Below are 52,460 nucleotides of genomic sequence, written 5' to 3' on the forward strand. Positions count from 1 at the left end.
CCAGGGCGCGGATCACTTCGAACAGCCCTGACAGCACCGCGACCTGGGGAAACATCGACACGCCAAGAACCATCATCAAGACCGTGCCACGCCCACGAAACTTCACTCGGCCCAAGGCATAGGCGGCGGTCACGCTGAGGAACAGCGCCAGCGTCACCACGCAAAGCGCAACCACCAGCGAGTTACCGATAGCCCGCAGGAATGAGGCTTGGTGGAGTACCGCTGCGTAATTGGAGAAGTCGGGGTTTTCGATCCAGTAGCTCACCTCGAACAAGGCACTGGACGGCTTCAGCGAAGTCACGATCGCGTAGTAGAAAGGGAAGACCGCATACAGCAGCAAAACCCCGATCAGACACCAGAAACCAAGACGTAACAGCGCTTTTTTGAGTAGGCGTGGGCTCATGACCGAACCTCCATTTGACGGCGTCCGAGGTAGAGATACAGCATGGCAATTACCGCAACGACCAGAAACAACAGAGTCGAGGCCGCGCTGCCATAGCCAACATCCTGAAACTCCACCAGGTGTTGGCGGGCATAGACCGACATACTCATGGTGCTCGAAGAGTTCGAGGTCAGGACATAGATGACGTCGAATACCCGCAGGGAATCGAGGATGCGGAAGATCGCCGCCACCAACAATGCAGGCATCAGCAGTGGAAGCGTGACACGCCAGAACACTCTCAGCGGATGAATGCCATCAACCCTGGCGGCCTCGTAACAATCGCTCGGCAACATCTGCAAGGCAGCCAGCATCAGTAGCGTGACAAAAGGTACGGTCTTCCAGACGTCGACGATGATCACCGCCCACATCGACAGATCCGCATCTGCCGTCCAGGCCAGGGGGGCATCAATCAGGCCGACGCTCAGCATCAGGTGATTGATGATGCCGAACTGGTCGTTAAGCATCCATGACCAGATCTTCGCCGAGACGATGGTAGGAATTGCCCAGGGAATCAGAATCAACGCACGCACCAGGGAACGGCCGGTGAACTTGATGTTCAACAGCAACGCCACCAGCAGTCCCAGCACGACTTCCAGTCCCACCGATACCACGGTGAAATGCAACGTGTTGCGCACAGCGTTCCACCATTGTGGATCGACCAGGATGCCCGACCAGCTGGAACCGTTGTGGAACAGATAATTGCTCAAGCCTACGAAGGATCCGCCACTGGTATCCGCCAGGTTGGCATCGGTCAGGCTGAACCAGAATGTCCGCAGTAGCGGCCAGGCCGCCACCAGGGCCAGACACAGCAACATCGGTGTCAAAAACAGCCAGGCGGCGCGTACTCGACGACGCTGCACAGGTGTTTCCCTGGTGAGCAGCAGCTCGTCACAAGGGGCATGGGTAGTAGAGACAGACATGGTGATTTCCTTCCTTGTGGCTTACCAGTTCCGGCGTTTGATGCGCGTGAGTTCGCTTTCCAGTTCGGCCAGCGCCTGATCGACAGGCAACTCGCCCGCCAGCACGCCATGCACTCGATCGAAGAATGCATTGGAGACCCGTGGATAGCGATCGGCGGTTATTGAGGCGGGGCGCATGACCCCGTCGTTGAGAATGCTGTGGAGCTGACTGTAATAAGGCATTGCCGCGAGCAGTTCGGGATCTTGATACAGCGACTCGATCACCGGGTTATAGGCGGCAGTCAGAGCACGATGTTTTTGCTGTTGGGCACTGGTCAGGTAGCTCACCAGCTCTGCGGCAAGTTTTGGATGGGCGCTGTAACGCGACACCGCCAGGCCCCAGCCACCGAGGGTGGAGGCATGGGTGCCGGTTTTGCCGCCGCGGGGCAGGGGAGCGACGCCGACCTTATCTTTTACGGCACTGTCCTGGCTTTGTACCAGGGCCCAGACATAAGGCCAGTTACGCATGAACAACGCATTTCCCGACTGGAATACGCCACGTCCTTCTTCCTCGGTGTAGTTGAGTACGCCACGCGGGGAGATGTCTCCTACCCAGCTTTTCGCCAGGGCCAAAGCAGTTCTCGAGGCCTGACTGTTGACCACGATGTCGCCTCGTGGATTGACCAGTCCGCCTTCCGGTTGGCTGCTGATCCACTCCAGCGCATTACACGTCAGCCCCTCGTAAGCGCGTCCCTGAAAGATGTAACCCCATGCATTGGGGTTCCCGGCAGTGCGCTCTGCCTGTTGCACATCCCTGGCGGTAGCAGTCATTTCCTCCCAGGTCTGGGGAACCTGCTTGTTGTACTTCTCGAGCAAGTCCTTGCGGTAATACAGCAGGCCCGAGTCGGTGAACCACGGCATCGTCACCAGCCGTCCATTCACCGTGGCGTTATCCACCTGTGCCTGGAAGTAGCCTTGGGTCGCGTTGGCGGGCAGCACCTCGCGCAGATCCATCAGATGTTTGGCCAGCATCCCCGGCCACACCATATCAATTTGAATGATGTCGATGTCGCTGGACTGAGCACTGAGGATCTGTTGGTAAAACGACAACCTCTCGGTCGCCGAGTTAGGCGTGGAAACCACTTCGACGTTGTTGCCGGTCTGTTTCGACCACGCCTCGACAGCCTCCTTGCACAGTTGTAACTCCGCACCCACCGCACCGCACGAGATCGTCAAATCGGCTGCGCTCGAGACGGATGGAAGTCCGGCACAGAGGGTGAGTAGTGCTGCTGGAAGGAGAGATTTCAGATGTTTCATCGAGCACCCTTTATTTTTGTTTTTAAAAAAGTTAACGTTAACATCGCCAAATGTAGCAGCGTATTTGCGATAAGACATCCTTTTTTTCGTCAATTGCGACAATTCACAACTCACGAAAAATGGCCGGTCGCGGGAACAAAACAATAAAAACAAAACAGGGAATCCACATGCAGAAAGCATCAAACTGGCTACTCGCAGGCGTGCTCGGCACCACGGCGGCGACCGCTCAGGCCGCGACTCTGGAAGAACGCATGGCTGCGTTTGAAGCCCGTGCCAGCGCAGCGGAAAAGCGTGCAGCCGCAGCCGAACAACAAACCCAGGCACTCGCCAGGGAATTGCAGCAGATCAAACTCGCCACTCCCGCCTTGCAGCCAGCGGCGTCCACTGCGACAGCCATTGCGGCGCCCACGGTGGACACCCGGCTGGCAAAACTCGAAGCCCGTCAGCAAAGCATGGAGCAACAGGGCAGTACCGAACACCTCACTGACGGGTTCAGCTTCAAGGGCTACGCCCGCTCAGGATTGCTGATTAACGATGGACTTGGTGGTGGTCGTGGCGGCCCATATTCAACCCCTGCCGGTTCAGTCGGCGGGGCAGTCGGGCGACTCGGAAACGAAGACGACACCTACATGCGCATAGACCTGTCGAAAGAACTCTATGCGCAAAACGGCACCCGTTCCAAATTCACGGTTTCCATCGCCGATGGAGTGGAAAGCTCCAATGACTGGACGGCCGATGAAAGTGATCTGAACGTGCGTCAGGTATTTACCGAGCTCGACCATCTCGCTGCATTCAAGGGTAATTCAGTGTTCGAGAACGCGACTTTGTGGGCAGGTAAGCGATTTGATCGAGATAACTTCGATATCCACTGGCTGGACTCGGACGTTGTCTATCTGGCTGGTACCGGGGGTGGAATCTACGATGTGCAGATGAACAAGAATTGGCGCTCGAATTATTCCTTGGTCGGGCGTAACTACGGGGATTTCAGTGAAGGCGGCATCAACGCCGATGTGGAAAGCTACATTCTGACCTCCAACCAGTTCTTCGATAATGGTCAGTGGCAGTGGATGTTCAATGCCGTTGGCTCAAAGAAAAACGACATTGGCACTCGCAGCAATGAAGCAGGTCTGACGCCTGCGGATTCCGGCTTGCACAGCATGCTGGCCAATCACCAGAAAAACTTTTTCGGCAGGGAAGGCTTCTTCAAAACAGCGCTGCTCTATGGGCAAGGTCTGGGGGCAGAGGTCAAGAACGTCGGCTCGGATGGTGAACTGATTGAAGATGCCCGCGCTCTGCGTCTGGCACTTTACGGCGAGACACCCATTGCGCCTGGTTGGCGCATCGGCCCCAGCTTGCTGGCCGAACAAAGCAAGGATAGATACGTCAAGGGTGACGACTACCGCTGGATGACGCTGAACATGCGTTTGGCCAATGCAATCACCAGCAATTTCGAGATGGCCTACGAAATGAGCTGGCAAACCATGAACCTCGACCCCAAGGGCTATCTACAACGTAACGCGGTCGACGGTAACTACTGGAAATTCACGATCGCCCCGACATTCAAACCTGACGTTGGAGACCTGCTCACTCGTCCCGAACTGCGTGTGTTCGCTAGCTTCATGAATTGGTCTTCGGATCTGGACAGATACAGTACCTCAGACTCTTTCGGCAAGACGGACTTCAACGCCGGAGGTGTATGGCAATACGGTATACAAATGGAAACCTGGTTTTAATGTTTGAACGCGTCGGCCAACACGCCTTCAGCTCATCGATCCCTGCTTTTCACCAAGCGTATTGAGTAATTGATTACCGGTCAAAGCTGATCAGCCGATTTTTTATCGGAGTCAACCACTCGCCAAAGGGCGAGTGGTGAGCGATGCCCGACCGGAGCCGGTCGGGCGAGGGCGAATCAATATTCCCAGAACATCCGTTGCAGCTCTTTGCTGTCGTTGGTCTTGGTCAGCGCGACCATGGCCAGGATGCGAGCTTTCTGCGGGTTCAGGTCGTGGGCCACGACCCAGTCGTACTTGTCGTCAGGCTGTTCGGCGTTGCGCAGCACGAAACCGCCGGCGTTGACGTGGGACGAGCGGATGATTTGCACGCCGTCCTTGCGCAAGGCCTGCAGGGCTGGAACCACCCGCGAAGAGACCGAGCCGTTGCCGGTGCCGGCGTGGATGATGGCTTTGGCGCCCGACTGCGCCAGGGCTTTGTAGGCGGTATCGCTCACGTTGCCGTAGGAGTAGGCGATTTCGACGTTCGGCAGGCTCTCGATAGTTTTGATGTCGAATTCCGAATCCATGGTGTGGCGCTTGGCCGGCATGCGGAACCAGTAGGATTTACCTTCCACGACCATGCCCAGCGGGCCCCAGGCGCTTTTGAAGGCTTCGGTCTTGATGTTGATCATCTTGCTGACGTCGCGACCCGACTGGATTTCATCGTTCATGGTCACCAGTACGCCTTTGCCCCGCGCTTCTTTGCTGCCGGCCACGGCCACGGCGTTGTACAGGTTGAGCATGCCGTCGGCGGACATTGCGGTGCCCGGGCGCATGGACCCGACGACGATGATCGGCTTGTCGGTTTTTTCCACCAGGTTCAGGAAGTAGGCGGTTTCTTCCAGGGTGTCGGTGCCGTGGGTGATGACGATGCCATCGACGTCGTTGCTGTCGGCCAGTTCAGCCACACGACGACCCAGCTGCAGCAGGTTGTCGTTGGTGATGCTTTCGGAGGCGATCTGCATGACCTGTTCGCCTCGAACGTTGGCCAACTGGCTCAGTTCCGGGACCCCGGCGATCAATTGTTCGATGCCGACTTTCGCCGCCTGGTAGGTCGCGCTATTGGCCGCGCTGGCACCGGCGCCGGCAATGGTGCCGCCAGTGGCCAGGATCACCACGTTTGCCAGTTTCTGTTGGGTTTGTGCTTCTTTTGCCTGAAGGGCGGTGGGCAAGAGAAGCAAGAGGGCCAAGGCGCCCGGAACGAAGGTCTTGAAAACAGATGTCATTATTTTTCTCTTTAGTAGTCAGACGGGTGCTGATGCAAGTTCATCTAGATACGGCCAAGGCGATCTGAACGCCTGGGGTGCAGAGAAGGAGCAGGATTCGTACCAGACATACGCTGTATTGGAAATTCCCTGTAACCTAATGATTTGTATCATTATTTCAATGAAAAGTGCTGGTTGTGACAATGCTGGGTCGTCCGGTTTTCCGAACAGGTGCGGCATTCGTGTTCGGCTATCCGACAGCCCCGACTTCTGTTAGCACTGCGGATAACGGGAATGCCTCTTTCTGCCACTCAAAAACACAAAACGGCGCTTTTCCGTCGTTGACAAATATCAGCAGGGTTCGCATAGTTCGGTCTCGCAAACGTTTGCGCGGTTCTATCGATGGCTTGATCCTTCGCCGGCCGCGATGATGCCTACGTCAGCGCAAGCATTGCTCACAATAATCATAAGATCGGAGTGAACCCATGAAGCTGCCATTCGCTGGACGTCTTCTCGCTGTCGCTATGCTGGCTGCCGCATCCGCGGCGTTGCCTGTCTCTTCGGCGTTCGCCGAAACCCCTGAAAAACCTAAAGTCGCGCTGGTCATGAAATCCCTGGCCAACGAATTCTTCCTGACCATGGAAGACGGCGCCAAGGCCTACCAGAAAGACCACTCCGGCGACTTCGAGCTGATCTCCAATGGCATCAAGGACGAAACCGATACGGCGAACCAGATCCGTATCGTCGAGCAGATGATCGTGTCCAGGGTCAATGCGCTGGTCATCGCGCCAGCGGACTCCAAGGCCATGGTGCCGGTGATCAAGAAAGCGGTGGATGCCGGCATCACCGTGGTCAACATCGATAACCAGCTGGACCCGGCGGTGGTCAAAAGCAAAAACATCACGGTGCCGTTCGTAGGCCCGGATAACCGCAAAGGCGCGCGCCTGGTGGGTGAGTACCTGGCGAAACAGCTGAAGGCCGGTGACGAAGTCGGCATCATCGAAGGCGTCTCCACCACCACCAACGCCCAGGCCCGTACGGCAGGCTTCAAGGATGCGATGGAAGCGGCGCAGATCAAGGTCGTCTCCTTGCAATCCGGTGATTGGGAAATCAACAAGGGCAACCAGGTTGCCTCCTCCATGCTCAGCGAATACCCGAACATCAAGGCCCTGCTGGCGGGCAACGACAGCATGGCCGTCGGCGCGGTGTCTGCCGTGCGTGCCGCCGGCAAGGCGGGCAAGGTACAAGTGGTCGGCTACGACAACATCAACGCCATCAAGCCCATGCTCAAGGACGGCCGCGTACTGGCCACCGCTGACCAGTTCGCGGCACGGCAGGCCGTGTTCGGCATCGAGACCGCGCTGAAGATCATCAAGGGCGAGAAAGTCGACGGCGGCGTCAATGGCGTCATTGAAACTCCGGTAGAGCTGGTGACCCAGTAGTCCTCCTGGCGACACAAACTGTGCTCGCCCGTCCGGGTGAGCACGTGAGCACGTGAGCACGTGGAGAGTTTTATGTCAGTTTTCGCCCCGAACGCTGTCCTCTCGGTCAGCGGCATCGGCAAGACCTACGCCCAACCGGTCCTGACCGGCATCGACCTGACGCTGATGCGCGGTGAAGTGCTGGCCCTGACCGGCGAGAACGGCGCGGGCAAAAGCACGCTGTCGAAAATCATTGGCGGGCTGGTCGCGCCGACCACCGGCCAGATGCAGTTCCAGGGCCAGGAGTATCGCCCCGGCAGCCGCACCCAGGCCGAAGACCTGGGCATCCGCATGGTCATGCAGGAACTCAATCTGCTGCCGACGCTGTCGGTGGCGGAAAACCTGTTTCTGCACAACCTGCCCAGCCATGGTGGCTGGATCAGCCGCAAGCAATTGCGCAAGGCGGCGATCGAGGCCATGGCTCAGGTCGGGCTCGACGCGATCGACCCGGACACCCTGGTCGGCGAACTCGGCATCGGCCATCAGCAAATGGTCGAGATCGCACGCAACCTGATCGGCGACTGCCATGTGCTGATCCTCGACGAACCGACCGCGATGCTCACCGCCCGCGAAGTCGAGATGCTGTTCGAGCAGATCACCCGCCTGCAGGCGCGCGGCGTCTCGATCATCTACATTTCCCATCGCCTCGAAGAACTGGCACGGGTCGCCCAGCGCATCGCGGTATTGCGTGACGGCAACCTCGTCTGCGTCGAGCCGATGGCCAATTACAACAGTGAGCAACTGGTCACGTTGATGGTCGGTCGTGAACTCGGCGAACACATCGACATGGGCCCGCGCCAGATCGGCGCTCCAGCGTTGACGGTCACAGGCCTGACCCGTTCCGACAAGGTCCGCGACGTGTCCTTTGAAGTGCGCGCCGGCGAGATCTACGGGATTTCCGGTTTGATCGGGGCAGGGCGCACCGAGTTGTTGCGCCTGATTTTCGGCGCCGACACGGCGGACAGTGGCACCGTTGCACTGGGCTCGCCGGCGCGGGTCGTCAGTATCCGTTCGCCAGCGGATGCGGTCGGCCACGGCATTGCCCTGATCACCGAAGACCGCAAAGGCGAAGGCCTGCTGCTGACCCAATCGATCAGCGCCAATATTGCCCTGGGCAATATGCCGGTGATTTCCAGCGGCGGCTTCGTCAATAACGCTGACGAGATCGCCCTGGCCCAGCGTCAGATCGACGCCATGCGCATTCGCAGTTCCAGCCCCACCCAGTTGGTCTCCGAGTTGTCCGGCGGCAACCAGCAGAAAGTCGTGATCGGCCGCTGGCTGGAGCGCGACTGCTCGGTGATGCTGTTCGATGAGCCGACCCGCGGCATCGACGTTGGCGCCAAGTTCGACATCTATGCGTTGCTCGGCGAGTTGACCCGTCAGGGCAAGGCGCTGGTGGTGGTGTCCAGCGACCTGCGCGAATTGATGCTGATCTGCGACCGCATCGGCGTGCTCTCGGCGGGTCGCCTGATCGACACCTTCGAGCGCGACAGCTGGACCCAGGATGACTTGCTCGCCGCCGCATTCGCCGGCTATCAACAACGTGATGCGTTGCTCAACGAAGCAGCGCCCAGGGATCTTTCATGACTACTGCAACGTCCGTCGGCAAACGTAGTGGCAACTTTTACGGCCTCGGTACCTACCTGGGCCTGGCCGGTGCCTTGCTGGCCATGGTCGCGCTGTTCTCGGTCCTGAGCAGCCATTTTCTGTCGTACGACACCTTCAGCACCCTCGCCAACCAGATCCCGGACCTGATGGTGCTGGCGGTCGGCATGACGTTCGTGTTGATCATCGGCGGCATCGACCTGTCGGTCGGTTCGGTGCTGGCGCTCGCGGCATCGACGGTCAGCGTGGCGATTCTCGGCTGGGGCTGGAGCGTGCTGCCGGCGGCGCTGTTGGGCATGGGTGCCGCGGCATTGGCCGGGACCATCACCGGCTCGATCACCGTCGCCTGGCGGATTCCGTCGTTCATCGTGTCCCTCGGCGTGCTGGAAATGGCCCGCGGCGTGGCGTATCAGATGACCGGGTCGCGTACGGCCTATATCGGTGACGCCTTCGCCTGGCTGTCCAACCCGATCGTCTTTGGCATCTCGCCGTCGTTCATCATCGCCTTGCTGATCATCTTCATTGCCCAGGCCGTGCTGACTCGTACCGTGTTCGGTCGCTACCTGATCGGCATCGGCACCAACGAAGAGGCGGTGCGCCTGGCGGGGATCAATCCAAAACCCTACAAGATCCTGGTGTTCAGCCTGATGGGGCTCCTGGCCGGTATCGCCGCGTTGTTTCAGATTTCCCGGCTGGAAGCAGCGGATCCGAATGCCGGCTCCGGCCTGGAGCTGCAAGTGATCGCCGCGGTGGTGATTGGCGGCACCAGCCTGATGGGTGGCCGCGGTTCGGTCATCAGTACTTTCTTCGGCGTGCTGATCATTTCGGTATTGGCCGCCGGTCTGGCGCAGATCGGCGCGACCGAACCGACCAAACGCATCATCACCGGCGCGGTCATCGTGGTGGCGGTGGTGCTCGATACTTATCGCAGTCAGCGCGCAAGCCGGCGGACCTGAGTCATGGCAACAATCAAGGATGTGGCAGCGCTGGCGGGAATTTCCTACACCACCGTGTCCCACGTGATGAACAAGACCCGGCCAGTCAGCGAAGAAGTGCGGGTCAAGGTCGAGGCCGCGATCAAGACGCTCGACTACGTGCCCAGTGCGGTGGCTCGATCGCTCAAGGCCAAGACCACGGCGACCATCGGCCTGTTGGTGCCCAATAGCCTCAACCCGTACTTCGCCGAACTGGCGCGAGGGATCGAGGACTACTGCGAGCGCAATGGCTATTGCGTGATCCTGTGCAATTCCGACGACAATCCAGACAAACAGCGCAGCTACCTGCGGGTGCTGTTGGAAAAACGTATCGACGGCTTGATCGTGGCGTCGGCCGGCGGCGATGCGGGACTGGCGCAAGGCCTGGCGGGCGTGCGCACGCCGATGGTGATCGTCGACCGAGGGCTGGAAGGGGTCGATGCCGACCTGGTGCGCATCGATCATGAGTACGGCGCCTACCTGGCGACCCGGCACCTGCTGGAGTTGGGGCATCGTGACATCGCCACCATCGGCGGTCCGGCGCATACCAGCGTGGCGCAGATGCGACTGGCCGGGTATTGCCGCGCCTTGCAAGAGGCCGGGGTAGAAGTACCTCCCGAACGCATGCTGGAAAGCGACTTCACCAGCACTGGCGGCTACAGCGCTGCGGCGATTCTGTTGGAAAAGAACCCACCCAGCGCGATTTTTGCCGGCAACGACATGATCGGCATCGGCGTGCTGCGAGCCGCCGCCGAGCGCAATATTCGAATACCGACCGAACTGTCGGTGATCGGCTTCGACGATATCCAGATGAGTCGTTATGTCTACCCGGCGCTGACCACCGTCGGCCAGTCGATCCTGCAACTCGGCGAGATGGCCGCTGAAGTGCTGTTGCGCCGGATCGCCACGCCGGCCATGGCCACCGATCAACGGATCGTGACGCCCAGTATTGTCCTGCGCGAATCGACGGCGCCGCTGGCCGGTGTGTTTGACCAGTACCGTTGAATCGAAAGCACCGCGGAATCGAAAGCACAGTTGAACCGAAGCTTCACTTAATTGAAAGCTGCGCTTAATCGAAAGCTCCGCAAACCGAAAGCTCCGCAAACCGAAAGCTCCGCAAAACCGAATTGATGAGTAGTGATGTATGCCAGCAAAAGTAGTGGTGATAGGCAGCCTGAACATGGACCTGGTGACCCGGGCGCCGCGGCTGCCCCGAGGCGGCGAAACGCTGATCGGCCAGTCGTTTGCCACGGTTCCCGGTGGCAAGGGCGCGAATCAGGCGGTGGCCGCGGCTCGGCTGGGCGCGCAGGTATCGATGGTCGGCTGCGTGGGCAGCGACGCCTATGGCGCACAGCTGCGCGGGGCGCTGTTGGCCGAGCAGATCGATTGCCAGGCGGTCAGCGTGGTTGACGATTCCAGCGGCGTGGCGTTGATCGTGGTCGACGACAACAGTCAGAACGCGATCGTGATCGTCGCCGGGGCCAACGGCGCGCTGACGCCAGAAGTGATCGACCGTTTCGACCCGGTGTTGCAGGCGGCGGATGTGATCATCTGTCAGCTGGAAGTGCCGGATGCCACGGTCGGCCATGCGCTCAAGCGCGGCCGTGAGTTGGGCAAGACCCTGATTCTGAACCCGGCGCCGGCCAGTCGCCCGCTGCCGGCGGACTGGTACGCGGCCATCGATTACCTGATTCCCAACGAAAGCGAGGCCGCGGCCCTGAGCGGGTTGCCCGTGGACTCTCTGGACACCGCTGAAACGGCCGCCACCCGCTTGATCGCCATGGGCGCCGCCAAGGTGATCATCACCCTCGGTGCGCATGGATCGCTGTTTGCCAACGGTACAGGCTTCGAACATTTTCCGGCGCCGAAGGTGAAAGCGGTCGATACCACGGCGGCGGGCGACACCTTCGTCGGCGGCTTCGCCGCAGCACTGGCGGCCGGCAAAAGCGAAGCCGAAGCGATCCGTTTCGGCCAAGTCGCTGCGGCGCTGTCGGTGACCCGTGCCGGCGCGCAGCCGTCGATTCCCACCTTGTCCGACGTACAGGCCTTTAGAGCACCATGAAGAAGACCCCTTTGCTCAACGTCGCCCTGTCGCGACTGATCGCTTCCCTGGGCCATGGCGACCGGGTGGTGATTGGCGATGCCGGCCTGCCGGTGCCACCAGGCGTCGAACTGATCGACCTGGCGCTGACCCACGGCATTCCGGATTTCGTCAGCACCTTGAAGGTCGTACTCAGTGAAATGCAGGTTGAAAGCCACGTGCTGGCCCAGGAGATCCTGCACAAGAAACCCTCGGCACTGGCGACCCTGGATGAGCTGGACGTCGAAGGTGCACTAGGTCGGCGTGAGCTGCTCAGCCATGAACAATTCAAAGTCCTCAGCCGCCAGGCGCGGGCGATCGTTCGCACCGGGGAATGTCAGCCGTACTGCAACGTCATCCTGGTGGCCGGGGTCACGTTTTAACGGGTTTTCCCCACGCACAAGGAGTGCGCCATGACCGCTATGCTCAGAAATTGCATCATCTGCTACGGAGCCTGCCGCTTTTGTCCAAGATCACCGCAACAAGCGCCCAGGCGGCGCAAAAAATCGACCTAATCATCGACACCGACCCGGGTGCCGACGACGTGGTGGCCTTGCTGTTTGCCCTGGCGTCGCCGCAAGAACTGAACATTCGTGCGCTGACCACCGTCGCCGGCAATGTTCGCCTGGACAAGACCTCGCGCAATGCGCGGCTGGCCCGCGAGTGGGCAGGGCGCGAGGAGGTGCCGGTGTATGCCGGTGCGCCGAAGCCGCTGATGCGCACGCCGATCTACGCCGAGGACATCCATGGCATGGAAGGCTTGTCGGGTGTCGCCGTCCACGAGCCAAAGGCGGGTCTGGCCGAAGGCGGCGCGGTCAATTACCTGATCGATACCTTGAAGGCCGCCAAGCCCCACAGCATCACCATCGCCATGCTCGGTCCGCAGACCAACCTGGCGCTGGCCTTGATCCAGGCGCCCGGAATCGTTCAGGGCATCAAGGAAGTCGTGGTCATGGGCGGGGCGCACTTCAACGGTGGCAATATCACACCGGTGGCCGAGTTCAACCTGTTTGCCGACCCGCAGGCGGCGGAGGTCGTGCTCAAGAGTGGCGTGAAGCTGACCTACCTGCCGCTGGACGTGACCCACAAGATTCTCACCAGCGAGGCACGCCTGAAGCAGATCGCGGCAATCAACAACAATGCCAGCAGGCTGGTGAGCAGTATTCTCAATGAGTACGTCAAAGGCGACATGGCGCACTACGGGCTTGCTGGTGGCCCGGTGCATGACACCACGGTGATCGCCTACCTGCTCAAGCCCGAGCTATTCACCGGTCGTTCAGTGAACGTGGTGGTCGATAGTCGCGAAGGCCCGACTTTCGGCCAGACTATCGTTGACTGGTATGACGGCCTGGGTGCGCCAAAGAATGCCTTCTGGGTCGAAAACGGCGACGCCCAGGGCTTCTTTGACCTGCTGACCGAGCGTCTGGCACGCTTGAAGTAAGCTGCGGGCCCGCGGGTGCCAGCCTGTGGGTCTCAGTTCCTGGCTGTCTGCGCGATGCCCAGGAAATTTTTCGGATACTTTTCGAACACCTGCGCGATGAATGAGTGGGCGGCTTCGGTTCCCAGCTCCTTGACCAATAGATCGATCGCGATGATTGCCAACTCTTCCGGGCTGCCGGGGCTGTAGGAGCTATGGCCCTGTGGCCAACTGGCGTTGATGTTGGCGTCGATGCTTACGGTGGTCATGAGGGTGCTCGTGAAGTCGGAAAGTCTGAGTGTGAAGTTAACCATTTTGCGCGACGTTTGGCACTCCGACTTAGGCATGAGAGGAGGGCTATGCGACACTTGGCCTTTGATGGATTTTCAAGGACCGTGCTGTGCAGATCGATTTGAACACTCCTGACGGCTTGACCCTTGAAGCCGTGCGCCAGCTGTTGGCCTGCGCCAGCGACGATGAACACACTCAGCTGCGGGTCACCAAGGGCGGCATCGCCTACATTTCGTCGGGCGTCGTGGGGGGCACCGATATCGACGGGCTATTGTTTCGCCTGGAAACCTGGGCCAAGGGCTCCGGTTATGTCGGGCGTGTCGCGGCCAGCGACGAGGTCTGGGTCATGCAGATCTTCAATGCGCTGAAACAGAACTGGCCGAATCCGCCCTTCGACTACATCGATGTCTATTGAGACTTGTTCATATTCAGTCATGATTGCGCGGTGGACAGTCGCGGATGCTCAGGCAAACTCGCCGCTTTTCATGATCGAGGGCAGGGTGCTGGTACGCCCTGGGAAACCAAACGCCAGATTGGCGGTCGCACGATCTCAGCTCAACTATTGAAAAAAGGAGGCTTCATGCCTTGGAAGCTCGCGTCATTGGGTACTTTGCTGGCCGCTGCCATGTTGGCCGGTTGCAGCACTACCTCCACCGAGTCGACAACAGACCCTGTCACGACCTCTGACACGGGGCACAGCCGTTGTGAGGCAAAAGCTGCCGAATTCACCATTGGCAAAAAGGCTTCGCCCGAACTGCTGGAGCAGGCGCGTACCCGTGCAGGGGCACAGAATGCACGGTTCCTCCTGCCCACCGACATGGTGACGCTGGAGTACCGCTCCGATCGCCTGAACCTGAACACCGATGCCAGCCGGGTGGTCACCCGCGTCAACTGCGGCTGATTGCTTCACGTTGGTTGCGCCCATAAAAAACCCCGTCACATGGACGGGGTTTTTTTAGTGCGCCAGAAACTTACTCTGGGCGGACTTGCGCAGCTTGCATACCCTTTTGGCCTTTCTCAGCCACGAAGGAAACAGTCTGGCCTTCTTTCAGGCTTTTGAAACCGTCGCTTTCGATAGCTTTGAAGTGTACGAACAGGTCGTCACCGCCACCTTGAGGAGTGATGAAGCCGAAGCCTTTTTCATCGTTGAACCATTTAACGGTGCCGGTTTGGCGATTAGACATGGTGTATCTCCAAGAAACATATATTTTCAGTAGTACTGTGCTGCTCAGGCCAACTGGGCACACCGGGGTATCATAGTCGAAATGTTCGCTTTGGGAGCCCCCCGGACGTGCTGTTTGTCCTACAGTCACCCTTTCTTTGTTGCCTTGTATGGCTGAAAGCCCCGGTTTTAAAGGCTTTCAGCTAAAAGTAAAGACGATAAAAAAAGCTGTAAAACCTGCAAAAATCGTAGGAAAAAACCCTTTTCAGAGGCTTTTCATCGTCGAATGAGGCCTTGAAAGCCGTCAGTCAGGCTTACTTTTTCGCCTTGGGATCGGCCTTGCACGAAGCGATTTGCGTCAGTGCTTTCTGTTTAAGGGCGTCACTGGCCGTGTTGTCCATCAAGGCCTGGATGTCGCCGGCCGGGTACGATTTGATCGCATCAGCCCCACAAGCACAGTGAGATTTCGCTGCAGCCGCGCCAATCTGAGGGGTGGCTGCCTGGGTGCACTGAGCCATGTACTTCTCGCGCTCGCCCTTTGGCCAATCGGCATGGGCGGCCAGTGGCAGCAGCAGGACGACGGGGGCGATTACCGCGAATAAACGATTCAGACGCATGCTGGGATGCTCCTTGTGGGTCAATGTCTTGTTATCTGAGGGGTAAAGCGGGGTTCAAGTTCAGCACTCTGGCATAAAAACCGCTGATTTGCCCCGGTAGCCGTCCCGCTGCGGCGACGACCGTTCATCTGTGCTAGCATGCCTCGCTCGGGCGTTTGCAGGCTCCGGATGACCTTCAGTCCCGGTGGCGGCAAAGGCGCGAACAACCCTGATTTGAATCCCAGTCACTCTGGTTCGGTTTTCCGGTTGGCCGCAAGGCTCCTGCCGCTGTAAGGCAGGCGTTCGTCATTGAATGGCCTGGATCGGATCTTGTACTGGCTCATCCCAACCCACGTGACCTTTGGTAGGGGTCACCACTAGGAGAGGAGGCGCCATGCCAACTATTACTCTTCCCGACGGCAGTCAACGTTCATTCGATCACCCGGTTTCCGTAGCCGAGGTCGCCGCATCCATTGGTGCCGGTCTGGCCAAGGCCACCGTGGCCGGCAAGGTCGATGGCAAGCTGGTTGACGCCAGCGACCTCATCGACAGCGATTCCACGCTGCAAATCATTACGCCAAAGGATGAAGAGGGGCTGGAGATCATTCGCCACTCTTGCGCCCACTTGGTTGGCCACGCGGTCAAGCAGCTGTACCCGACGGCCAAAATGGTTATCGGCCCGGTCATCGACGAAGGCTTCTATTACGACATCGCCTTCGAACGTCCCTTCACCCCGGACGACCTGGCCGCCATCGAACAGCGCATGCAACAGCTGATCGAAAAAGATTACGACGTGATCAAGAAAGTCACTCCGCGCGCCGAAGTGATCGAAGTGTTCAAGGCCCGCGGCGAAGACTACAAGCTGCGCCTGGTCGAGGACATGCCGAACGAACAGGCCATGGGCCTGTACTATCACGAAGAATACGTCGACATGTGCCGCGGTCCGCACGTGCCGAACACGCGCTTCCTGAAATCCTTCAAGCTGACCAAGTTGTCCGGCGCCTACTGGCGTGGCGATGCGAAAAACGAGCAATTGCAGCGCGTTTACGGCACCGCATGGGCTGACAAGAAGCAGCTGGCGGCATACATCCAGCGCATCGAAGAAGCTGAAAAACGCGATCACCGCAAGATCGGCAAGCGCCTGGGCCTGTTCCACACCCAGGAAGAGTCGCCGGGCATGGTGTTCTGGCACCCGAACGGCTGGACCCTGTACCAGGTGCTCGAGCAGTACATGCGCAAGGTTCAGCGCGACAACGGTTACCTGGAGATCAAGACTCCTCAGGTGGTTGACCGCAGCCTGTGGGAGAAATCCGGGCACTGGGCCAACTACGCCGACAACATGTTCACCACCCAGTCGGAAAACCGCGACTACGCCATCAAGCCGATGAACTGCCCTTGCCACGTACAGGTGTTCAATCAGGGCCTGAAAAGCTACCGCGAGCTGCCGATGCGCCTGGCCGAATTCGGTGCCTGTCACCGTAACGAGCCATCGGGTGCGCTGCACGGCATCATGCGCGTGCGTGCCTTTACCCAGGACGACGCCCACATCTTCTGCACCGAAGAGCAGATGCAGGCCGAATCCGCTGCGTTCATCAAGCTGACCATGGACGTTTATGCCGACTTCGGCTTCAAAGACGTCGAGATGAAGCTGTCCACTCGTCCGGAAAAACGCGTCGGTTCCGACGAGCTGTGGGATCGCGCCGAAGCGGCACTGGCTGCAGCCCTTGATAGTGCTGGGCTGCCGTACGATCTGCAGCCGGGCGAGGGTGCGTTCTACGGTCCGAAGATCGAATTTTCGCTGAAAGATTGCCTTGGCCGTGTCTGGCAGTGTGGTACCCTTCAGCTCGATTTTAACCTGCCTGTCCGTCTGGGAGCCGAATACGTCTCCGAAGACAACAGTCGCAAGCACCCGGTGATGTTGCATCGGGCGATCCTGGGCTCCTTCGAACGTTTCGTCGGAATCCTGATCGAGCACTACGAGGGTGCGTTCCCCGCGTGGCTGGCTCCGACCCAGGCAGTGATCATGAATATCACTGATAAACAGGCCGATTTTGCCGCCGAGGTCGAAAAAACCCTCAACGAAAGCGGATTTCGTGCCAAGTCTGACTTGAGAAATGAAAAGATCGGCTTTAAAATCCGCGAGCATACTTTGCTCAAGGTTCCCTATCTCTTGGTTATTGGAGATCGGGAAGTCGAGATGCAGACTGTCGCTGTGCGTACTCGTGAAGGTGCTGACCTGGGCTCGATGCCCGTCGCCCAGTTCGCTGAGTTTCTCGCGCAAGCGGTTTCCCGGCGTGGTCGCCCAGATTCGGAGTAATTACTATTAAGCGTGAAATGAGACAAGATAAACGAGCTGCACCGAAAGCCCCGATCAACGAGAATATCTCGGCACGCGAGGTTCGGTTAATTGGGGCTGAAGGTGAACAGCTTGGGATTGTGTCAATTGAAGACGCGCTTCTTAAGGCTGAAGAGGCCAAACTGGATCTGGTGGAAATTTCCGCCGATGCAGTACCCCCTGTTTGCAAACTGATGGACTACGGCAAATCGATCTTCGAGAAGAAGAAGCAGGTTGCCGCGGCCAAGAAAAACCAGAAGCAGATTCAGGTTAAAGAAATCAAGTTTCGTCCAGGGACGGAGGAAGGGGATTACCAGGTAAAACTGCGCAACCTGGTACGTTTCCTGAGTGATGGGGACAGGGCCAAGGTATCCTTGCGATTCCGCGGCCGTGAGATGGCCCACCAGGAGCTGGGGATGGAACTCCTCAAGCGAGTTGAAGGTGACTTGCTCGAGTACGGTTCGGTCGAACAGCATCCTAAGATGGAAGGACGCCAACTGATCATGGTCATCGCCCCGAAAAAGAAGAAGTAATCATTTGGGCACGGCAGGCCTACTGATTATGTTTATCAACTGAATGCGGAGTATCCGAACATGCCAAAAATGAAAACTAAAAGTGGTGCTGCTAAGCGGTTTCTGAAAACTGCTAACGGTATCAAGCACAAGCACGCTTTCAAGAGCCACATCCTGACTAAAATGTCGACCAAGCGTAAGCGTCAACTGCGCGGTAGCAGCTTGCTGGCACCGTGTGACGTGGCAAAAGTCGAGCGCATGCTGCGCCTTCGTTAATTTTAGTCAAGAATAGAGGAAGTAACTCATGGCTCGTGTAAAGCGTGGCGTCATTGCCCGTAAACGTCACAAAAAAATTCTGAAACTTGCTAAAGGCTACTACGGTGCTCGTTCGCGCGTATTCCGTGTTGCCAAGCAAGCGGTAATCAAGGCAGGCCAATACGCCTACCGTGACCGTCGTCAGAAAAAACGTCAGTTCCGCGCTCTGTGGATCGCTCGTATCAACGCTGGTGCACGTATCAACGGTCTGTCCTACAGCCGTTTCATCGCCGGCCTGAAAAAAGCGTCCATCGAGATCGACCGCAAGGTTCTGGCTGATCTGGCAGTGAACGAAAAAGCGGCGTTTGCTGCGATTGTCGAGAAAGCTAAAGCCACCTTGGCTTAAGTACCCCCGACAGTCACCCGGCCTCACCTCTGTGGGGCCAGGTGTTAAACGTCATAAATAGGGGAAGAGCCTTCAAGCTCTTCCCCTATTTTGTATCTGGAGTCTGTACATGGAAAACCTGGATGCGCTCGTCTCTCAAGCACTAGAGGCTGTGCAAAGCGCTGAAGATATCAATGCCCTGGAGCAAATCCGGGTTCACTACCTTGGCAAGAAGGGCGAATTGACTCAGGTGATGAAGACCCTGGGGAATCTGCCGGCCGAAGAGCGTCCGCAAGTCGGCGCCCTGATCAACGTTGCCAAGGAGCGTGTCACAGAGGTTCTCAATGCGCGCAAGGCACTGTTTGAAGAGGCCGACCTGGCCGCCAAACTGTCCGCCGAGTCCATTGACGTGACCCTGCCTGGCCGCGGCCAGACCTCGGGTGGTCTGCATCCGGTTACTCGCACTCTGGAACGTATCGAACAGTTCTTCACCCACATCGGCTACGGCATTGCCGAAGGCCCTGAGGTCGAAGACGACTACCACAACTTCGAAGCGCTCAACATCCCAGGCCATCACCCGGCCCGGTCGATGCATGACACCTTCTATTTCAATGCCAACATGTTGCTGCGCACCCATACCTCGCCGGTACAGGTCCGCACCATGGAATCGAAACAGCCGCCGATCCGCATCGTCTGCCCAGGCCGTGTGTACCGCAGCGACTCCGATATCACCCACTCGCCGATGTTCCACCAGGTCGAAGGCCTGCTGGTCGATCGCGACATCAATTTCGCCGACCTCAAAGGCACCATCGAAGAGTTCCTGCGCGTGTTCTTCGAAAAAGAACTGGCCGTGCGGTTCCGCCCTTCGTACTTCCCGTTCACCGAGCCATCCGCTGAAGTCGACATGGAATGCGTGATGTGCAGCGGTAAAGGCTGCCGTGTCTGCAAACAGACCGGCTGGCTGGAAGTCATGGGCTGCGGCATGGTTCACCCCAACGTGCTGCGCATGTCCGGGATCGACCCGGAAGAGTTTTCGGGCTTTGCCTTCGGCATGGGCGTTGAGCGTCTGGCCATGCTGCGTTACGGCGTGAACGACTTGCGTCTGTTCTTCGACAACGACTTGCGGTTCCTCGCGCAATTTCGCTAGTCGTAACGAATTCTTAGGAGAGCAGGATGAAATTCAGTGAAAAATGGCTGCGTGGCTGGGTTAGCCCGCAGGTAGGTCGCGACGAGCTGGTTGCCCGTCTGTCGATGGCCGGTCTTGAGGTCGATAGCGTAACGCCGGCCGCCGGCGAATTCACCGGTGTGGTGGTGGGCGAGGTGCTGAGCACCGAGCAGCACCCGGACGCCGACAAGCTGCGCGTGTGCCAGGTCAGCAACGGTTCGGAGACCTTCCAGGTGGTATGCGGTGCACCCAACGTGCGCCCGGGCCTGAAGATCCCGTTCGCCATGATCGGTGCCGAACTGCCAGGCGACTTCAAGATCAAGAAAGCCAAGCTGCGTGGCGTCGAGTCCAACGGCATGCTGTGCTCCCAGGTCGAGCTGCAAGTCGGTGAAGGCAACGACGGCCTGATGGAATTGCCGGACGATGCACCGGTCGGCGCGGACATCCGTGAATACCTGGGCCTGGACGACTCGAGCATCGAGGTCGACCTGACCCCGAACCGCGGCGACTGCCTGTCCCTGGCCGGCCTGGCCCGTGAAGTCGGTGCGCTGTACGCCACCGAAGTCACCCGTCCGGTCATCGCCACCGTTCCAGCCGTGCACGACGAAGTGCGTTCGGTTGAAGTGTTGGCGCCCGCCGCCTGCCCGCGTTACCTGGGTCGCGTGATCCGTAACGTCGACCTGTCCAAGGCTACGCCACTGTGGATGGTCGAGCGTCTGCGTCGTGCCGACGTGCGCAGCATCGACGCCGCCGTCGACATCACCAACTACGTGATGCTGGAGCTGGGTCAACCGCTGCACGCGTTCGATCTCGCCGAAATCAATGGCGGCATCCGCGTGCGCATGGCCGAAGAAGGCGAAAAGCTGGTACTGCTCGACGGCCAGGAAGTCAGCCTGCGTAGCGATACGCTGGTGATCGCCGACCATACCCGCGCCCTGGCCATCGCCGGCGTCATGGGGGGCGAGCACAGCGGCGTCAACACCGCGACCACCCGCGATGTATTCCTTGAAAGCGCATTTTTCGACCAGATCGCCGTGGCCGGCAAGGCCCGCTCCTACGGCCTGCACACCGACGCCTCGCACCGCTACGAGCGTGGCGTGGACTGGCAGCTGGCCCGTGAAGCCATGGAGCGCGCCACTGGCCTGCTGCTGGACATCACCGGTGGCGAAGCCGGCCCGATCATCGAAACCGTCAGCGAGCAGCACCTGCCGAAGATCGCCCCGGTCACCCTGCGTGCCCAGCGCATCACCCAGATGCTCGGCATGGAAATGAACCCGGCCGAAGTCGAGCGCCTGCTCAACGCCCTGGGCCTGACCGTTTCCGCCGACGGGGCAGGGCAGTGGCGCGTAGAAGTGCCAAGCCATCGCTTCGACATCAGCCTGGAAGTCGACCTGATCGAAGAACTGGCCCGCCTGTACGGCTACAACCGTCTGCCGGTTCGCTACCCGCAAGCTCGCCTGGCACCGCAAGCCAAGGCTGAAGCCCGCAGCGACCTGCCTGAGCTGCGCCGTCTGCTGGTGGCCCGTGGCTATCAGGAAGCGATCACCTACAGCTTCATCGATCCGAAACAATTCGAGTTGTTTAATCCGGGTGTCGAACCGCTGCTGCTGGCCAACCCGATCTCCAACGACATGGCCGCCATGCGCTCGTCGCTGTGGCCCGGCCTGGTCAAGGCGCTGCAGCACAACCTCAACCGCCAGCAGGATCGCGTCCGCCTGTTCGAAAGCGGCCTGCGCTTCGTCGGTCAGCTGGCAGGCTTGAAGCAAGAGCCAATGCTCGCGGGCGTCGTCTGCGGCAGCCGTCTGCCGGAAGGCTGGGCCCAAGGTCGCGATGTCGTCGACTTCTTCGACGTCAAGGCCGACGTGGAAGCGGTGCTGGGTTTCGCCGGTGCCCTGGATTCGTTCACCTTCGTGCCGGGCAAACACCCTGCATTGCACCCGGGTCAAACCGCGCGCATAGAACGTGAAGGACGCCTGGTCGGCTTCGTCGGTGCTATCCACCCCGAATTGTCGAAAACCCTCGGTCTCGACCGTCTGGTCTTCGTCTTCGAGCTGGTTCTGGCTGAAGTGGCACTGGGGAAAATGCCTAAATTCCAGGAGTTATCGCGCTTTCCTGAAGTGCGACGTGACCTGGCCCTGATTGCGCACAAGGACGTCGCGGCCAGCGCCGTGCTGGACGTAATCCGTGAGAATGCAGGCGAATGGCTGACAGACCTCAGGCTATTTGACGTGTATCAGGGTAAAGGCATTGATCCTGATAGAAAAAGCCTTGCAGTCGGCTTGACCTGGCAGCATCCATCGCGCACTCTTAATGACGATGAGGTGAATACCACGACACAAAACATCCTCACCTCGCTCGAACAAAGGTTGAACGCCACGTTAAGGAAGTGACGTATGGGGGCTTTGACGAAAGCTGAGATGGCGGAACGTCTGTATGAAGAGCTGGGCCTGAACAAACGGGAAGCCAAGGAATTGGTCGAACTGTTTTTTGAAGAAATCAGGCACGCGCTTGAAGACAACGAACAAGTCAAATTGTCCGGTTTCGGCAATTTCGACCTTCGGGACAAACGCCAGCGGCCTGGCCGCAATCCGAAAACGGGGGAAGAAATCCCGATCACGGCGCGCCGTGTGGTCACCTTTCGTCCAGGGCAGAAGTTGAAGGCCCGAGTTGAGGCTTATGCTGGAACCAAGTCATAACGACGAGCTACCCGTCATCCCAGGCAAACGCTACTTCACCATTGGTGAAGTCAGCGAGCTATGCGCGGTAAAACCGCACGTGCTGCGCTACTGGGAGCAGGAGTTTCCTCAACTCAACCCCGTCAAACGCCGCGGAAACCGCCGGTATTATCAGCGCCAGGACGTGCTGATGATCCGGCAGATCCGCGCGCTCCTTTACGATCAGGGGTTCACCATCGGCGGCGCACGCTTGCGTTTGTCCGGCGATGAAGCCAAAGATGACACCACCCAGTACAAGCAGATGATCCGGCAGATGATTGCCGAGTTGGAAGATGTGCTGGTTGTGCTCAAGAAATAAATTTCTGCTTTTAAATACTTCCAGTTTTCAAAAGCTTGCGATATATTCTTGAGCGTCCCTCGAGATGAGGGACGAGTTTCACGCCTAGTCGGGGCGTAGCGCAGTCCGGTAGCGCACTAGCATGGGGTGCTAGGGGTCGAGTGTTCGAATCACTCCGTCCCGACCATATTTTTCAATGACTTAGCCCAATCTTTTCAGGTTGGGCTTTTTCATGTGCGTGAGATTTGCGTGACTGCTCTAAATTTCACGCCTGCTTTCTCTTCAAAATTGTCAGGACCGGTCCACGCGAATCGGTTGCTGATACCATGTTCGCAGCTTCGATCAGATGCCCGAGTTCCGCGCCCGAGTAGTGACTGGTGATGCTGCCGTTCTTGTGGCCCAGAAGAGCCTTGCGATCTTCCTCGGTTACGCCTGCTGCACGCAGTCGGCGGCCAAACGTGTGTTTGAGGTCGTGGATCCTTATGGATGCATAACCTGGGTGAGCGGGGCGAAGGTTTTCCTCCTGCCAGAGTTTCGCCGCTCTCACCCGAGCCTTCTTCCAGGCTGAGTCGTTCATTCGATGCATCGCGGTGCCGTTGTAAGGGAAAACCCATTCCTTGCTCAGGCCTCTCTGCTTGTCGATGATCGACTTGGCCACGTTGTTGAGCACAACCAGGCGCTCATCACCGTTTTTCACTCCGGACCGTTCGTGTCGCCCGCCAAAGTCAGCCGGTATCAGAAAAACACTGGTCCCGAGTTCCGGTACCGAAATCTCCCAATCCCATCTCAGCTTGCAGACCTCCTGCTCCCGCGTGCCGGTGTTAACCTTGAACAACGCCATCGTCTGCAGGTGAGCCGGCAATTCCGCAAACAGAATCGATTGTTCCGGCCATGACATCGGATACGGCTTGCGGCTCGACTTTTTCTCTTCCAGTTTCGTGAGCATCGGCACGCTATCCAGCCACGGCCTTCGCTCATCGTCTCGCCACTTCCTGGCACATAACGACAAAATCCGAACCACACGCTCGATCGATATATTCACCGTTCTGTTGCTCACACCCTTCTTTACCTTCCCGCCCTCGAGCTTCTTGGTCGCCAGTCTGTCCTTGATGAATGGCTCCAGGGCCTGGTCATCAATGTGGGTCAGCTGCATGTCGCCAATGAACGGGTCCAGCTGGGAAAGGTGGTGCGCCGACAGCTTGATTGAAGGCTGGTCCTTGAACTCCAGCAGGAAGCGAGTGGCCGCCTCCCGCCAAGTCCTGACCCTCTTCACGCCGTACACCTTCTGTTGCCGGATTTGTTCCAGCCGGTAAATCAGGTAGCGTTCCGCTTCTTCCCGGTCACCAGTTCCAGTGCTTTCGTAAAGTCGTTCTCCGTTGATTTTCTTGTCGATATGCCAGATGCCTTTCCTTTCGGAGAGGCCTGTGATCGATTTTCGCGCCATGATTTATCTCCTTTCAGGCGCTCGCTGCGGGGCAATTGTTGCTCCGGGGCGCGTTTTTTATCAATTGCTTTGGCCTCGACGTACGCCGTTGCCCAGTCATCCAGTTCCTGTCGGTCGAATCCAACACCGCGCTCACCGATGGGGAATTCACTGACATAGGGTCGGACTGTTTTGTCGAACTCGGCGCGGCACATGCCCAGGTAGATGGGAGCGGCGCCGGCGCGAATGAAGCGGGGGAGGATGTTTTCGCGTCGGGGCCGGGAGGGCGCCTGCGCCAGTTCTGCAGACATAAGTGCTCCATGCTGCGCGTGGCAGCAGGTGGTTATTGGGTGGCTGACGCTTTTGCATGACCTGCGCACGCCTTCGTGGGTTCGCCCTGCTCATCCAGGTGCGCGTGGCACATAAAGCCTTTGCGGTCGTGCGCCATGAACTCGGCATCGCAAGTGGTGATGGGCGATTGATTGGCAATTGATCCCAGCCTGTAGGCGCACCCATGGCACGCGCCGTTCGGATCGCACTTGCTGGCGATCAGGACGCCCTGGCATGCACCAATAATGGTTGACAGGTTCACGCTGGTGAATTTGTCGGGGTGGACGCCACACTCTTCGATCAGCACCTGGTCACTCATCTCCGCGCAGTTCTCGGCCACCGAGTTGGCCATGCCGATAAACTGGGCCATCAGTTCCACCAGGCGCTGCGAGCCGTTTCTCTGGAGGTAGCTTGTCAGCGCCTCCCTTCGCATCGCCAAATCGAATTGAGCGATGCCCGCCAAATCCATGGCATCGCTCCGGCTCATGCTGTATTCGCAATTTTCAGCCATAGAAATTCCTCGCCCACCGTTCTCCGGCAGGCTGGTAAATAAAGAAGTGGGTTATCATTGGATACAACCGTAGAATGATGTTCTCATTGAAAATTGACCGGTAGTTGGCTGGTCTCTAAGGCTGTATAAGGATTATATGGACTTTCAAAATCTCGATAAAATTAACTTGGCAATCTCATTAAATGTGGTTGTGTTTTTTATTTCCTTCGTGGGGCCTGGCTTTTTACTTTGGTATGTCCATAGTCCGGAACTATTTGAAAAGCTGGATTTTTTGAAGCTATTGTTTTTGGCGGTAGCGGTTTCGACGCCTACATTTTTAGTGCCATTTTCATACACTGCGTTGAAGCAGCGTGTAATTTCTGTGGAGTATCCGGAGCTGCTCCCTTTATGGGGTGACCCTGTGGACTGGTATTTACGTCATGGAGTTATCAATGCGTTGAACATGTACTCTGTCATTTTATTAGTGTGGTGGCTTCAACTAGGCGGCAAGGGGGTGGTATTTCTTATCTTAGGTGTGGTGATTTCAAATGTTATCGGAGAAATGATCGGTTATAAGCTTTTCTTAAAGCGGCCTAGTTCGTTGTATTGGATTGTATTTGACAGGAAGAATAATAATATTTCGGGAAAGGGCTAGGAGCGTATTATTATTGTCGGCCAAGATTTTTGCTGTGCAGGTATTTGGAGATTACAATCCCAAAAAACTTTAACGAGCCGTCTAAGTAAACGGCCGGGCATGACAGTTCCTTTGCCGCTATAGAGGCTGACTTTGAAGCGGGGAGGGAGTTACTGCGGGGTATTGAGTGTTGCGTCGATTGATCTACCAACGCTGCCTACTCAGGCGTCCAACGCTCGCGAGTCAGTCCCTCAGCATGTTTGTCGTCCAAGCCATTCGTGGACTTCAGCCAGCACCAGAGCGGCAAGCGGGTCATGTCGCCGAGGTTTGGCGTGTGCTGGTAGTGATGGGCGAGCACCACACTGGGGAAGGTCTCAATCTCGGGGAGCCATGTCTTGCGCATGCCCAGTGGGTGCCAGGCTATGGTCGCAGCCGCCGCAAAACGCTGCCGTACATTATAAGCATTTGATTTATACTCGGCCATTCACAACGGCTGGGTGGCGCACATGGATAGCTTCGTAATAAATGTCGATGGTATTAAATATGAAGGAAAAGGAGTTCTGGTAGATCAGATGATCAGCACTACCCTAGGCTCTAAGGAGATGCCGCTCAACATTCACCTAGATAGTGATACCGATTGGTCTGTAGTACTGCCAAGTGTCGCAAGTATATTTATTGCTGCATCTATTGGCTACGTTACGGTTAGGGTTCAACAAAATCAGATTAAAGCTAATATCGCCAATTTTCGTCAGCAATGGATGTCCGAACTCAGGGAGTGTGCGTCGGACTATCTTCGCGTTCTTTACTCAATGGCTATAAGAAGTGCGCATCAGGAAGGATTTCGCGATGACTCTGTTTATGTGGATTTTCAGGAGCGAATGGCTGTCCTCACCATTAAATTTGAGCTTCTATTGAGCAGGGATGATGCCTGGACTCGGAATATTTTAGAGCTAGATAATGAAATCACGATCGCTATAGCCAATCTCGAATTTGGGGATAACCCTCAATCATGCTTACAGAAGCTTAATGCAATGAAGCAACTTATGAGGGTTGAGCTTGAGGATGCTTGGACAGATATAAAAAACGATTTGAGGGGGGCTGGGCTTATCCCTACCATGGTATTAACCTGGAAAAAGTTTTGGAAACGCTAAGCACTTGCTATTCAAATTGTTACCGGAGCATTGAAGAGAACACTGGCAAAGCACCTGCCTGCTCGCGTACGGCCTGCATGCCTTCCTCGTCGTAACCCCAGATGTTGCTGTCATCGAACCGTTCAGGCCGAGATAGCCAGGGTTCAGTGGTTCACCGGTACAGATGTAGTCCCGGAATTTTTTGACAAAATCCTTCAGCGTGCCGCTGTGGGTGAAACCACGCCACCGGCCACCCCACACCGTTTAATGGGTGAAGACACGCTTGCCGCTGTAGTCGTAGATGAACCAGACCTTGCCGCGATGATCGACTTCCATGCTGGCGTAGCGATTTACGGACTGGTTGTAGAAGAAGCGGCGGCCGTGGTCGGCGATGATTCGGATTGCCTGATTGACGTGCTCGGTTCGTTGTCGCTGCAGGATGAGTTTGTTTTCTGTGGGCATGGGGCGTCCTATGCCGGGTCATGCCCGGGCGGTGGAGTGATTTTTGAGATCAGCTACAGTTCACTGATCAGCTATCGGAGGTCGGCAGTCATGCAGCAGGAATTTCGCTGTCAAAACCCAGCGTGCGGAGTTTTGATCGAGGGACAAAACCGGATGCGGGATGATCCGGAGACTGGCGGGCTGGCGATTATTTGTCCAACATGCAAAGCGAAGCATGTTGCAGTAGAAGACCTTGGTCTTCCCGGTGGTCCACGGGAGATTCGGTTCAAACTCCTCCGAGGCTTCGGCGGGGGAGGTACCGGTGATGGCGGAGGCTAATCGGAAATCTGCAGAAGAGTCCGCAGCCCTATCCAGCGAACAACGGTGACCGCCTTGCTGTTACCGATTGCCTTGTAGCGGGGGCCGTCTGGGCATTCGCTGGTAGGCCTGCCGCGCCATGGGATCGAATACAGTGAAATCTGCTAGGATAAAGAACTTAGTTTTTCCAAGCCGATTGTTGCGGCTTCCCATAGTCAAATAAGGTGGGTGCGTTTTTGAGCAAGATCAATCCATTCAAGCCCAATAGCCCAGTATCTGCGGGGATGTTCGCGGGTCGTGTTAAAGAAATGCAGGCTTTTGAAAAGGGCCTTCACCAGACCAAAAATGGGCATGGCACAAACTTGCTCCTGACGGGTGAGCGCGGGATTGGAAAGTCTTCATTGATGAATCTTCTTAAGTGTCTTGCGGCTGGATTGGTGATTCCAGTTACAGGCGACTATAAAAAATTTAATTTCGTTGCTGTTAATGTTGTTATTTCCGATCGCACAAGTCTGGTTAGCTTTATTAAACTTATTGAAAAAAATATTAGCCGTGAGCTTGGTAAGATTGAGACAGTTCGTAAATTTTTAGCTGAGACCTGGTCTTTTGTTCAGAGAATAAAGGTTCTTGATTCAGGTGTCGATAAAGCACTTCCTATTGATGATTCGGATTTGCTAATTGATGATTTTGCCTATTCACTATCAGAAACATGCAAGCGAATAGCCAGCCCAGAAAAAGGAGAAAATGGCCGTGATGGCGTAGTTTTTCTTATTGACGAAGCAGATAACGCGTCTCCATCACTCCATATTGGTTACTTTTTCAAAGCCGTTACTGAAATGCTTCAAAGCCACGGGTGCAGCAATGTCATGTTCGTTGTTGCTGGCTTGCCAGAGGTAGTTGAAAAGCTAGCCAAGTCTCACGAATCCTCTATTCGAATTTTTACTCATCTGAAAGTAAAAGAATTAAATTTTACAGACACCAAGTATGTTGTTGATCGCGGCATTGCGGCCGGAAATGACGTCAATGACGTGAAAACGACCATTGGGGAGCTTGCGAAGGATCATATCGCCACGCTTTCGGAGGGGTACCCGCATTTTATCCAGCAGTTTGCCTACTCGGCGTTTGATCGCAATGTCGATGGCGAGATAACGATGGAAGATGTACTTGATGGGGCTTTTAGCGAAGGAGGGGCGATTGATTCCATCGGGACCCGTTACTATGCGAGCGATTACCATTCAAAAATCAAGTCTGATGAATATCGCCAAGTACTTAGCATCATGGCTGAAAATATGAATGAGTGGATCAAAAAAAGCGAAATTCGCAGCAGTTTCTCTGGTGATGACCAGACACTTACTGACGCTCTGCGTGCTCTAACTACCCGGAAAATCATTCTGAAAAATGAATCTAAGATGGGCGAGTATCGGCTACAACAGCGAGGATTCGCACTCTGGATCAAGCTTTTTGGATCAAGGAAGCACGCTTAAGGATCATCGGGGGCGTAACTCCACCATTGCTTATTTCAGGTTTTGGGCGGGCCTGACTCTCGACCTGTTCGGAACCGCCTAGGCGTAGGACGGCCGGGGTGCAGTCGGGCTTCTTGTCGATCTTCTGGATGATGCTGCGGAGAACAGGCATTGCGGATACCTCGGGTAGGCGCCGCCCTCCGTGACCGGTGGTGGCAATTTGGTTTGGGATGAGGGAGCATTAAGATTTCCCGGGATGCTCTGTATGGACCTGTGCTTAACGTTTACAGAAGTGCAATGGACTCTTACCAAGGATGTCGCGGCGGTTGTAGGTTCCTTAGCTAGCATTGGCGCGGTCGCTGCAGCAATTGTGTTTGGGTGCCTTGGGCTTAAAACGTGGAGACAGCAACTACGCGGGACCGCGAACCATGAAATGTCTCGAAAGCTACTGGTCGCGATCTACTCGTATGAGGCGACCCTGAACGCTGCTCGAGACATCGGCTTAAGTTTGAATGAGCTCTGCGAAGAAGACGTATGCCAGATCACTAGTCTGGCGGGAGATTCGAAGCGGTTCGCTTTTACTTACTCAATCTATCGATCCAGGCTGAAAGCTATTGATACCTCTCTGGTTCCTGTTCGTGCGCATCTCTTGGAGGCGCGTGCGCTTTGGGGGCGCGAGCTTGAGGATCTCGTGAGTGAGCTGATAAAGATGAAGGATGAGTGGTGGACTGTCGCCAGGCGATACTCATCAGCAATGAACCCTGCAGAGGACTCCGAAACAAGAGAGCTCTATGCCAAGGCCTGGATAGAGCACAAGGGCGTACTGTACGAAGGCGATGAAGATAACGAGTTTGGGGAACGGTTTATCCGACATTTATCTGGGGTGGAAGCGTATCTTCGTACGAAAATGTAGCTACCAGGGCACGTCTCACTGCGTTGCTCATCTAAGGTAGCTGGCAATCTCGTATCGAATCCAGTAATACGGGTGACTGGCATGGGGCCGGATCAAGGAGAGCGGAATGAAATATTGGGACTCGTACAATTATCCCGAGGATGATCCGAAGGTGAAGATCATTTTCGGCCCTCAGCAGCACGGGGCTCCGGTTATTGCGTGGCTAGGCCTCTATGGGTCGACAGTTGTTCCGCCAAAGGTAAACGTAAAAGCTAAGTTCTCATTGCGTTGCACCGATGAGGACGAAGCTCGGGAAGTAATGAACGCCCATGCCGATGAATTCATCAAGCAAAACAAGCTGGTCTCAGTCATGCTCAATCCGTAATGCCTCGCGCTGACTGAACTGATGAAGCCTCCGCGCCACAGACGGCGACACCGTGATTTCGTGTCGCGGCGGATCAAGCAGGGGCAGACACTTTTGAGGCCCCATTGCATGCAGATGGTGAATCATCAGCGTGATCGCCTCACCCTGTTCCTCGATGCCGCTCCAGGCCATCAGCTCAGCCAGTGCCTGGCGGGTGCCGGCCATGCAGTGCAGCCTGATTTCTTCCTCGCCGCGAGTCTTTCGCCTCGCCGCAGTCTTTGCCGATCGATCTTTCTGCGCGGCTGCCATGGTTTACCTCTTCTATCCCGCTGACCGGCAATGCCAGCCAGGTTTGTCGTTTGCGTTGCTGCGGCCTGGACTTCATCCGCTTCATGCTGGGGGCTTGGCGTGAAAGGCTGGACGAGGGCCGCCGCGAGTCGACTTCGGATAGTCGATCTCGAACTTGTCCAGGATCCGGGTGAAGGCCGTGAACGATATCCCGGTCTTCTCCATGGCCTGATTGCGGGTAAGTCCGATTTCCTTGAAGGCCTTGATGCGCTCGGCGTCCTTGGCGTCTTTGGCCTCGTCCACCGTGGCGGGCCGCAGGTTTGAACTGGGCATGTAGTTGGACTTCTTGAAGGTGAAGCCGTTGGCCTTGGCGATCGCATGCAGCTTTCTCCGGTTGATCCCGGTTTGCGTCTCGACTTCAGCCTGGGTCCCGGTAGCGGCCAGCTTCCTGATGCGTTCTTCGAGGTCGATCTTGGCCTGGGCGCGCGCTTCTCGATCAATGTCACGCTGAGTCAGCCGGTCAATCTTGATAGGTTCGACTGCTCGCCGGATCGGCGCGCTCTTAACTGTCGGCGACGGATCGTGCCTCACCGGTGGCGGAACAAAGCTCGGCCCCTGCAACACCTCAATACTCCCCCCTTTCTTCAAGAAGGCCTCCTGAAGCAAGGCCAGTTCGTGGCGTTGAGGATCGTTCATTTGGATCATGCTGAGTTCGGTGCTTATCATGCTGCCACCTTTGCCAGCCTCACGCCGGCCATGCTGAATCTTGAACCCTGAGCAGCAACCATAGAGTCGAGCTCATCCCAGTTGACCGTCAGCACCGACAGCGGGGCCTGTCCGTATGCAACCGCCTTGACCAACTCTTCAAGATCGAAGACATCGGCTTGAAGGCTTACGGCCTGCTGAGCTGATGTGACCACCGGCTTCATCGCTGCTTGGGTGATCGGTGCGGACTTGATCGGCGCCGGCGTTACGACTGGCGCAGGCTCAGCAACAACCTCGACAACCGCCTGCTTCGCCTTGGCGTCCTCGATCTTTTGCTGTTCTTCCTTGCGGATCTTCTCGCGCAGGGCCTCGGCCTTTTCTTCCTCGGCTTTCTTGTGCTCGGCGATCCGGACCTTGATCAGGGCGGTCAGGTCATCATTGGCCTTCGTGACCAGCTGCTGAGCGTCGACAAACAGGAAGGCATGATCGGCAGCCAGGGTGCGCAGGCTTTCGAGGTTCAGGCGAATACCGTCGGCTGTTTGGCTGGCATCGATCTTGGCCCGGGCCAGTTCGGTATCAACAGCGTCCTGCAAGCTGGCGATAGTGCGCTTGTTCTTCATGGCGCCGGCGAAGTCTGCGGTCACCGCCGGCAGCGTCACTTTGCCAAGGGTCTTATTGATCGCCGCGACGTGATCAATCAGCGCCTGCTCGGCCTTCTGCTTGATGCTGGTCTTGACCACCAGTTCCTGAGCCTTCACCAACTTGTCGACTTTCAGGCGGGTTTCACGGGCATGCGCAGAGACACGATCCAGCGACGAGAACAGTTCTTCGATGGACTGCGTTTGCGACAGCGCCTGCTTCTTGGCTGAAGCGACCGCTTCTTCAACATCACCGCACCACTTGACGGCCTTCTTTGCGTCGGCGAAGTCTTGATCGGTCTGCAGAGTGGTTTTTACCGAATCAATGACCGCGAGGGCGGACTGCTCGAACACTTTCAGGTTACTGGCGGTAACCATTCCGGTCAGCTCGATGCGCAGCGCAGGCAGTTCGTCAGGAGCCTTGCCGACAACGATCGATGGTGCATCTGCAAACTCATGTACGGCGAGGTCGGCCTCGAACTGCCTCCACCCAGCAACCAGCTTTGCTGCGCGGCCTGGCACGGGCGTGTATTCCATCGAGACGAAGTTGTCTTCGGTCCCGTCGGAGCAAACGAAAATCACTTTCTCCGCACCGCTCACCAGCAGTTGCTGCTCAAGTTGCCAGTAGTAGTGCGGATCAAGGTCGCCGGCCCGAACATCGGCGGCCAGCTGCTCATTCCACATTTTGTGTTCGAACAGCGTTTCGCCGAGCATGGTGCAGCCGTCGAGCGAGGCCAGCAGGTCGTCCTTTGTGCCGACAATAGGGAAGAGATCTTCGCCGATCCTGGCCTCTAGAATTGGGCGAGCCAATGCTTCGAACTCGTGCCCCTTGTCGAAAAGGTATTTCTGCACCCACCACGAAACGTCGCGATCAAGGCCGGACTTCTTGGCGTCGAGCAGTTCGGTGCGCTTCATCTGCTTCGACGCACCCATCATGGCCGGCGCTTCGGATGCAGTGTGGAAATCAGCGCGAAGGGCGTGCCAAGCATCGGATCCCTGCAAAACGTTATGGATGATCATGCTGCTTCCCCTTCAAGTGGTTTCAACTGTTTGATGGCATCGGCCTGCTCGGCTGTCAGCGTGTATTTGCTGCTCACGGTGGCGATCAGATGCTCTGGCGATGATCGGCCAGCCTCGACCGCCTCTCGCCATTTCGGCAGGTTCTCGGCCAGCTTCTCGCTTGGATAGTCGGGCAGCGCCACTGGGGCATCGATCTTCTTCACGCTGGCCAGAGGCTGGGCTGGCTCGCGCTCTTTCGGCATGTCCTGCAACTCTTCGGCGACCGGCATGCCGCGCAACACATCAGGGAAGACGTCACGCAATGCGAAAGCCCTGGCCCGCATCTGGCGCATTCGCTTTGGGTGCTGTGTCCACGGACCTGCTTTGCCGATGAGGCCGGCGATCTTGGCGTCATCCATGCTGTACTCGCGATACTGCTCGTCTTCGCCGCGGCGCTTCACTCGACAGGTTGCCGTGTGGCCGTCGTCGCTCTCGTAGACGTATTCACAAAGAGGGGAGCCGCGCACCAGGGCAATCACTGCGTCACCCCAGAGCGCTGGGCGCCCGTTGATGACCGCGATGTTTTGCATCGCCTGCAGCGGTTGCAGACCCAACTCCAAACCCCACTGGATCGCCACAAGGATATTGCCCGGGTTGCCGAGGAACTCTTTCGGCACGATGGTCGATTTGGCCAGGATGTCGGCGAAAGCCATTGCCTCGGTAAGCGACGACGGCGTCAGGCTGAAACTTTGCTTTGTGGTTAATTCGGACACGACAGAATCCTTGCCGCGATGCACGCAGCGTTCGAAGGTGTGAGTTATTGGGTGAGCTGAGAGCAGTAGGCGCTGGCCAGCAATACGACTGCTGTACCGAGAAGAACGATGGCCGAACCTCGCCATACGTAGATTCGGCGGGCCTTTTGGTATGAGGTCACGGCCGAACCCTAACCGCGATTCGACCACCCTTCATGGTTGCAGCCAGGCGCTTCGGAAGGCTGGCGACCAGAACTTCGCGGGACTTGCCGATCACTTCGTTGAAGGGGAGGCCGAAGCCGAGCAGGACCAGCTTCGATTCGATTTCGTCGAGCTGCTCATTAATCAGCGTTTTAACGGGTGCAGTACTCATTGCAACTCCTTGCGCTGCTGGCAGTGTTTGAGCAGGCGCTTGCAGTAGTGGCTGAACTCTTCGAGTGAGATTAGATGATCAGTCATCAGGTTGGTGATGATCCGCTGCACCAGGATGCTGTTGCCGGGTGGGCTATCTGGATGATCAAGACTATCGAGCGCCTCATCGATCAGGATGTGAGGGCTCAAAGCTCGTCATCCTCGGCCTTGGCTATCAGGGCGTCATCAGCGAGGGGCTCAAGCAGTGCCTTGGCAATCTCGCCCAGTTTGCCGAGTGGGTGATCGCTATTGCCCATCAGTTCAGCAACAGCAGTCTTGTCAGCGTTTCCGGCCGTCGCCGTGATCAGCAGCCAGCCCAGCGCCGAGGTGTGCACTTCGCTGTCGGCAAGGCGGTTATTCACGTACTCATCGACTGCCAGGGCGAATTCCTCGGCGGTCACGCCTTGCGGTGGGCGCATGCGGCGCTGGAGCGACACGCTGTTGCCGCGCAGCAGTTCTTCGGCGGCGTTGTACAGCCACTCGGCCCGAGCATCATCGTGCGGGCTGTGGATCACTGGAGGCGGCTTGCGGTGGTGTTTAGGCAGAGAACTATGTGTGGTGCTCATGATCGCCTCCAGAGTGGCGAGATGGATCCGGGCGAGGGCCGCCCTGCATCCTTTTTAAACATATTGACCGCGGGCTATTCGGTGCGATCCGTTGGTTAGTTGCACGAACCGCATTGGCCAGATGCCAGGCACGGGTGATCAAACCCAGCCGTGAGACTGGCCTGGCGTCTGCCGATGCGGTTTTGGTTCTAAGGGAGGGCCTGCCTTACGGCTGATGCGCGGTGACATCGTCAGCCCTGCTTTCCGCTGCCTGCCAGGGTGTTGGGCGCAGCCTTCAGGCTTGCTGCGCCGCGCGGGTGGATCGCTTACTGGTGCATGACTGCAAATCCTCCGCTTTAGTGTTGATGATGGTGAGCGTTACGCCACGTAAGACTTACCATGCTGAGCTTTATCTAAACTGATACAGGTGGCCGGTATAAGCCGGGGTTTCGTCCGCATCCCGCTGCCCACTCGGTGAATGGACAGAGGCGATGCTTCAGCCTTCGCAAGACCACTGGTGGTGGTTTGCGTGTTCTACGCTGCAGAACGGCAGGTTTTGCTGGCGAACGTATTTCTTCCTCCGCACTGGGTCGTAGGCCTGATCAATGATGTTTTTGAAAATCGCTGGGTCGGCTAGCTTTCCACAGCGGGTGCATTTCGTTTGCGCTGTTGCTGGTTGATCCATCGCTCTTGCTCCGGTTGTTTTCCCAATGCACCCGGTTGCCCAGGTGCATCAGTGAAATGTTCCATTCCTTCTGGCTCTGCTTTTCGGGTCATTCACGCGGCTCGAGCATTTCGCTCTAGTCAGCCGTCGAGGTGGTCCTCGCGTTGGTAGCCTTTCGGGGCTATCTGATCTCCGGTCGCCGTAGAGGCAGTGCCGTCGTTGTTCGTATTGCGCTGACTGTTAAAGAGCGGTCAGGCCCTTTAAGGCCCTTCGCGCTTGGCCCCTGATTGGGTGCCGGTTGCGATGGAGTGAATATGTACTAATGGTTCACATTGGTCAAGTACTGAAAGTACATATTTTCTTCAAAGTACAGAGAGTGATGAAAGTCCGTCGCGGATTGCTTTAGGTATTTACCGTCGGAGATCGCTTCGCTATAGTCGGTTTGTACTGGATGGATATACAGCATTTGGAGGAAAATATGGCAAAGGCGAAGAAGCAAGAAAAACCAGCGGAGCGACAGCAGATCAGCGGGATGGAGAGGCTTGGGCTGCGTGTCTCGGGGATGATTAATCACCCCGTTGCCCAGGTTCAGAGATGGGTGACGATCCACCGCCTGGATACCGATGGGGATCGGGAGTGGGAAGAGGTGATGGGCTTGCTATCCGAGACGGACGGGATCGACATGACCTTCAACGACGATGAGTCGGTGACGATTCGTTGGGAGGCAAGTGCCGACGAAGATCGGCCGGTGGAAGCTTTCGAGCCAGTAGAGGAGCCGGCGCCTTTTTGAGAGAGGAAAAAAAACCCGCTTGTGGACGGGCTTCAAATGGAGTCCATGAAATGCCCCCCCTGACGCTACCCGTTGAATGAATAGGGTCAAGGCAGGAACAAGAAAGCCCGCACAAGGCGGGCTTTCTATTCACGTAGCCGAAGCCCTTTGGATGACTGGAATAGTTCGCTGAATACGAAAAACCCAGAGTTGGGCCTGTGTCGGTTGATGTACTGGCAATAGGATGGCATCGTGAGCAGAAGCGTGGTCAATTCCTGGAGAGAGCGATGTCAAAGGAAGAAATCGGCAGTGATGGACAAAAAAATAATCAAATGCTGTTCACGAATGAAGAATCTGAAGTAAACCTCAGATTTGACACTGAAGATCAGTCAATTTGGGCTACGTACCAAAACATAGGGGACCTGTTTGGCGTCGATGTGTCCGTAGCAAATAGACACGTCAATAACGTTTATTCAGACGGCGAGCTAGAGAAATCGGCAACTCGTGCAAAATTTGCACTAGTTCAAAATGAAGGTGGGCGGCAGGTTGTGCGTGAGGGGATTCTTCACTTCAACCTGGACATGATTCTCTCAGTGGGCTACCGAGTAAACGCAAAAGTAGCGGTTAAATTCCGTCAATGGGCTACAAGGACTCTCAAGGCTTATATTGAGCAAGGTTATGTAATCAACGAAAAGGCTCTGCGTGAGTCACCCGAAAAGCTAAACAAGCTTGCCGCGGCGGTACGCGCCCTGAGATCAGAAGAGAAGCAGGTTTACGCAAAGGTTCGCGAATGCTTCAAAATCTGCTCATCTGACTACGATTCTAGCTCTCAACAGGTGAGGAGCTTTTATGCCCGTCTTCAGGATAAGTTCCATCATGCTATTACAGGAATGACTAGTTCCAAGCTGATTATGGATAGGGCTAGTCACAAATCCGAAAATATGGGTATGCAATCCTTGAGGGGCGACTTTCCGACTTTGGAAGAAGTGAAAATTGGGAAGAACTATTTAAATAGTGAGGAGTTGTACAGGCTGCATTTGCTGTCCGAGCAGTTCATGTTATACGCTGAGAGTACTGCGCTCACAAAGAAAGTGATGACTATGGATTCGCTTCACCAAAAACTTGATGATCTTCTTGTCTTTAACGACTATCCAGTCTTTAGTGGTTATGAGGACTACATCAAGGAGGAGGCAATAAGCCACGCTAGGCAAGAGTTCGAGTATTACAAGAATCGCAAAAAAGTGGAGGCTCTTGGTTACAAGTACGATGAGGAGGCCTTGGCTGCTGGTGAGTACGACGAGTTGTTCGCAGATGACTGATATAGAGATCGGCTCTAAAGTATTTAAAGTGACAGATTATCCGTTTGCCCCTCACTTACATTGCAGCAAAGATCTCCAAGTGAAAGGGGCTGCAGCTTTAGAGTGGTTAAGGGCTTTTGGCGGCTCAGTACACGCTGATCGCTATCATAACTATGCTAAGGAAATAGACGGATTTGGAATTCGCCCAGAATTACAGGATGCCGAAAAGGAGATGCATGCTTTTCTTAACGCTCATTCTGAAATGAACGAGCTAATACGGATTTATGAAGTAATGCAGTCAATAGATTCTGGAGAATATATTACAACGCTGAGAAAAATATCTTCGGGGCAGGCATTCAGAAATAGAGTTGTAAATGAGCCGAGTCGAGACTTTTTGTTTGAACTGTCGGTGGCTGCAAGATTCTTGCGAGCAGGCTATGAAATAACTCTTAATCAGGTGGCAGATAGTATTGCTTTTGTTGAGGGGAGGAAGATATACATTGAGGCTAAGCGTATAAGGTCTGCGCGCCAGATTGGGAAAAGGGTTGGCGAAGCCAATAAGCAGATTTTTAAAAGACTCTCTCAAGATCATTCTAGTAAATCTAAAGGGCTAATTGCTGTCAGTCTAACTGATGTATTAAATCCAGATAACGATATGGCGATTATTGATGATATTGAAATGATGAGAAAAAATAATTCGGACCTCCTCCACGAATTTGTAGCAGGTAGTGAAGAGCTTAAGAAGGGCAGCACAAATAAATGTATGGGGGTTTTAGCTGAATTTACTATGCAAGGCATGATTTATCGAAAAAGCAGCTCGCTGCAAGAGGAGGTCATTCTGGCCAATTGTAGGGTGGGTAGCTTCAGGCGTTACAATTCTCAAGATTTGAATAATGAGTTATTAAGAAAAATGCTTCCTAAACTATGTAATCAGTCTTTGTATGGTTGATTGTTTCGCCAGTATTATTTCGGTAAATAATACGTGCGATATAAAAATATCGTTTGTTAAACATTTTACGTTTTCCCCCGTACAAACCTTCCCATGATGCGGCATCAAACCAAGTGAGCATTCCATACCAGCAGCACGCGCGCCTGGATGTGCACCTCTTCCGCCCGGATCGTCTCAGGCGAATGCATGGTGTTATCAGAAATCATTTTGACCCGGTCTTCTCCCATCCATTGGAGGCGTTTGATGTATAGGTGCCCATCCCAGGAAAACATGTAAATTCCGTCGCCTGCGAAGTCACGAATACTGACGTCTACCAGAAGCGGATCGCGGTGCTTGATCGTTGGTGCCATTGACTGACCCCATCCAGTGACCATCTTGAGATGAAAGTGCTCCTTGAACTCGACGCCCATCTCGCGCAGGTGCTGAGGGCTGACCCGGACGTCCTGAAGCATTTCTGGATAGTCGTGCGGAATCTGCCCGCCGCCCATTGCTGCGCGGACGTCGTAATGCGCAATCCACACCTCATCGCCGGCCAAGCCTGGTCGATAGTAGTCGACCTCGATGACACCACCGCCATCATCGGCTTCGGCAACTGCAAGTAGACGCCTGCGAGCATCCTCAGACAATCCTTTCCCTTGCTTAGAAAGCATGTTCCGGACGATATCCGCTGCCGATTGGGAGTGACTTTCACTTTCGCCACGCTCTACGTCAGCGAGCTTTGAAAACCTGGGCTCGTCACCTGCGCCATGTTGAAGCCATTCGATTTTTACACCTAGCGCACTCGCTATAGCGCTCATCTTGGCGGGCCCAGGTAAGGCCTCACCATTTAGCCACTTGCTCGAAGCCTTGGGCGTGACCTTCGCAATTTCTGCCAGCCGAGCACCCGCACCCCACTGATCAATGCCATGGGCGGATAACGCTTTTTTGAGGCGAGCAACGAACGCTGCACGAATTTCTTCTATATGAACCATTGGTTCAGCATCGCATGCTCTTGCATGTACTTTCAGTTCCGACATAATATGTACTGTAAGTTCATAATTGACTCGGAGGCCTTATGCGGCCGCTTAAGAAATCGATTGATGACGCTGGCGGCGTGCCGGTAGTTGCGCTGGCCTGCGGAAAGTCTCCTCGGGCCGTTTACAAGTGGCTGACCGCTGACTGCCTGCCGCGCACCGAATACACCGGTGAGACGCGCTATGCCGAACGAATTGCTGCCCTAGCTGCTGCCAATGGAAAGCCGTTCGAGCCGTCTTGGTTGCTCGCGGAAGCCCATCCAAAGAAAGCCGCCGCCTAACCCAGCTTAGTCACCCTCGAATGCGGAAGTGAACCAATGGCCTACGACAACAAGACGCATCGCAACACCCACCAGCTGAAGTCGCGCCTGAATGACGATGCCTATGCCGCTATCAAGGCGGAAGCGTTGGCACGTGAGATTCAGCCGGGCGCCTTGGTTCGCGATCTCACTTTGGCGGCTTTGCGATTCAAAGAAGATTACGGCTACTTCCCTTTGATTGATGACAACGAGCTGGACGGCTTTCCGGCGTTGGGCGAGCTGGCCCGCGAAATGAAAATTCAGCCTAACGCACTAGTTCGCGACCTCATTCGTGCGGCCTTGAAAGCCAAGCGAGAGCAGGACGCTATTCCCCAGGTCAACGACAAGAAACTCAGCGCCTGATTAGGCCATGGAGGAGGCACCAATGCCTGCAATACCGGAAGTAGGGCAGTACACGCAGGACGAGAAAGACGAGCTTGAGCGGTGGGCTGATGAGGTCGGTATCGGCATGGATCAGCTGGCCGACCGGATCTTGCAGATAACAGAGCAGCGCGTAGTAGAGCGGCGAAGTGCTGCTCGCCTTGCAGCAGACAAAGCAACCTCGCGAAGCAGCCTCGCTGCTCATTGCGCACAAGGGGCGCAGGCAGAAAACGTGGTTTCCATTTTCCCTGGCAGGTAACGGTCCGGCCCCTAATAAGGGGCCACAGCAGGGATTGGGCTAAGCGGGGCTGGCACCTAATTAGAGGCCAAGAAGAAAAGAAGGTCATGGGTTCATCCCTGATCAGTTGATGAACGAATGATCGCGGATGTAGTGGCTCGGTGCCACGCGAGAAGAAGAGAGGATTTCGCAATGGAAGAGTTTGAAAGAACGCTGCACCGGGAAGTGAAGGCTGACGGCGGTACTACGCTGGCTAAGCGGATGGGCGTGAACGAAACCACGCTACTGGACTGCGCGAACCCAAACCGCGCGAATCACAAGATGAACATCCAGATGCTCGGGATGGTTCTGACTCACTTGCCACTGGAAGGGCGCCTGAGCGTGTTGAGCGCACTCACCAACCAGTTCGAATGTGACGTTGTGCTACGCAAGCGCCCAGAGCCGAAGCCGCTCATGGCCGCCCTGTGCCATCTGACCGCGGAATGCGGCGACGTGGGCCGACTGATCTTCGACGCCACTTCTGACAACCACATCAGCCAGCACGAAAGAGCCCAGGGCGATAAAGCCATCCAGGAAGCCATCGACGCGCTGAACGTTCTGCGCGAATCGCTGAAGGCTGCCTGAATTTCAGACACAAAAAAGCCGACGTACGAGGTCGGCTTTTTCTACAGCGGTAAAGCAAGTGGAGAAGATTATGCACGCACAGACACAACGGGACAATACCGGACAGGTCGCGACACGTTTTAATTATTCCGAAAACGTGTCGCGCACTACGATGTCATCCCGCGAGATCGCCAACGTCACTGGCAAGCGCCACGACAATGTGTTGCGCGACATCGCTGCCATGCTGAAAGACTTGAACGTCGATCTCCTCAGATTTGAGGACATCTATTTGGACGGCCGAAATCGTGAGCAGCTTCAATATCTGCTTGATCGAGAGCACACAGACTGCCTGCTCACCGGCTACAGCGCCCCGATGCGCATGAAGGTGATTCGCCGCTGGCACGAATTGGAGAAGCAGCAGGGCGCCCGTGAGCAGGTCCTGCTGAACGGCACCAAAGTCGTCGGCGAGCTGGCAATCCTTGAGTGCTTCACGCGCCTCCTGAAACCAGCACCGTCCAGCCAGGTGCTCATGCTCGCCCAGATCGCTAAGAACAACGGCCTGGAGTCGAGCTTCCTCCCAGGCTACGCCATCGACGCCGCGCCTGATGCCACTGGCGGGTCTTCCATGCCGACCAAGGCCATCACTGCCCTGATCAAAGATCACGGTATCGCCAGCACTGCGGCCGCCTTCAATCGCGCACTGGCCGCCAAAGGCCTCTTGAAGCAGCTGCAGCGCAAAAATTCTAAGCAGGTGATGGTCGACTTTTGGTCGGTGACTGATCAGGGCCTTCGTTTTGGCAAGAATTTGACCAATCCTCAATCCCCTCGCGAGACGCAGCCTCACTGGTACGTCGATCGTTTCCTCGAACTGGCCGCACTGGCCGGGAAGGCCTGACATGCAATACACCGTCACGATCAACCAGGTGAAGGCGCTTGAGTGGGGACTGAACTCTCAGCAGGCCCTGCTGTTTGCCTTTGTCTACGAGAGCCCGAGTTGGGCCAATCCAATTAAGACGGATACCGGAATTTACTTCGCCCTGAGCAAGAGCAAGATCGTCGACGAATTGCCATTGCTTACTGACAAGCCAGACACCGCTTACCGTCTACTGAAAGCCTTGCGTGATGCCGGTCTGATCGAGCTTTCGAGTACTTCTAGCATCACGCTGATTCGCCTGACCGAGAAGGCCAAAGAGTGGAATCGCAAATTGGACGGGTCGGAAAAATATCCGACCTCTGATGCTGCTGATGGTCGGAAAAAAATCCGATCTACCTCGGACAAATCTCCGAGCAAGGTCGGAAAAAAATCCGAGCCAAGGTCGGAAAAATCTCCGACAAATCAGGGTACCAATAATCAGGGTACCAATCAGGTAACCAGTAATCAGGATTTGCAGGACGGCTCGGACAAGCCGAACCGGTCCGGCGGCTTGGTGCTGGTGGTTGACCGCACCGAGGCGCCACGGGTTGAAATCCCCGCCGACATGCCTGGCCCCAAAGACCATTCCTGCAAAACCTTCAAGACCTGGGCGAACTACGCCATGTCCTACCGCAAGCGGTACAAGGCGTGGCCAGTCTGGAACGCCAAAGTGGGAGGGCAGGTTGGTTTGCTGATTGGCCGACTCGGCATCGACGTTGCTCACAGCGTTGCCGCGTACTACGTCGGGATCAGCGATGCACAACTCATCCGTAAGTGCCACAGCGTCAGCGAACTGCTGGCAAACGCTGAGAGCTATCACACCCAGTGGGTGACCCAGACTCAAATCAACGGCCGCACCGCACGCCAGCAGGAAGACACCCAAGCCAACATCAACGCCGCGCAGGAAGCCGCTCGGAATATCCGAGAGGGAGGGACACGCAATGCTTTCCTCTGACGATCGTGCACAACTGGCCGGCGCCATCTGCGCTACTGCCGAAACCCTGGGTCAGACCATCAGCGCCACAGCTGCAGAGTTGATGGCTGAGGACTTGGCCGTGTTTGCCCCGACCGACATCCGCAAAGCGCTTCAGTCGTGCCGCCGGGAACTGACCGGAAAGTTGACCCTGGCCGCGGTTCTGCAACGCATTCAGGCCGAAGACGGCCGCCCCGGCAAGGACGAAGCATGGGCGATTGCCATGACCACGAACGATGAATTCGAAACCGTGGTGCTGACCGACGAGATCCAGCTTGCCTTGGCGGCAGCGAAGCCTGTTCTCGATGCTGGCGACAAGATTGGCGCACGCATGGCGTTCATCAGCGCTTATGAGCGGTTCGTGAGTCAGGCGCGCGATGACGTGAAACCGGTGAACTGGCACGTTTCCGTTGGCTTCGATGCCAACCGCCGCGTGGAAGCCATCACGAAGGCTGTGCAAATGCGGCGCATTCCTCAAGAGCACGGGCAGAAGTACTTGGCTGATCTGCGGGTCGTGCCGGTCAGTGAAGACGGGCGCGCCCTGGCTGGTTTGATCACCGGTGAAGTGGCCCGACCAACACCCAAGGTTCGCGACAAGCTCGAAGCGGTGAAGGACTCAATGTTGGAAATGCGATTGGCGTCTGCCGAAAGGAAGACGGCAATGCGTATCGAAGCGGCCAATGAATTGGCTGACCGCCGGGCGCTGCTCATCAAGCAGGCCGAGGATCTGGAACTGAAGAGGGGAGTCCAGTGACCGACAAAATCAGCGTCAACAGCCAGGCCAAGCTTTCCGAGGCGATCACCTGCCTCAACGCCATGTTTCGCGAGAAGAAGTTCGTCGTGGTGTCCCTGCGCCCAGGCAAGGACCGCACGCTCGATCAGAACTCCTTGTGGTTTGGGATGTACAAGCGCATCGCCGAAATGACTCAGATCGGCGACGCGGCCGATGCCCGGCGCTACTGCAAGCTGCACTTTGGTGTGCAGATCTTGCTGAACGAGGACTCAGGGTTCCAAGCAGCGTGGTACCGGGTCATGCGCCATCTGCCCTACGAGGAGAAGCTGGCCATGATGGGCGAGTGCAAGCTGTTCGGCCCTGACGGCTTCCCGGTGACTAGCCTTTTCAATCGCGCCCAGGGCGTCCAGTACACCGACCGAATCGCCGCGTTCTTCACCGGCCAAGGCGTGGTGTTCGCCGATTTGCTCAGCAAGGAGGCTGCATGATCACCAAACAACCCAAGCCGAAGAAGTGCAAGAACCTGGCGTGCGGCGTCAGCTTCCCTCCGCAGCGCCTGGGTCAGGCCGTGTGCAGCCCTAAATGCGGACTGGCCATCAAGGACGTGAATCAGGAGAGGGCGCGCAAGTCGCTGGCCCAGGTCGAGCGACGGGAGATCAAGGTTCGCAAGGAAAAGCTCAAGAGCCGGGCGGACCACCTCAAGGACACGCAGATCGCTTTCAACGCTTGGGTGCGTGAGCGGGACGCCGAACTGCCGTGCATCAGTTGCGGCCGGCACCACCTGGGCAAGTACGATGCGGGGCATTACCGCACCGTCGGCAGTAATCCTGCGCTGCGCTTCGAGCCGCTGAACTGCCACCGCCAGTGCTCGCCGTGCAACACCCAGCTGTCCGGGAATATCGTGAATTACCGCATCGCGCTGGTGAAGCGGATCGGCGCCGAGGCCGTCGACTGGCTCGAAGGCATGCATGAGCCGAAGAAGTACACCGTCGAAGAACTGAAGGCGATGACCGCCGACTACCGGGCAAAAACAAGAGAGCTGAAGGGGAGAGCAGCATGACCTATCGTAACGTGGTATCCGCGGTGGTTCGGGCGCTAGCCGCCGAAACCATCAACTCTGCCGGCGGCTGCGACTTCGAGCCAAAGGTCCAGTGCGCCAAGCAGAAGGGGGAGATCGTCGGCAAGGAGGCCGCATTCCTCACTGACTGCTGGGTGTTCGGCAGGTTGCACAAGTCTCTGTCTGCTGCGCATTGGCGGGCATTGGTCGCGAAGTATTCCACGCATGACGAGCGCAAGCATGGGGCGATCCTTGAACTGATCAAGACGGCACAGTCACCAGCTCCTCAACGTTTCCGCGAGTGCGCGGTGCTGACTTGGGCAATCCCTCAAGTGGCCGGTACCGAAGGGAAGCGCTCTGCCGCGGTCCTGCCTGCAGCGTGGTATGACATCACCAACTGGGACAATGACGGCAAGCCGGAATCGACCCGGTACCGGTGGCGCTCGAACATCCGCAGATCATTGGATGACCAGGTGAACGAAGCCCTCACAGCGGCTCAGGAACTGCTCGATACAGAGGGCCTGATCGAAAGTTGCGCGGCGTAGCAAATAGCCATTGCAATGAGTGAGAAAGTGAGAGAATATTTACCCACCCTGTCGATCTTGCGCATTAGGGATTGACTAATTAAACCCAGCCTTAGTGCTGGGTTTTTCGTATCTGATCAATGGAGTGTCACATGGAAGTGTGGGAGTTAGTGAGGCGTCTTCTGTCTGGTGCTACCGGCGGGAATCAGACGCACATGCCTGGGCTGATCGGCACTACTTATTATTCGGATTTACGAAAGTCTGGATGCGAGATAAACCAGAGCTTTAATGAAATATCGGATGCGGCTGAGATGTTTGCTGAGCAAATGCAGGAGGCTGATCTGATTCGGCCGGCTGGCGTGCGCGGCCAAGGGATTGCGATCTTGGGTGCGATGGAGCGTACTGATTTTGGCGAGGAGCTATATCAAGCGCTGGACAGGCGAGACGTATTTGCTTTGTTCGAGGGCGGTGATGTACCAATCGATGCCAAGACGATTCGAGAAACTCTCCTACAAGCTAATTAGGTTTACAAGAGGCCCGACCATTGAGTCGGGCTTTTTGCATTCGGTTATGCAGATGAATTGCGCAGGTTGATGCGCAAGGCATCCTTAAGAATTTGCCGGTGAAATTCCGGTGCGCCTACAGGGATTGCGACCAGCGTTGCCGGTTCGAATCCGGACGGAACCTTGTATGCCGGAATTAGCACCGGTCATCTGCGGCCATTACGAGCCTCGGCATTTGCGGGGGCTTTTTCGTTTTCGGCTCCACCACACCCATCGCGTTGAGCTGGGAGTGCTGCTGTAGCCTACTTGAACTGCAACAAATTCACTGCAGCCAGGGTGGCCTCACGGAGTCGTCCGTTCGTCTACTCGGTAGCACTGCGATCAATTTCAAGCCCTCCCATGTGTACGGCCCAGAATTACTGGACCTCAAACACTGAGGTGCGTATGGCTAACGAAACTGAATACGAAAACGGACAAGGCGGCTCAGTGCCCTCTAAACCGATGCCTGATCAGAATGATCCAACGGTGAAACCAAGCGACCCTGCTGAGGCAGATCCGATGAGGAATCCCGGGGCCCCGGATCGCGAAAGACCTGAGGATTGGAAAGATCCTAACCCAACTCAAAACCCTGATGAAGATGACTCGTCACGGTCAAACAATTAAGTGACATCTTCATTTGCCCGCCGACGCGGGCCTCATGCTTTCAACTCCACAAGCCTCAGCATTTGCTGGGGCTTTTTCGTTATGGGCTATGCCCGGGCCAATGCAGGCCATTTTGATACATGGAGTGACGATGGATCCTACTGACCTCGGCCCGGGCACAGCTACCTGGCTGGGCGGTAGCGCCACCGTCATTCTCGGCGGCTTGCTCTGGTTGCGAAAATTCCTGTCGAAGGACGCAACCGATCGCGCGATGGATAACGCCGATATCGGAACGCTTCGTCGGCTGAACGAACTGCTGAACCAGGAGCGATCCGCCCGCAAAGAAGCCGAGGCCCGCGCCGATCAGTTTGCGAAAGAGCGCAACGACCTCGCTGCCGCTGTAGGTCGCATGGAAGGGAAGATCGAAGCGTTGACCAGTCAGGTCGCACAGCTCACTGAGCGCGTGACCCTGCAGAGCGATGAGATCACCCGCCTGCGCACAAAGCTGGGAGGAATTGCCTGATGGACAGATGCGCATTGGAATTCATTGCACGACGCTGGTGGCGCCGGACTGAGGTCTGGGCCATTGCGATCGTGCTGGTCGGTGGTGGGGCGGTGCTCGGCTATCAAACCGGCTACTGGTCGCTCGCCGACAAACAGAACAAGCAGGTTGAAGATATTCGCCGGGCATATGACACCGCCATGACCGAGCGGGACATGCGCCTGGACGAACTGACCCGCAAGACTGGCACCGCTGCTGATAAGGCATCGAAGGCCGCGACAACCGCTACCCAGGCTGCCGACAAGGTTAGTGAGGCAGTGGAGCGGCAGAGCCCATGACGAACCTTCTCCGGATGGTCCCGATCTGGGTGTGGGTTGTCCTGGCTGCCCTGGTATCTATTGGCTACCTCGCATGGCGCCTGGAAACCGTGAAGACTGATCGCGAGCTCGTATCAAATGAGCTCGATACCGCCACTGCCAGGGTTACTTCGCTCACCAACACGCTGCGCTTGCAACGCCAACTCACTGACGACATGAACCGAGTCTCCGACGATGCCAAAGCCCAGGCTGAGAATGTTATGGCTGCCGTTGTTATTGCTGATGGCCGGGCTCGCAGCCTGCAGCAACAAATCACCGATCTCATCGTCAGTCGAAAGTCCTGTACTGCCGAGGTTGCCAGCGGAAGCAAGGCAAGAGTCGACCTTACCGTTCTGCTCGCCGACCTGCGTAGAAGCGCTGACGAAACAGCGGGAAGACTGGCAGAAGCGCTTGACCGAAGTCGAATAGCCGGCTTTGCGTGTGAGGCGGCTTATGCAGCTGCGCAGAATGGTAAGTAGTCGGGGACACGTTTCGCGAAGCAGCAAATTGTGTCGCGATATTGGAGAGAGTTATGAGCGAACAGTCAGGCGAGCACGTCCATTGGGTGAGCGATGGGCGAGGGCGACGGTTGGTATTTATAGACGGCGAACGCGCCAACTGGGTGCTTTACGCCGACACCAAAGCCGGTATTGCTGTGGTCTGTGACGACCCGCCTACATGCTCAGATGGCCAGCACATTGACTTCCACCCGGTATGGGGTGAGATCACCGTCGTACCAGTGGAGGGCAAATGACCAACGTCACTCGCTCGCATTAACTGTCGGGCTGTCAAAGCACTGCCATACTCATTCGCTCAAATTAAAGGAGTGAGAAAGCATGGCTTTTCCTGAAATCAATATGAATATTGCAGACCAGGCAAGGGACGCAAAAGATTGTTCCGAAAAAATTCGGGGCTATGCGAGGAAGCTGATCGTCGCTTTGGCAACCGAGTTTTCCGATGAGGACGCGGATAGTTTCGGTGTCAAACTGGTGCATTCCGAAGACGGTCAATCCGCTCAGATCACGAGCCCCTTCGGCGAGGCGCGCGCTAGATTCTCCATATTTTTGGATGAACGTGGGCTTTATGGCCGTTACTCATTTGAGCGCAAATTTACCGACAGTATTGACCGAGCGACATGGAAGGAAATCTATTTCTTAGATATTAGGGCTGATGGCCGTATTGTTTCTGAATTCGTCGACGAAGAATCAGAGCGTTTCAGCGTGCCGAATTTTCGGCGTGATCAATATTTCACGTTGGCTCTTGTGATCACCGCGGCGCTCGGAAGGAATCCAGCTGACGAATTTTAGTCGGCCCGGTCTGAGCATTATCGGTGTTCGCTAATCTATTGTTGAAAATCGGGAAATTTCAGGTGAGCTATGGACAGACCTATGCCACCTGGATCGCTGCTTGAGTTGTGTGAGCTAGCTGGTCTCGGCATCCGACTCACCCCTGCGCCTGAAGTATGGGCATGGCTCCAAGCTGAAATACTTGCCGACACCGGCAGCATTCACAACGAAGACCATGCCCATTTACTGGATGCAGACATCCAAGTCATGTGGGCATCGTCAGCATTCACCAATAAGGGCCGCACGGTAGTTGGCCAGGCCGAGCAGGTAGCGTTCCGCGCTGGTGGTTGGCAGAAAGCCCGAATGGAACAGCAGATGTTCGATTGGTTCGGCGACTTGCCGGCCTACATCATCACGCTGGCTGCCGATTACTGCGCCCAGTGCTCCGACGCTGACTTCTGCGCCCTGGTCGAACACGAGCTTTATCACATTGCCCACGCCAACGATAAGTACGGTCAGCCTGCCTTCACGAAGGACGGGGCGCCGAAGCTTGAGATGCGTGGCCACGACGTTGAAGAGTTCGTCGGCGTGGTCCGCCGCTTCGGTGCGAGCCCTGATGTACAGGAGCTGGTAGACGCTGCAAACAAACCTGCTGAGGTGGGGGAATTGAACATATCGAGGGCCTGCGGAACCTGTCTGCTCAAGTCGGCCTGATTCTTGACAGGCTCTAGACGGATGAGAATTTATGGCAGCCCTGAAAAATGAGGTGAAGAGCTTCATCGTTCAGGCCCTGGCGTGTTTTGACACCCCGTCCCAAGTGGTGGATGCCGTCAAGAACGAATACGGGGTTGTCGTGACTCGCCAGCAGGTGGAGACGCACGACCCAACCAAGGCTGCCGGGAAGGGGCTTGCTGTGAAGTGGGTGACCCTGTTCCACGACACCCGCAAGCGCTTCCGCGAAGAGACAGCAGAGATCCCGATCGCAAACAGAGCCTTTCGACTTCGCACGCTCGGGCGAATGGCTGAGAAAGCCGAGAACATGCGAAACATGGCCCTGACAGCACAACTGCTGGAGCAAGCAGCCAAGGAAGTCGGCGACATCTACGTCAATCGCCACCGGAAAGATGAGCCTGGCGACGAACCAACAATCCCGACCCGCATTCAGGTCGACGTAGTGGATGCGAGGAAGCCGCATGCCGAGCCTTAACGTTCCGCAGGCTCACTTCCTCACGCTACCCCACAAATTCCGCGCATTCGTTGCCGGGTTCGGCTCAGGCAAGACCTGGGTGGGATGCTCTGCGCTGTGCAAGCACTTCATGGAGTGGCCCGGCGTCAACGCTGGCTACTTCGCACCAACCTACCCGCAGATCCGGGACATCTTCTACCCGACGGTGGAAGAGGTGGCCCATGACTGGGGGCTGAAGACCAAGATCAATCAGGCGAACCATGAGGTTCACATTTACAGCGGTCGGCAGTATCGCGGCACTGTGATTTGCCGGTCAATGGAGAAGCCGCAGACCATCGTCGGCTTCAAGATCGGCCACGCCCTGGTGGATGAGTTGGACGTCCTGACGTCTATCAAGGCGCAGCAAGCCTGGCGCAAGATCATTGCCCGGATGCGTTACAACCTGCCCGGGCTGAAGAACGGTGTTGACGTAACCACGACGCCGGAAGGCTTCAAGTTCGTCTTCCTGCAGTTCGTGAAGCAGCTGCGCGATAAGCCAAAGCTCAACGAGATGTACGGCTTGGTGCAGGCCAGCACCTTCGACAACGAACTCAACCTGCCCGACGACTACATCCCATCGCTGATGGAGTCGTACCCCGAGCAGCTGATCCGTGCTTACCTCAACGGCCAGTTCGTCAACCTGACGTCTGGATCGATCTACCACGCTTACGACCGCAAGCTGAACCAGTGCTTCGACACCGTGCACCCGGGCGAGCCGCTATTCATCGGCATGGACTTCAACGTGGGAAAGATGGCAGCGGTAACCCACGTCAAGCGTGAACAGGGTTTGCCGCGGGCAGTGGATGAACTGATGGATGGCTACGACACGCCGGACATGATCCGTCGCATCAAGGAACGGTACTGGGAACACAACGGCAACGACTACAAGAAGACCTGCGAAATCCGGATCTACCCGGATGCCTCCGGTGATTCACGCAAGTCGGTCAATGCCAGCGTCACCGATATCGCCATGCTCAAGCAGGCAGGCTTCGCGGTCATCGCACCGGCGGCCAACCCTCCGGTCAAGGATCGGATTAACGCTATGAACGCCATGTTCTGCAATGCGCAGGGCGAGCGGCGTTATCTCGTCAACCCGTTTACTTGCCCGACTTATGCCGATGGCCTTGAGCAACAGATCTGGGCGCCCAACGGCGAGCCGGACAAGAGCCAGGGCAACGACCACGCCAACGACGGCGGCGGTTACTTCATCCATCGCGAGTACCCGATCATTAAACCGGTCACCTCAATGAAAATGGGAGTCGCCCGATGACGGACGTCACTTTTACCCGCCCCGAGTACACAGCGGCGCGATACCGCTGGCGCTTGGTGCGCGACGTCTGCAAGGGCTCGGAGACCATCAAGGGTGCTGGTGATTATTACCTTCCGAGGCCGAACGCATCAGACACCAGCCAGGACAACAAAGAACGTTACGACGCGTACAAAAAGCGAGCGGTGTTCTATAACGCCACGGGCCGCACGAAACACAGTTTGGTTGGAGCGGTGTTCCGCACCTGGCCAACGCTGACTGTCCCCGGTGCTCTCGACTACGTATCAAAGGACATCGACGGGCAGGGCGTGAGCATCTACCAGCAATCGCAGTCGGTCATTGGGCATCTGCTCGAAGTCGGCCGCCACGGGCTGCTGGTGGATTACGCCGCTGTTGTGGCCGGCTCTGTGAGCAAAGCAGACGAACAAGCAGGTCGAGCCCGGGCGAATGTCGCCAGCTACCCGGCTGAGGCCATCATCAACTGGAAGACTCGCCAAGTCGGTGGACAGCATCTACTGAGCCTGGTTGTGCTGCGCGAGACGGTTGATGTCGATACCGATGACGGCTTCGGCAGCGAGCAGGTCGTTCATTTTCGAGTGCTTCGCCTGGATGCTACCGGCGTCTACACGCAGGAAGTGTGGGAGGAGGGCTCAAGCCAGACGCAACTGATCATCGCGCCCTTTACGCCGTTGAATGGCCTCGGCCAGCCTTGGCGCCTGATCCCGTTCCAGTTCCTGGGCAGCGAGAACAACGACACCAGCATCGACGACTCACCGCTGTACGACATGGCCGAAGTCAACATCGGCCATTACCGCAACAGCGCGGACTATGAAGAGGCGGCCTATCTGGTGGGCCAGCCTCAACCGTGGATGGCGGGGCTTGATGAGCAGTGGCGTGATCACATGGAGAAGGACGGCATTTTCCTTGGCTCACGTGCACCCTGGCTGCTTCCGGTCAGTGGCACATGTGGCGTCTGGCAGGCTCAGCCCAACACCGTGGCCAAAGAGGCGATGGACGCCAAGAAAGAGGACATGGTGTCGCTCGGCGCGCGGTTGATCGAACGGGGCAGCGCGGTGAAGACCGCAACCCAGGCCGACAACGACAGCGCCGCGGAACACAGCGTGCTCTCCCTGGTGGTGAGCAACGTTAGCGAGGCCTACACCCAGTGTCTGATCTGGATGGCTGAGTTTGTGAACGCTCCCGGCGAAACCCTCTACAAGCTCAATCAGGACTTCAGCCAGATCACCCTGGACGCGACGATCCTTTCTGCACTGTTCAACGCTGTGCAGGGCGGCAAGCTGCCATCGGCTGATTTCTGGCAGTACTTGCGCGATCGCGGGGTTATCGACGCCGAGAAAACCGATGACCAGATCCGCGACGAGTTGGAAACTGAGAGCCCATCGCTCGACCTGGACGATGAAGAGGTAACCCCAAATGGCCGCAAACCAAGCGATCCTTGATGCCACCATTCGGCACGCCGTCTTCCTCGAGCAACTGAAGTCGGGAGAGGTCGCAAAGTTCGGACCTTTCCTGAAGG

66 protein-coding genes, 1 tRNA gene and 1 pseudogene (2 of these 68 only partly in view) are annotated in these 52,460 nt (G+C 56.6%); 48 read left to right on the forward strand and 20 right to left on the reverse strand.

All coding sequences use genetic code 11. The annotated features are described in order from the left end of the window. The 3 genes in view from ACA067_RS09385 to ACA067_RS09395 are tightly spaced (at most 21 nt apart) and all read right to left on the reverse strand, a layout consistent with a single transcriptional unit that may run on beyond the window. A protein-coding gene (locus ACA067_RS09385; protein ID WP_497456251.1) for a carbohydrate ABC transporter permease crosses the window boundary here: on the reverse strand, positions 1 to 403 show its start. The gene continues 440 nt to the left of window position 1, outside the view; only the first 403 of its 843 coding nucleotides appear in the window; its start codon is at positions 401 to 403; its stop codon lies beyond the left edge, outside the window. Next, on the reverse strand, positions 400 to 1,362 hold the full coding sequence (locus ACA067_RS09390; protein ID WP_497461497.1) for a carbohydrate ABC transporter permease: 963 nt from the start codon (positions 1,360 to 1,362) through the stop codon (positions 400 to 402). Before ACA067_RS09390 ends, ACA067_RS09385 begins: the two co-directional genes overlap by 4 nt. Before the next feature lie 21 nt (positions 1,363 to 1,383). After that, a complete protein-coding gene (locus ACA067_RS09395) occupies positions 1,384 to 2,658 on the reverse strand; it encodes an ABC transporter substrate-binding protein (protein WP_497462756.1) in 1,275 nt (424 codons plus the stop codon). Between the two features lie 167 nt (positions 2,659 to 2,825). Between ACA067_RS09395 and ACA067_RS09400 the strand changes: the two genes are divergently transcribed. Beyond that, on the forward strand, positions 2,826 to 4,391 hold the full coding sequence (locus tag ACA067_RS09400; RefSeq protein ID WP_497461498.1) for a carbohydrate porin: 1,566 nt from the start codon (positions 2,826 to 2,828) through the stop codon (positions 4,389 to 4,391). Between the two features lie 176 nt (positions 4,392 to 4,567). Here the strand turns inward: ACA067_RS09400 and ACA067_RS09405 are convergent, their stop codons facing one another. Then, positions 4,568 to 5,656 carry an asparaginase gene (locus ACA067_RS09405; protein ID WP_497461499.1) on the reverse strand — a complete coding sequence of 363 codons (1,089 nt, stop codon included), beginning with the start codon at positions 5,654 to 5,656 and terminating at the stop codon, positions 4,568 to 4,570. 464 nt (positions 5,657 to 6,120) lie between these two features. Between ACA067_RS09405 and ACA067_RS09410 the strand changes: the two genes are divergently transcribed. From ACA067_RS09410 to ACA067_RS09440, 7 genes are all read left to right on the forward strand, one after another. Then, on the forward strand, positions 6,121 to 7,077 hold the full coding sequence (locus ACA067_RS09410; RefSeq protein WP_497461500.1) for a sugar ABC transporter substrate-binding protein: 957 nt from the start codon (positions 6,121 to 6,123) through the stop codon (positions 7,075 to 7,077). A 72-nt stretch (positions 7,078 to 7,149) separates the two neighbouring features. Beyond that, complete coding sequence (locus ACA067_RS09415; RefSeq protein WP_497461501.1) at positions 7,150 to 8,703, forward strand: sugar ABC transporter ATP-binding protein; 1,554 nt, start codon at positions 7,150 to 7,152, stop codon at positions 8,701 to 8,703. Then, positions 8,700 to 9,677: an ABC transporter permease gene (locus ACA067_RS09420; RefSeq protein ID WP_497456258.1), complete on the forward strand. Its 978-nt coding sequence runs from the start codon at positions 8,700 to 8,702 to the stop codon at positions 9,675 to 9,677. The genes ACA067_RS09415 and ACA067_RS09420 overlap by 4 nt, the downstream gene beginning before the upstream one ends. A 3-nt stretch (positions 9,678 to 9,680) precedes the next feature. After that, the gene (locus tag ACA067_RS09425) at positions 9,681 to 10,700 is read left to right on the forward strand and encodes a LacI family DNA-binding transcriptional regulator (protein ID WP_497461502.1); all 1,020 of its coding nucleotides are present in this window, start codon (positions 9,681 to 9,683) and stop codon (positions 10,698 to 10,700) included. A 139-nt stretch (positions 10,701 to 10,839) separates the two neighbouring features. Next, on the forward strand, positions 10,840 to 11,757 hold the full coding sequence (gene rbsK / locus ACA067_RS09430; protein ID WP_497461503.1) for a ribokinase: 918 nt from the start codon (positions 10,840 to 10,842) through the stop codon (positions 11,755 to 11,757). Further along, positions 11,754 to 12,158, forward strand: coding sequence for a D-ribose pyranase (gene rbsD, locus ACA067_RS09435; RefSeq protein ID WP_497461504.1), 405 nt, complete (start codon positions 11,754 to 11,756; stop codon positions 12,156 to 12,158). The genes rbsK and rbsD overlap by 4 nt, the downstream gene beginning before the upstream one ends. A 23-nt stretch (positions 12,159 to 12,181) precedes the next feature. Beyond that, positions 12,182 to 13,216, forward strand: a complete 1,035-nt coding sequence (locus tag ACA067_RS09440; protein ID WP_497461505.1) for a nucleoside hydrolase — start codon at positions 12,182 to 12,184, stop codon at positions 13,214 to 13,216. A gap of 32 nt (positions 13,217 to 13,248) precedes the next feature. Here the strand turns inward: ACA067_RS09440 and ACA067_RS09445 are convergent, their stop codons facing one another. Next, on the reverse strand, positions 13,249 to 13,461 hold the full coding sequence (locus ACA067_RS09445; protein ID WP_497461506.1) for a hypothetical protein: 213 nt from the start codon (positions 13,459 to 13,461) through the stop codon (positions 13,249 to 13,251). 131 nt (positions 13,462 to 13,592) lie between these two features. Here ACA067_RS09445 and ACA067_RS09450 point away from each other — a divergent pair, with 131 nt between their 5' ends. Continuing rightward, positions 13,593 to 13,898, forward strand: coding sequence for a hypothetical protein (locus ACA067_RS09450; protein ID WP_497456264.1), 306 nt, complete (start codon positions 13,593 to 13,595; stop codon positions 13,896 to 13,898). Between the two features lie 165 nt (positions 13,899 to 14,063). Then, positions 14,064 to 14,384 (forward strand): I78 family peptidase inhibitor, encoded by a 321-nt coding sequence (locus ACA067_RS09455; protein ID WP_064676879.1) that lies wholly within the window; start codon positions 14,064 to 14,066, stop codon positions 14,382 to 14,384. Positions 14,385 to 14,454: 70 nt separating this feature from the next. Here ACA067_RS09455 and ACA067_RS09460 read toward each other — a convergent pair whose 3' ends face one another. Beyond that, positions 14,455 to 14,667, reverse strand: a complete 213-nt coding sequence (locus tag ACA067_RS09460) for a cold-shock protein (protein WP_003179963.1) — start codon at positions 14,665 to 14,667, stop codon at positions 14,455 to 14,457. Between the two features lie 292 nt (positions 14,668 to 14,959). Then, positions 14,960 to 15,262 (reverse strand): hypothetical protein, encoded by a 303-nt coding sequence (locus tag ACA067_RS09465; RefSeq protein ID WP_497461507.1) that lies wholly within the window; start codon positions 15,260 to 15,262, stop codon positions 14,960 to 14,962. 373 nt (positions 15,263 to 15,635) lie between these two features. On the opposite strand from ACA067_RS09465, the gene thrS reads away from it, so the two are divergent. The 9 genes from thrS to ACA067_RS09510 all read left to right on the forward strand — a co-directional run bounded on the left by thrS (position 15,636) and on the right by ACA067_RS09510 (position 23,092). Continuing rightward, on the forward strand, positions 15,636 to 17,558 hold the full coding sequence (thrS, locus tag ACA067_RS09470) for a threonine--tRNA ligase (RefSeq protein ID WP_497461508.1): 1,923 nt from the start codon (positions 15,636 to 15,638) through the stop codon (positions 17,556 to 17,558). Beyond that, the gene (gene infC, locus ACA067_RS09475; RefSeq protein ID WP_176469887.1) at positions 17,558 to 18,109 is read left to right on the forward strand and encodes a translation initiation factor IF-3; all 552 of its coding nucleotides are present in this window, start codon (positions 17,558 to 17,560) and stop codon (positions 18,107 to 18,109) included. Before thrS ends, infC begins: the two co-directional genes overlap by 1 nt. A gap of 60 nt (positions 18,110 to 18,169) precedes the next feature. Continuing rightward, positions 18,170 to 18,364 carry a 50S ribosomal protein L35 gene (gene rpmI / locus ACA067_RS09480; protein ID WP_008145659.1) on the forward strand — a complete coding sequence of 65 codons (195 nt, stop codon included), beginning with the start codon at positions 18,170 to 18,172 and terminating at the stop codon, positions 18,362 to 18,364. Between the two features lie 28 nt (positions 18,365 to 18,392). Then, on the forward strand, positions 18,393 to 18,749 hold the full coding sequence (gene rplT / locus ACA067_RS09485; protein WP_007905879.1) for a 50S ribosomal protein L20: 357 nt from the start codon (positions 18,393 to 18,395) through the stop codon (positions 18,747 to 18,749). 109 nt (positions 18,750 to 18,858) lie between these two features. After that, a complete protein-coding gene (pheS, locus tag ACA067_RS09490; RefSeq protein WP_007905876.1) occupies positions 18,859 to 19,875 on the forward strand; it encodes a phenylalanine--tRNA ligase subunit alpha in 1,017 nt (338 codons plus the stop codon). 26 nt (positions 19,876 to 19,901) lie between these two features. Continuing rightward, positions 19,902 to 22,283 carry a phenylalanine--tRNA ligase subunit beta gene (gene pheT, locus ACA067_RS09495; RefSeq protein ID WP_497461509.1) on the forward strand — a complete coding sequence of 794 codons (2,382 nt, stop codon included), beginning with the start codon at positions 19,902 to 19,904 and terminating at the stop codon, positions 22,281 to 22,283. A 3-nt stretch (positions 22,284 to 22,286) separates the two neighbouring features. After that, a complete protein-coding gene (gene ihfA / locus ACA067_RS09500) occupies positions 22,287 to 22,589 on the forward strand; it encodes an integration host factor subunit alpha (RefSeq protein ID WP_002553164.1) in 303 nt (100 codons plus the stop codon). Continuing rightward, positions 22,570 to 22,926, forward strand: coding sequence for a MerR family transcriptional regulator (locus ACA067_RS09505; RefSeq protein WP_003179985.1), 357 nt, complete (start codon positions 22,570 to 22,572; stop codon positions 22,924 to 22,926). The genes ihfA and ACA067_RS09505 overlap by 20 nt, the downstream gene beginning before the upstream one ends. 89 nt (positions 22,927 to 23,015) lie before the next feature. Then, positions 23,016 to 23,092, forward strand: a tRNA-Pro gene (locus ACA067_RS09510). A gap of 78 nt (positions 23,093 to 23,170) precedes the next feature. Here the strand turns inward: ACA067_RS09510 and ACA067_RS09515 are convergent. Genes ACA067_RS09515 through ACA067_RS09525 form a run of 3 tightly spaced genes read right to left on the reverse strand, consistent with a single transcriptional unit; the run spans position 23,171 to position 25,169 of the window. Beyond that, positions 23,171 to 24,334 carry a tyrosine-type recombinase/integrase gene (locus ACA067_RS09515; RefSeq protein ID WP_497462757.1) on the reverse strand — a complete coding sequence of 388 codons (1,164 nt, stop codon included), beginning with the start codon at positions 24,332 to 24,334 and terminating at the stop codon, positions 23,171 to 23,173. Continuing rightward, positions 24,220 to 24,639 carry a hypothetical protein gene (locus ACA067_RS09520; RefSeq protein WP_497461510.1) on the reverse strand — a complete coding sequence of 140 codons (420 nt, stop codon included), beginning with the start codon at positions 24,637 to 24,639 and terminating at the stop codon, positions 24,220 to 24,222. The genes ACA067_RS09515 and ACA067_RS09520 overlap by 115 nt, the downstream gene beginning before the upstream one ends. 32 nt (positions 24,640 to 24,671) lie before the next feature. Further along, positions 24,672 to 25,169 carry a hypothetical protein gene (locus ACA067_RS09525; RefSeq protein ID WP_497461511.1) on the reverse strand — a complete coding sequence of 166 codons (498 nt, stop codon included), beginning with the start codon at positions 25,167 to 25,169 and terminating at the stop codon, positions 24,672 to 24,674. Positions 25,170 to 25,305: 136 nt separating this feature from the next. Between ACA067_RS09525 and ACA067_RS09530 the strand changes: the two genes are divergently transcribed. After that, positions 25,306 to 25,803 carry a hypothetical protein gene (locus ACA067_RS09530; protein WP_497461512.1) on the forward strand — a complete coding sequence of 166 codons (498 nt, stop codon included), beginning with the start codon at positions 25,306 to 25,308 and terminating at the stop codon, positions 25,801 to 25,803. 283 nt (positions 25,804 to 26,086) lie between these two features. Here ACA067_RS09530 and ACA067_RS09535 read toward each other — a convergent pair. Next, positions 26,087 to 26,266, reverse strand: a pseudogene (locus ACA067_RS09535) (hypothetical protein); the annotation flags it as partial. Between the two features lie 22 nt (positions 26,267 to 26,288). On the opposite strand from ACA067_RS09535, the gene ACA067_RS09540 reads away from it, so the two are divergent. Beyond that, entirely contained in the window at positions 26,289 to 26,933 is a 645-nt protein-coding gene (locus tag ACA067_RS09540) for a hypothetical protein (protein WP_497461513.1), read from the forward strand. Positions 26,934 to 27,176: 243 nt separating this feature from the next. Here ACA067_RS09540 and ACA067_RS09545 read toward each other — a convergent pair whose 3' ends face one another. Beyond that, positions 27,177 to 27,374 (reverse strand): YoqU family phage-derived protein, encoded by a 198-nt coding sequence (locus tag ACA067_RS09545; protein ID WP_497461514.1) that lies wholly within the window; start codon positions 27,372 to 27,374, stop codon positions 27,177 to 27,179. Positions 27,375 to 27,907: 533 nt separating this feature from the next. Between ACA067_RS09545 and ACA067_RS09550 the strand changes: the two genes are divergently transcribed. The 3 genes from ACA067_RS09550 to ACA067_RS09560 all read left to right on the forward strand — a co-directional run bounded on the left by ACA067_RS09550 (position 27,908) and on the right by ACA067_RS09560 (position 30,411). Continuing rightward, positions 27,908 to 29,155 (forward strand): ATP-binding protein, encoded by a 1,248-nt coding sequence (locus ACA067_RS09550; RefSeq protein WP_497461515.1) that lies wholly within the window; start codon positions 27,908 to 27,910, stop codon positions 29,153 to 29,155. Between the two features lie 244 nt (positions 29,156 to 29,399). Then, the gene (locus ACA067_RS09555; RefSeq protein WP_497461516.1) at positions 29,400 to 30,047 is read left to right on the forward strand and encodes a hypothetical protein; all 648 of its coding nucleotides are present in this window, start codon (positions 29,400 to 29,402) and stop codon (positions 30,045 to 30,047) included. A 106-nt stretch (positions 30,048 to 30,153) separates the two neighbouring features. Next, complete coding sequence (locus ACA067_RS09560) at positions 30,154 to 30,411, forward strand: hypothetical protein (protein ID WP_497461517.1); 258 nt, start codon at positions 30,154 to 30,156, stop codon at positions 30,409 to 30,411. On the opposite strand, the gene ACA067_RS09565 is transcribed toward ACA067_RS09560, so the two are convergent. The 7 genes from ACA067_RS09565 to ACA067_RS09595 all read right to left on the reverse strand — a co-directional run bounded on the left by ACA067_RS09565 (position 30,391) and on the right by ACA067_RS09595 (position 34,749). Next, positions 30,391 to 30,699, reverse strand: coding sequence for a hypothetical protein (locus ACA067_RS09565; RefSeq protein WP_497461518.1), 309 nt, complete (start codon positions 30,697 to 30,699; stop codon positions 30,391 to 30,393). The genes ACA067_RS09560 and ACA067_RS09565 overlap by 21 nt on opposite strands. 81 nt (positions 30,700 to 30,780) lie before the next feature. Beyond that, positions 30,781 to 31,404 carry a hypothetical protein gene (locus ACA067_RS09570; protein WP_497461519.1) on the reverse strand — a complete coding sequence of 208 codons (624 nt, stop codon included), beginning with the start codon at positions 31,402 to 31,404 and terminating at the stop codon, positions 30,781 to 30,783. Beyond that, positions 31,401 to 33,041, reverse strand: coding sequence for a YqaJ viral recombinase family protein (locus ACA067_RS09575; RefSeq protein WP_497461520.1), 1,641 nt, complete (start codon positions 33,039 to 33,041; stop codon positions 31,401 to 31,403). The genes ACA067_RS09570 and ACA067_RS09575 overlap by 4 nt, the downstream gene beginning before the upstream one ends. Further along, a complete protein-coding gene (locus tag ACA067_RS09580; protein ID WP_497461521.1) occupies positions 33,038 to 33,793 on the reverse strand; it encodes a recombinase RecT in 756 nt (251 codons plus the stop codon). The genes ACA067_RS09575 and ACA067_RS09580 overlap by 4 nt, the downstream gene beginning before the upstream one ends. Before the next feature lie 157 nt (positions 33,794 to 33,950). Then, complete coding sequence (locus tag ACA067_RS09585) at positions 33,951 to 34,145, reverse strand: hypothetical protein (protein WP_497461522.1); 195 nt, start codon at positions 34,143 to 34,145, stop codon at positions 33,951 to 33,953. Next, the gene (locus ACA067_RS09590) at positions 34,142 to 34,333 is read right to left on the reverse strand and encodes a hypothetical protein (protein WP_497461523.1); all 192 of its coding nucleotides are present in this window, start codon (positions 34,331 to 34,333) and stop codon (positions 34,142 to 34,144) included. Before ACA067_RS09590 ends, ACA067_RS09585 begins: the two co-directional genes overlap by 4 nt. Next, a complete protein-coding gene (locus ACA067_RS09595; protein WP_497461524.1) occupies positions 34,330 to 34,749 on the reverse strand; it encodes a hypothetical protein in 420 nt (139 codons plus the stop codon). Before ACA067_RS09595 ends, ACA067_RS09590 begins: the two co-directional genes overlap by 4 nt. Positions 34,750 to 35,870: 1,121 nt before the next feature. Between ACA067_RS09595 and ACA067_RS09600 the strand changes: the two genes are divergently transcribed. The 3 genes from ACA067_RS09600 (at position 35,871) to ACA067_RS09610 (ending at position 38,408) form a co-directional block, all read left to right on the forward strand. Then, entirely contained in the window at positions 35,871 to 36,182 is a 312-nt protein-coding gene (locus ACA067_RS09600; RefSeq protein ID WP_497461525.1) for a DUF1654 domain-containing protein, read from the forward strand. 266 nt (positions 36,183 to 36,448) lie between these two features. Beyond that, complete coding sequence (rhuM, locus tag ACA067_RS09605) at positions 36,449 to 37,480, forward strand: RhuM family protein (RefSeq protein WP_497461526.1); 1,032 nt, start codon at positions 36,449 to 36,451, stop codon at positions 37,478 to 37,480. Next, entirely contained in the window at positions 37,473 to 38,408 is a 936-nt protein-coding gene (locus ACA067_RS09610; protein WP_497461527.1) for a hypothetical protein, read from the forward strand. The genes rhuM and ACA067_RS09610 overlap by 8 nt, the downstream gene beginning before the upstream one ends. 104 nt (positions 38,409 to 38,512) lie before the next feature. Here ACA067_RS09610 and ACA067_RS09615 read toward each other — a convergent pair whose 3' ends face one another. Then, positions 38,513 to 39,379 carry a LexA family transcriptional regulator gene (locus ACA067_RS09615; RefSeq protein ID WP_497462758.1) on the reverse strand — a complete coding sequence of 289 codons (867 nt, stop codon included), beginning with the start codon at positions 39,377 to 39,379 and terminating at the stop codon, positions 38,513 to 38,515. Positions 39,380 to 39,462: 83 nt separating this feature from the next. Between ACA067_RS09615 and ACA067_RS09620 the strand changes: the two genes are divergently transcribed. The 21 genes from ACA067_RS09620 to ACA067_RS09720 all read left to right on the forward strand — a co-directional run. Continuing rightward, a complete protein-coding gene (locus ACA067_RS09620) occupies positions 39,463 to 39,702 on the forward strand; it encodes a helix-turn-helix domain-containing protein (protein WP_129444656.1) in 240 nt (79 codons plus the stop codon). A 36-nt stretch (positions 39,703 to 39,738) separates the two neighbouring features. Next, positions 39,739 to 40,083, forward strand: coding sequence for a hypothetical protein (locus ACA067_RS09625; protein ID WP_489357222.1), 345 nt, complete (start codon positions 39,739 to 39,741; stop codon positions 40,081 to 40,083). Positions 40,084 to 40,105: 22 nt separating this feature from the next. After that, positions 40,106 to 40,360, forward strand: coding sequence for a hypothetical protein (locus tag ACA067_RS09630; RefSeq protein WP_497461528.1), 255 nt, complete (start codon positions 40,106 to 40,108; stop codon positions 40,358 to 40,360). Positions 40,361 to 40,531: 171 nt separating this feature from the next. After that, positions 40,532 to 40,963: a phage regulatory CII family protein gene (locus ACA067_RS09635; RefSeq protein ID WP_497461529.1), complete on the forward strand. Its 432-nt coding sequence runs from the start codon at positions 40,532 to 40,534 to the stop codon at positions 40,961 to 40,963. Positions 40,964 to 41,114: 151 nt separating this feature from the next. Continuing rightward, a complete protein-coding gene (locus ACA067_RS09640; protein ID WP_497462759.1) occupies positions 41,115 to 41,837 on the forward strand; it encodes a Rha family transcriptional regulator in 723 nt (240 codons plus the stop codon). 1 nt (position 41,838) lies between these two features. Next, on the forward strand, positions 41,839 to 42,810 hold the full coding sequence (locus ACA067_RS09645) for a phage replication protein (protein WP_497461530.1): 972 nt from the start codon (positions 41,839 to 41,841) through the stop codon (positions 42,808 to 42,810). Then, on the forward strand, positions 42,797 to 43,582 hold the full coding sequence (locus ACA067_RS09650; RefSeq protein WP_497461531.1) for a hypothetical protein: 786 nt from the start codon (positions 42,797 to 42,799) through the stop codon (positions 43,580 to 43,582). The genes ACA067_RS09645 and ACA067_RS09650 overlap by 14 nt, the downstream gene beginning before the upstream one ends. Beyond that, a complete protein-coding gene (locus ACA067_RS09655; protein ID WP_497461532.1) occupies positions 43,579 to 44,049 on the forward strand; it encodes a hypothetical protein in 471 nt (156 codons plus the stop codon). Before ACA067_RS09650 ends, ACA067_RS09655 begins: the two co-directional genes overlap by 4 nt. Further along, positions 44,046 to 44,621, forward strand: coding sequence for a recombination protein NinG (locus ACA067_RS09660; RefSeq protein ID WP_497461533.1), 576 nt, complete (start codon positions 44,046 to 44,048; stop codon positions 44,619 to 44,621). Before ACA067_RS09655 ends, ACA067_RS09660 begins: the two co-directional genes overlap by 4 nt. Beyond that, complete coding sequence (locus ACA067_RS09665) at positions 44,618 to 45,163, forward strand: hypothetical protein (protein ID WP_497461534.1); 546 nt, start codon at positions 44,618 to 44,620, stop codon at positions 45,161 to 45,163. The genes ACA067_RS09660 and ACA067_RS09665 overlap by 4 nt, the downstream gene beginning before the upstream one ends. A 131-nt stretch (positions 45,164 to 45,294) precedes the next feature. Next, entirely contained in the window at positions 45,295 to 45,666 is a 372-nt protein-coding gene (locus ACA067_RS09670; RefSeq protein ID WP_497461535.1) for a hypothetical protein, read from the forward strand. Positions 45,667 to 46,438: 772 nt separating this feature from the next. Then, on the forward strand, positions 46,439 to 46,810 hold the full coding sequence (locus ACA067_RS09675) for a chemotaxis protein (RefSeq protein WP_497461536.1): 372 nt from the start codon (positions 46,439 to 46,441) through the stop codon (positions 46,808 to 46,810). Continuing rightward, on the forward strand, positions 46,810 to 47,127 hold the full coding sequence (locus ACA067_RS09680; protein WP_497461537.1) for a hypothetical protein: 318 nt from the start codon (positions 46,810 to 46,812) through the stop codon (positions 47,125 to 47,127). The genes ACA067_RS09675 and ACA067_RS09680 overlap by 1 nt, the downstream gene beginning before the upstream one ends. Further along, positions 47,124 to 47,624: a DUF2514 family protein gene (locus ACA067_RS09685; protein ID WP_497461538.1), complete on the forward strand. Its 501-nt coding sequence runs from the start codon at positions 47,124 to 47,126 to the stop codon at positions 47,622 to 47,624. The genes ACA067_RS09680 and ACA067_RS09685 overlap by 4 nt, the downstream gene beginning before the upstream one ends. Positions 47,625 to 47,677: 53 nt before the next feature. After that, positions 47,678 to 47,899, forward strand: coding sequence for a hypothetical protein (locus ACA067_RS09690; RefSeq protein WP_497461539.1), 222 nt, complete (start codon positions 47,678 to 47,680; stop codon positions 47,897 to 47,899). A gap of 82 nt (positions 47,900 to 47,981) precedes the next feature. Further along, positions 47,982 to 48,452, forward strand: coding sequence for a hypothetical protein (locus tag ACA067_RS09695; protein ID WP_497461540.1), 471 nt, complete (start codon positions 47,982 to 47,984; stop codon positions 48,450 to 48,452). A 69-nt stretch (positions 48,453 to 48,521) separates the two neighbouring features. Then, entirely contained in the window at positions 48,522 to 49,145 is a 624-nt protein-coding gene (locus ACA067_RS09700) for a putative metallopeptidase (protein ID WP_497461541.1), read from the forward strand. A 31-nt stretch (positions 49,146 to 49,176) separates the two neighbouring features. Beyond that, positions 49,177 to 49,638 carry a DUF2280 domain-containing protein gene (locus tag ACA067_RS09705; RefSeq protein WP_497461542.1) on the forward strand — a complete coding sequence of 154 codons (462 nt, stop codon included), beginning with the start codon at positions 49,177 to 49,179 and terminating at the stop codon, positions 49,636 to 49,638. Next, the gene (locus ACA067_RS09710) at positions 49,625 to 50,926 is read left to right on the forward strand and encodes a terminase large subunit domain-containing protein (protein WP_497461543.1); all 1,302 of its coding nucleotides are present in this window, start codon (positions 49,625 to 49,627) and stop codon (positions 50,924 to 50,926) included. Before ACA067_RS09705 ends, ACA067_RS09710 begins: the two co-directional genes overlap by 14 nt. After that, positions 50,923 to 52,383: a DUF4055 domain-containing protein gene (locus tag ACA067_RS09715; RefSeq protein WP_497461544.1), complete on the forward strand. Its 1,461-nt coding sequence runs from the start codon at positions 50,923 to 50,925 to the stop codon at positions 52,381 to 52,383. The genes ACA067_RS09710 and ACA067_RS09715 overlap by 4 nt, the downstream gene beginning before the upstream one ends. After that, on the forward strand, positions 52,358 to 52,460 hold the start of the coding sequence (locus ACA067_RS09720) for a minor capsid protein (RefSeq protein ID WP_497461545.1). Its footprint extends 983 nt past the window's final position; 103 of the gene's 1,086 nt are visible here — the first part of the coding sequence; the start codon lies at positions 52,358 to 52,360; its stop codon lies beyond the right edge, outside the window. Before ACA067_RS09715 ends, ACA067_RS09720 begins: the two co-directional genes overlap by 26 nt.

This window comes from Pseudomonas sp. LBUM1674 (genome assembly GCF_059695635.1).

What these genes read in the sequence shown, in the direction of transcription:
- ACA067_RS09390 (WP_497461497.1), bottom strand. Translation starts at nt 1,362, where the DNA reads ATGTCTGTCTCTACTACCCATGCCCCTTGTGACGAGCTGCTGCTCACC.
- ACA067_RS09395 (WP_497462756.1), bottom strand. Translation starts at nt 2,658, where the DNA reads ATGAAACATCTGAAATCTCTCCTTCCAGCAGCACTACTCACCCTCTGT.
- ACA067_RS09400 (WP_497461498.1), top strand. Translation starts at nt 2,826, where the DNA reads ATGCAGAAAGCATCAAACTGGCTACTCGCAGGCGTGCTCGGCACCACG.
- ACA067_RS09405 (WP_497461499.1), bottom strand. Translation starts at nt 5,656, where the DNA reads ATGACATCTGTTTTCAAGACCTTCGTTCCGGGCGCCTTGGCCCTCTTG.
- ACA067_RS09410 (WP_497461500.1), top strand. Translation starts at nt 6,121, where the DNA reads ATGAAGCTGCCATTCGCTGGACGTCTTCTCGCTGTCGCTATGCTGGCT.
- ACA067_RS09415 (WP_497461501.1), top strand. Translation starts at nt 7,150, where the DNA reads ATGTCAGTTTTCGCCCCGAACGCTGTCCTCTCGGTCAGCGGCATCGGC.
- ACA067_RS09420 (WP_497456258.1), top strand. Translation starts at nt 8,700, where the DNA reads ATGACTACTGCAACGTCCGTCGGCAAACGTAGTGGCAACTTTTACGGC.
- ACA067_RS09425 (WP_497461502.1), top strand. Translation starts at nt 9,681, where the DNA reads ATGGCAACAATCAAGGATGTGGCAGCGCTGGCGGGAATTTCCTACACC.
- rbsK (WP_497461503.1), top strand. Translation starts at nt 10,840, where the DNA reads ATGCCAGCAAAAGTAGTGGTGATAGGCAGCCTGAACATGGACCTGGTG.
- rbsD (WP_497461504.1), top strand. Translation starts at nt 11,754, where the DNA reads ATGAAGAAGACCCCTTTGCTCAACGTCGCCCTGTCGCGACTGATCGCT.
- ACA067_RS09445 (WP_497461506.1), bottom strand. Translation starts at nt 13,461, where the DNA reads ATGACCACCGTAAGCATCGACGCCAACATCAACGCCAGTTGGCCACAG.
- ACA067_RS09455 (WP_064676879.1), top strand. Translation starts at nt 14,064, where the DNA reads ATGCCTTGGAAGCTCGCGTCATTGGGTACTTTGCTGGCCGCTGCCATG.
- ACA067_RS09460 (WP_003179963.1), bottom strand. Translation starts at nt 14,667, where the DNA reads ATGTCTAATCGCCAAACCGGCACCGTTAAATGGTTCAACGATGAAAAA.
- ACA067_RS09465 (WP_497461507.1), bottom strand. Translation starts at nt 15,262, where the DNA reads ATGCGTCTGAATCGTTTATTCGCGGTAATCGCCCCCGTCGTCCTGCTG.
- thrS (WP_497461508.1), top strand. Translation starts at nt 15,636, where the DNA reads ATGCCAACTATTACTCTTCCCGACGGCAGTCAACGTTCATTCGATCAC.
- rpmI (WP_008145659.1), top strand. Translation starts at nt 18,170, where the DNA reads ATGCCAAAAATGAAAACTAAAAGTGGTGCTGCTAAGCGGTTTCTGAAA.
- rplT (WP_007905879.1), top strand. Translation starts at nt 18,393, where the DNA reads ATGGCTCGTGTAAAGCGTGGCGTCATTGCCCGTAAACGTCACAAAAAA.
- pheS (WP_007905876.1), top strand. Translation starts at nt 18,859, where the DNA reads ATGGAAAACCTGGATGCGCTCGTCTCTCAAGCACTAGAGGCTGTGCAA.
- pheT (WP_497461509.1), top strand. Translation starts at nt 19,902, where the DNA reads ATGAAATTCAGTGAAAAATGGCTGCGTGGCTGGGTTAGCCCGCAGGTA.
- ihfA (WP_002553164.1), top strand. Translation starts at nt 22,287, where the DNA reads ATGGGGGCTTTGACGAAAGCTGAGATGGCGGAACGTCTGTATGAAGAG.
- ACA067_RS09505 (WP_003179985.1), top strand. Translation starts at nt 22,570, where the DNA reads ATGCTGGAACCAAGTCATAACGACGAGCTACCCGTCATCCCAGGCAAA.
- ACA067_RS09520 (WP_497461510.1), bottom strand. Translation starts at nt 24,639, where the DNA reads ATGTCTGCAGAACTGGCGCAGGCGCCCTCCCGGCCCCGACGCGAAAAC.
- ACA067_RS09525 (WP_497461511.1), bottom strand. Translation starts at nt 25,169, where the DNA reads ATGGCTGAAAATTGCGAATACAGCATGAGCCGGAGCGATGCCATGGAT.
- ACA067_RS09530 (WP_497461512.1), top strand. Translation starts at nt 25,306, where the DNA reads ATGGACTTTCAAAATCTCGATAAAATTAACTTGGCAATCTCATTAAAT.
- ACA067_RS09540 (WP_497461513.1), top strand. Translation starts at nt 26,289, where the DNA reads ATGGATAGCTTCGTAATAAATGTCGATGGTATTAAATATGAAGGAAAA.
- ACA067_RS09545 (WP_497461514.1), bottom strand. Translation starts at nt 27,374, where the DNA reads ATGCCCACAGAAAACAAACTCATCCTGCAGCGACAACGAACCGAGCAC.
- ACA067_RS09555 (WP_497461516.1), top strand. Translation starts at nt 29,400, where the DNA reads ATGGACCTGTGCTTAACGTTTACAGAAGTGCAATGGACTCTTACCAAG.
- ACA067_RS09560 (WP_497461517.1), top strand. Translation starts at nt 30,154, where the DNA reads ATGAAATATTGGGACTCGTACAATTATCCCGAGGATGATCCGAAGGTG.
- ACA067_RS09565 (WP_497461518.1), bottom strand. Translation starts at nt 30,699, where the DNA reads ATGGCAGCCGCGCAGAAAGATCGATCGGCAAAGACTGCGGCGAGGCGA.
- ACA067_RS09570 (WP_497461519.1), bottom strand. Translation starts at nt 31,404, where the DNA reads ATGATAAGCACCGAACTCAGCATGATCCAAATGAACGATCCTCAACGC.
- ACA067_RS09575 (WP_497461520.1), bottom strand. Translation starts at nt 33,041, where the DNA reads ATGATCATCCATAACGTTTTGCAGGGATCCGATGCTTGGCACGCCCTT.
- ACA067_RS09585 (WP_497461522.1), bottom strand. Translation starts at nt 34,145, where the DNA reads ATGAGTACTGCACCCGTTAAAACGCTGATTAATGAGCAGCTCGACGAA.
- ACA067_RS09595 (WP_497461524.1), bottom strand. Translation starts at nt 34,749, where the DNA reads ATGAGCACCACACATAGTTCTCTGCCTAAACACCACCGCAAGCCGCCT.
- ACA067_RS09600 (WP_497461525.1), top strand. Translation starts at nt 35,871, where the DNA reads ATGGCAAAGGCGAAGAAGCAAGAAAAACCAGCGGAGCGACAGCAGATC.
- rhuM (WP_497461526.1), top strand. Translation starts at nt 36,449, where the DNA reads ATGTCAAAGGAAGAAATCGGCAGTGATGGACAAAAAAATAATCAAATG.
- ACA067_RS09610 (WP_497461527.1), top strand. Translation starts at nt 37,473, where the DNA reads ATGACTGATATAGAGATCGGCTCTAAAGTATTTAAAGTGACAGATTAT.
- ACA067_RS09615 (WP_497462758.1), bottom strand. Translation starts at nt 39,379, where the DNA reads ATGGTTCATATAGAAGAAATTCGTGCAGCGTTCGTTGCTCGCCTCAAA.
- ACA067_RS09620 (WP_129444656.1), top strand. Translation starts at nt 39,463, where the DNA reads ATGCGGCCGCTTAAGAAATCGATTGATGACGCTGGCGGCGTGCCGGTA.
- ACA067_RS09625 (WP_489357222.1), top strand. Translation starts at nt 39,739, where the DNA reads ATGGCCTACGACAACAAGACGCATCGCAACACCCACCAGCTGAAGTCG.
- ACA067_RS09630 (WP_497461528.1), top strand. Translation starts at nt 40,106, where the DNA reads ATGCCTGCAATACCGGAAGTAGGGCAGTACACGCAGGACGAGAAAGAC.
- ACA067_RS09635 (WP_497461529.1), top strand. Translation starts at nt 40,532, where the DNA reads ATGGAAGAGTTTGAAAGAACGCTGCACCGGGAAGTGAAGGCTGACGGC.
- ACA067_RS09640 (WP_497462759.1), top strand. Translation starts at nt 41,115, where the DNA reads ATGTCATCCCGCGAGATCGCCAACGTCACTGGCAAGCGCCACGACAAT.
- ACA067_RS09645 (WP_497461530.1), top strand. Translation starts at nt 41,839, where the DNA reads ATGCAATACACCGTCACGATCAACCAGGTGAAGGCGCTTGAGTGGGGA.
- ACA067_RS09650 (WP_497461531.1), top strand. Translation starts at nt 42,797, where the DNA reads ATGCTTTCCTCTGACGATCGTGCACAACTGGCCGGCGCCATCTGCGCT.
- ACA067_RS09660 (WP_497461533.1), top strand. Translation starts at nt 44,046, where the DNA reads ATGATCACCAAACAACCCAAGCCGAAGAAGTGCAAGAACCTGGCGTGC.
- ACA067_RS09665 (WP_497461534.1), top strand. Translation starts at nt 44,618, where the DNA reads ATGACCTATCGTAACGTGGTATCCGCGGTGGTTCGGGCGCTAGCCGCC.
- ACA067_RS09670 (WP_497461535.1), top strand. Translation starts at nt 45,295, where the DNA reads ATGGAAGTGTGGGAGTTAGTGAGGCGTCTTCTGTCTGGTGCTACCGGC.
- ACA067_RS09675 (WP_497461536.1), top strand. Translation starts at nt 46,439, where the DNA reads ATGGATCCTACTGACCTCGGCCCGGGCACAGCTACCTGGCTGGGCGGT.
- ACA067_RS09680 (WP_497461537.1), top strand. Translation starts at nt 46,810, where the DNA reads ATGGACAGATGCGCATTGGAATTCATTGCACGACGCTGGTGGCGCCGG.
- ACA067_RS09685 (WP_497461538.1), top strand. Translation starts at nt 47,124, where the DNA reads ATGACGAACCTTCTCCGGATGGTCCCGATCTGGGTGTGGGTTGTCCTG.
- ACA067_RS09690 (WP_497461539.1), top strand. Translation starts at nt 47,678, where the DNA reads ATGAGCGAACAGTCAGGCGAGCACGTCCATTGGGTGAGCGATGGGCGA.
- ACA067_RS09695 (WP_497461540.1), top strand. Translation starts at nt 47,982, where the DNA reads ATGGCTTTTCCTGAAATCAATATGAATATTGCAGACCAGGCAAGGGAC.
- ACA067_RS09700 (WP_497461541.1), top strand. Translation starts at nt 48,522, where the DNA reads ATGGACAGACCTATGCCACCTGGATCGCTGCTTGAGTTGTGTGAGCTA.
- ACA067_RS09705 (WP_497461542.1), top strand. Translation starts at nt 49,177, where the DNA reads ATGGCAGCCCTGAAAAATGAGGTGAAGAGCTTCATCGTTCAGGCCCTG.
- ACA067_RS09710 (WP_497461543.1), top strand. Translation starts at nt 49,625, where the DNA reads ATGCCGAGCCTTAACGTTCCGCAGGCTCACTTCCTCACGCTACCCCAC.
- ACA067_RS09715 (WP_497461544.1), top strand. Translation starts at nt 50,923, where the DNA reads ATGACGGACGTCACTTTTACCCGCCCCGAGTACACAGCGGCGCGATAC.